The 57,671-nt window shown below is 56.2% G+C and carries 49 protein-coding genes and 7 pseudogenes (2 of these 56 running past the window's edge); 27 read left to right on the forward strand and 29 right to left on the reverse strand.

Going from position 1 to position 57,671, the window contains the following annotated elements; genetic code table 11:
- Positions 1–426, reverse strand: the 5' end (the start) of a protein-coding gene (locus AB4O01_RS05325) for a GlxA family transcriptional regulator (RefSeq protein ID WP_012723713.1). The gene continues 603 nt to the left of window position 1, outside the view; only the first 426 of its 1,029 coding nucleotides appear in the window; it begins with the start codon at positions 424–426; its stop codon lies beyond the left edge, outside the window.
- A gap of 132 nt (positions 427–558) precedes the next feature.
- Between AB4O01_RS05325 and AB4O01_RS05330 the strand changes: the two genes are divergently transcribed.
- Positions 559–1,449, forward strand: coding sequence for an MBL fold metallo-hydrolase (locus tag AB4O01_RS05330; protein WP_460090909.1), 891 nt, complete (start codon positions 559–561; stop codon positions 1,447–1,449).
- Between the two features lie 101 nt (positions 1,450–1,550).
- Positions 1,551–2,093, forward strand: coding sequence for a cysteine hydrolase family protein (locus AB4O01_RS05335; protein WP_191956023.1), 543 nt, complete (start codon positions 1,551–1,553; stop codon positions 2,091–2,093).
- Between the two features lie 150 nt (positions 2,094–2,243).
- Here the strand turns inward: AB4O01_RS05335 and AB4O01_RS05340 are convergent, their stop codons facing one another.
- Both AB4O01_RS05340 and AB4O01_RS05345 read right to left on the reverse strand, forming a co-directional pair.
- Positions 2,244–2,480 (reverse strand): IclR family transcriptional regulator domain-containing protein, encoded by a 237-nt coding sequence (locus AB4O01_RS05340; RefSeq protein WP_460090910.1) that lies wholly within the window; start codon positions 2,478–2,480, stop codon positions 2,244–2,246.
- Positions 2,474–2,824: an IclR family transcriptional regulator domain-containing protein gene (locus AB4O01_RS05345; RefSeq protein ID WP_083207115.1), complete on the reverse strand. Its 351-nt coding sequence runs from the start codon at positions 2,822–2,824 to the stop codon at positions 2,474–2,476. The genes AB4O01_RS05340 and AB4O01_RS05345 overlap by 7 nt, the downstream gene beginning before the upstream one ends.
- A 218-nt stretch (positions 2,825–3,042) precedes the next feature.
- Here AB4O01_RS05345 and AB4O01_RS05350 point away from each other — a divergent pair, with 218 nt between their 5' ends.
- Positions 3,043–3,588, forward strand: coding sequence for an FUSC family protein (locus AB4O01_RS05350; RefSeq protein ID WP_065945824.1), 546 nt, complete (start codon positions 3,043–3,045; stop codon positions 3,586–3,588).
- A gap of 21 nt (positions 3,589–3,609) precedes the next feature.
- Positions 3,610–3,951 carry a carboxymuconolactone decarboxylase family protein gene (locus AB4O01_RS05355; protein ID WP_065945823.1) on the forward strand — a complete coding sequence of 114 codons (342 nt, stop codon included), beginning with the start codon at positions 3,610–3,612 and terminating at the stop codon, positions 3,949–3,951.
- A 406-nt stretch (positions 3,952–4,357) separates the two neighbouring features.
- Here the strand turns inward: AB4O01_RS05355 and AB4O01_RS05360 are convergent, their stop codons facing one another.
- From AB4O01_RS05360 to AB4O01_RS05370, 3 genes and pseudogenes are all read right to left on the reverse strand, one after another.
- Positions 4,358–4,615 carry a DUF1652 domain-containing protein gene (locus AB4O01_RS05360; protein ID WP_150707129.1) on the reverse strand — a complete coding sequence of 86 codons (258 nt, stop codon included), beginning with the start codon at positions 4,613–4,615 and terminating at the stop codon, positions 4,358–4,360.
- Between the two features lie 63 nt (positions 4,616–4,678).
- Positions 4,679–5,260: a methyl-accepting chemotaxis protein gene (locus AB4O01_RS05365; RefSeq protein WP_460092214.1), complete on the reverse strand. Its 582-nt coding sequence runs from the start codon at positions 5,258–5,260 to the stop codon at positions 4,679–4,681.
- Between the two features lie 15 nt (positions 5,261–5,275).
- Positions 5,276–5,992 (reverse strand): annotated as a pseudogene (locus AB4O01_RS05370) (PAS domain-containing protein); the annotation flags it as partial.
- A 311-nt stretch (positions 5,993–6,303) separates the two neighbouring features.
- Here AB4O01_RS05370 and AB4O01_RS05375 point away from each other — a divergent pair.
- A complete protein-coding gene (locus AB4O01_RS05375; RefSeq protein ID WP_460090911.1) occupies positions 6,304–7,278 on the forward strand; it encodes a helix-turn-helix domain-containing protein in 975 nt (324 codons plus the stop codon).
- A gap of 175 nt (positions 7,279–7,453) precedes the next feature.
- Here AB4O01_RS05375 and AB4O01_RS05380 read toward each other — a convergent pair whose 3' ends face one another.
- The 3 genes and pseudogenes from AB4O01_RS05380 to AB4O01_RS05390 form a co-directional block, all read right to left on the reverse strand.
- A complete protein-coding gene (locus tag AB4O01_RS05380) occupies positions 7,454–8,335 on the reverse strand; it encodes a methyl-accepting chemotaxis protein (RefSeq protein ID WP_460092215.1) in 882 nt (293 codons plus the stop codon).
- A gap of 21 nt (positions 8,336–8,356) precedes the next feature.
- Positions 8,357–9,082: pseudogene (locus tag AB4O01_RS05385) on the reverse strand (MCP four helix bundle domain-containing protein); the annotation flags it as partial.
- A gap of 145 nt (positions 9,083–9,227) precedes the next feature.
- Complete coding sequence (locus tag AB4O01_RS05390) at positions 9,228–9,686, reverse strand: hypothetical protein (RefSeq protein ID WP_460090912.1); 459 nt, start codon at positions 9,684–9,686, stop codon at positions 9,228–9,230.
- A gap of 326 nt (positions 9,687–10,012) precedes the next feature.
- On the opposite strand from AB4O01_RS05390, the gene AB4O01_RS05395 reads away from it, so the two are divergent.
- Complete coding sequence (locus AB4O01_RS05395; RefSeq protein WP_460090913.1) at positions 10,013–10,975, forward strand: GlxA family transcriptional regulator; 963 nt, start codon at positions 10,013–10,015, stop codon at positions 10,973–10,975.
- Between the two features lie 116 nt (positions 10,976–11,091).
- On the opposite strand, the pseudogene AB4O01_RS05400 reads toward AB4O01_RS05395, so the two are convergent.
- Positions 11,092–11,456, reverse strand: a pseudogene (locus AB4O01_RS05400) (histone-like nucleoid-structuring protein, MvaT/MvaU family).
- A 108-nt stretch (positions 11,457–11,564) separates the two neighbouring features.
- On the opposite strand from AB4O01_RS05400, the pseudogene AB4O01_RS05405 reads away from it, so the two are divergent.
- Together AB4O01_RS05405 and AB4O01_RS05410 are read left to right on the forward strand one after the other, a co-directional pair.
- A pseudogene (locus AB4O01_RS05405) lies at positions 11,565–11,663 on the forward strand (DUF4113 domain-containing protein); the annotation flags it as partial.
- Between the two features lie 800 nt (positions 11,664–12,463).
- On the forward strand, positions 12,464–13,522 hold the full coding sequence (locus tag AB4O01_RS05410; protein ID WP_460090914.1) for an ArsO family NAD(P)H-dependent flavin-containing monooxygenase: 1,059 nt from the start codon (positions 12,464–12,466) through the stop codon (positions 13,520–13,522).
- 55 nt (positions 13,523–13,577) lie between these two features.
- On the opposite strand, the gene AB4O01_RS05415 is transcribed toward AB4O01_RS05410, so the two are convergent.
- Entirely contained in the window at positions 13,578–14,354 is a 777-nt protein-coding gene (locus AB4O01_RS05415; protein WP_460092218.1) for an SDR family NAD(P)-dependent oxidoreductase, read from the reverse strand.
- Positions 14,355–14,397: 43 nt separating this feature from the next.
- Positions 14,398–15,336 (reverse strand): LysR family transcriptional regulator, encoded by a 939-nt coding sequence (locus AB4O01_RS05420; RefSeq protein WP_460090915.1) that lies wholly within the window; start codon positions 15,334–15,336, stop codon positions 14,398–14,400.
- 121 nt (positions 15,337–15,457) lie between these two features.
- Here AB4O01_RS05420 and AB4O01_RS05425 point away from each other — a divergent pair, with 121 nt between their 5' ends.
- From AB4O01_RS05425 to AB4O01_RS05435, 3 genes and pseudogenes are all read left to right on the forward strand, one after another.
- Positions 15,458–16,384, forward strand: coding sequence for an alpha/beta hydrolase (locus AB4O01_RS05425; RefSeq protein WP_460090917.1), 927 nt, complete (start codon positions 15,458–15,460; stop codon positions 16,382–16,384).
- Positions 16,385–16,605: 221 nt separating this feature from the next.
- A pseudogene (locus AB4O01_RS05430) lies at positions 16,606–18,059 on the forward strand (TrkH family potassium uptake protein).
- Positions 18,060–18,194: 135 nt separating this feature from the next.
- Complete coding sequence (locus tag AB4O01_RS05435; protein ID WP_186622309.1) at positions 18,195–19,517, forward strand: chloride channel protein; 1,323 nt, start codon at positions 18,195–18,197, stop codon at positions 19,515–19,517.
- 236 nt (positions 19,518–19,753) lie between these two features.
- Here the strand turns inward: AB4O01_RS05435 and AB4O01_RS05440 are convergent, their stop codons facing one another.
- A complete protein-coding gene (locus AB4O01_RS05440; RefSeq protein WP_460090918.1) occupies positions 19,754–20,410 on the reverse strand; it encodes a dTMP kinase in 657 nt (218 codons plus the stop codon).
- 57 nt (positions 20,411–20,467) lie between these two features.
- On the reverse strand, positions 20,468–21,649 hold the full coding sequence (locus AB4O01_RS05445; protein WP_460090920.1) for a XylR family transcriptional regulator: 1,182 nt from the start codon (positions 21,647–21,649) through the stop codon (positions 20,468–20,470).
- Positions 21,650–21,824: 175 nt separating this feature from the next.
- On the opposite strand from AB4O01_RS05445, the gene xylA reads away from it, so the two are divergent.
- The 4 genes from xylA (at position 21,825) to AB4O01_RS05465 (ending at position 27,149) form a co-directional block, all read left to right on the forward strand.
- The gene (gene xylA, locus AB4O01_RS05450; RefSeq protein WP_460090921.1) at positions 21,825–23,141 is read left to right on the forward strand and encodes a xylose isomerase; all 1,317 of its coding nucleotides are present in this window, start codon (positions 21,825–21,827) and stop codon (positions 23,139–23,141) included.
- A gap of 148 nt (positions 23,142–23,289) precedes the next feature.
- Entirely contained in the window at positions 23,290–24,291 is a 1,002-nt protein-coding gene (xylF, locus tag AB4O01_RS05455; RefSeq protein ID WP_016986083.1) for a D-xylose ABC transporter substrate-binding protein, read from the forward strand.
- Between the two features lie 164 nt (positions 24,292–24,455).
- Complete coding sequence (xylG, locus tag AB4O01_RS05460; protein ID WP_460090922.1) at positions 24,456–26,012, forward strand: D-xylose ABC transporter ATP-binding protein; 1,557 nt, start codon at positions 24,456–24,458, stop codon at positions 26,010–26,012.
- Positions 26,013–27,149 (forward strand): sugar ABC transporter permease, encoded by a 1,137-nt coding sequence (locus AB4O01_RS05465; protein ID WP_093431645.1) that lies wholly within the window; start codon positions 26,013–26,015, stop codon positions 27,147–27,149. It begins immediately after the preceding gene.
- A gap of 10 nt (positions 27,150–27,159) precedes the next feature.
- Here AB4O01_RS05465 and AB4O01_RS05470 read toward each other — a convergent pair whose 3' ends face one another.
- Positions 27,160–28,083 carry a LysR family transcriptional regulator gene (locus AB4O01_RS05470; protein ID WP_093431642.1) on the reverse strand — a complete coding sequence of 308 codons (924 nt, stop codon included), beginning with the start codon at positions 28,081–28,083 and terminating at the stop codon, positions 27,160–27,162.
- Between the two features lie 94 nt (positions 28,084–28,177).
- Positions 28,178–29,377 (reverse strand): MFS transporter, encoded by a 1,200-nt coding sequence (locus AB4O01_RS05475; protein ID WP_093431639.1) that lies wholly within the window; start codon positions 29,375–29,377, stop codon positions 28,178–28,180.
- Positions 29,378–29,684: 307 nt separating this feature from the next.
- On the opposite strand from AB4O01_RS05475, the gene AB4O01_RS05480 reads away from it, so the two are divergent.
- From AB4O01_RS05480 to AB4O01_RS05505, 6 genes are all read left to right on the forward strand, one after another.
- Positions 29,685–30,953 (forward strand): c-type cytochrome, encoded by a 1,269-nt coding sequence (locus tag AB4O01_RS05480; RefSeq protein WP_460090924.1) that lies wholly within the window; start codon positions 29,685–29,687, stop codon positions 30,951–30,953.
- Positions 30,950–31,423, forward strand: a complete 474-nt coding sequence (locus AB4O01_RS05485) for a (2Fe-2S)-binding protein (protein ID WP_095125976.1) — start codon at positions 30,950–30,952, stop codon at positions 31,421–31,423. Before AB4O01_RS05480 ends, AB4O01_RS05485 begins: the two co-directional genes overlap by 4 nt.
- The gene (locus AB4O01_RS05490) at positions 31,420–33,654 is read left to right on the forward strand and encodes a xanthine dehydrogenase family protein molybdopterin-binding subunit (protein ID WP_460090925.1); all 2,235 of its coding nucleotides are present in this window, start codon (positions 31,420–31,422) and stop codon (positions 33,652–33,654) included. The genes AB4O01_RS05485 and AB4O01_RS05490 overlap by 4 nt, the downstream gene beginning before the upstream one ends.
- Before the next feature lie 170 nt (positions 33,655–33,824).
- Positions 33,825–34,937: an alkene reductase gene (locus tag AB4O01_RS05495; protein ID WP_427120145.1), complete on the forward strand. Its 1,113-nt coding sequence runs from the start codon at positions 33,825–33,827 to the stop codon at positions 34,935–34,937.
- Positions 34,938–35,192: 255 nt separating this feature from the next.
- On the forward strand, positions 35,193–36,152 hold the full coding sequence (locus tag AB4O01_RS05500; RefSeq protein ID WP_460090926.1) for an EamA family transporter: 960 nt from the start codon (positions 35,193–35,195) through the stop codon (positions 36,150–36,152).
- 233 nt (positions 36,153–36,385) lie between these two features.
- Positions 36,386–37,684, forward strand: a complete 1,299-nt coding sequence (locus AB4O01_RS05505) for an MFS transporter (RefSeq protein ID WP_093431622.1) — start codon at positions 36,386–36,388, stop codon at positions 37,682–37,684.
- Between the two features lie 42 nt (positions 37,685–37,726).
- On the opposite strand, the gene AB4O01_RS05510 is transcribed toward AB4O01_RS05505, so the two are convergent.
- Complete coding sequence (locus AB4O01_RS05510; RefSeq protein ID WP_460090927.1) at positions 37,727–38,785, reverse strand: aromatic ring-hydroxylating dioxygenase subunit alpha; 1,059 nt, start codon at positions 38,783–38,785, stop codon at positions 37,727–37,729.
- A 228-nt stretch (positions 38,786–39,013) separates the two neighbouring features.
- On the opposite strand from AB4O01_RS05510, the gene AB4O01_RS05515 reads away from it, so the two are divergent.
- Positions 39,014–40,141, forward strand: a complete 1,128-nt coding sequence (locus AB4O01_RS05515; RefSeq protein WP_460090928.1) for an alanine--glyoxylate aminotransferase family protein — start codon at positions 39,014–39,016, stop codon at positions 40,139–40,141.
- Between the two features lie 40 nt (positions 40,142–40,181).
- On the opposite strand, the gene ppk2 is transcribed toward AB4O01_RS05515, so the two are convergent.
- The gene (ppk2, locus tag AB4O01_RS05520) at positions 40,182–41,099 is read right to left on the reverse strand and encodes a polyphosphate kinase 2 (protein ID WP_460090929.1); all 918 of its coding nucleotides are present in this window, start codon (positions 41,097–41,099) and stop codon (positions 40,182–40,184) included.
- Positions 41,100–41,341: 242 nt separating this feature from the next.
- Here ppk2 and AB4O01_RS05525 point away from each other — a divergent pair, with 242 nt between their 5' ends.
- Together AB4O01_RS05525 and AB4O01_RS05530 are read left to right on the forward strand one after the other, a co-directional pair.
- Entirely contained in the window at positions 41,342–42,439 is a 1,098-nt protein-coding gene (locus AB4O01_RS05525) for a carboxynorspermidine decarboxylase (protein ID WP_099759153.1), read from the forward strand.
- 29 nt (positions 42,440–42,468) lie between these two features.
- Entirely contained in the window at positions 42,469–43,713 is a 1,245-nt protein-coding gene (locus AB4O01_RS05530; protein WP_093431607.1) for a saccharopine dehydrogenase family protein, read from the forward strand.
- Positions 43,714–43,794: 81 nt separating this feature from the next.
- Here AB4O01_RS05530 and AB4O01_RS05535 read toward each other — a convergent pair whose 3' ends face one another.
- The 6 genes and pseudogenes from AB4O01_RS05535 to pstS all read right to left on the reverse strand — a co-directional run bounded on the left by AB4O01_RS05535 (position 43,795) and on the right by pstS (position 49,023).
- Positions 43,795–44,367 carry a hypothetical protein gene (locus AB4O01_RS05535; RefSeq protein WP_320337182.1) on the reverse strand — a complete coding sequence of 191 codons (573 nt, stop codon included), beginning with the start codon at positions 44,365–44,367 and terminating at the stop codon, positions 43,795–43,797.
- A gap of 59 nt (positions 44,368–44,426) precedes the next feature.
- Positions 44,427–45,124, reverse strand: a pseudogene (locus tag AB4O01_RS05540) (hypothetical protein).
- Positions 45,125–45,224: 100 nt separating this feature from the next.
- The gene (pstB, locus tag AB4O01_RS05545; RefSeq protein WP_217827632.1) at positions 45,225–45,986 is read right to left on the reverse strand and encodes a phosphate ABC transporter ATP-binding protein PstB; all 762 of its coding nucleotides are present in this window, start codon (positions 45,984–45,986) and stop codon (positions 45,225–45,227) included.
- A gap of 75 nt (positions 45,987–46,061) precedes the next feature.
- The gene (gene pstA / locus AB4O01_RS05550; protein WP_460090931.1) at positions 46,062–46,955 is read right to left on the reverse strand and encodes a phosphate ABC transporter permease PstA; all 894 of its coding nucleotides are present in this window, start codon (positions 46,953–46,955) and stop codon (positions 46,062–46,064) included.
- Positions 46,955–47,920, reverse strand: coding sequence for a phosphate ABC transporter permease subunit PstC (gene pstC / locus AB4O01_RS05555; RefSeq protein ID WP_093431594.1), 966 nt, complete (start codon positions 47,918–47,920; stop codon positions 46,955–46,957). The genes pstA and pstC overlap by 1 nt, the downstream gene beginning before the upstream one ends.
- Before the next feature lie 71 nt (positions 47,921–47,991).
- Positions 47,992–49,023: a phosphate ABC transporter substrate-binding protein PstS gene (gene pstS, locus AB4O01_RS05560; protein ID WP_093431591.1), complete on the reverse strand. Its 1,032-nt coding sequence runs from the start codon at positions 49,021–49,023 to the stop codon at positions 47,992–47,994.
- A gap of 532 nt (positions 49,024–49,555) precedes the next feature.
- Here pstS and AB4O01_RS05565 point away from each other — a divergent pair.
- Both AB4O01_RS05565 and AB4O01_RS05570 read left to right on the forward strand, forming a co-directional pair.
- Entirely contained in the window at positions 49,556–50,995 is a 1,440-nt protein-coding gene (locus tag AB4O01_RS05565) for an ATPase domain-containing protein (protein ID WP_186622267.1), read from the forward strand.
- Positions 50,996–51,018: 23 nt separating this feature from the next.
- Entirely contained in the window at positions 51,019–51,381 is a 363-nt protein-coding gene (locus AB4O01_RS05570; RefSeq protein ID WP_116256133.1) for a response regulator, read from the forward strand.
- A 60-nt stretch (positions 51,382–51,441) separates the two neighbouring features.
- Here the strand turns inward: AB4O01_RS05570 and AB4O01_RS05575 are convergent.
- Positions 51,442–52,359 (reverse strand): annotated as a pseudogene (locus AB4O01_RS05575) (fimbrial protein); the annotation flags it as partial.
- Between the two features lie 299 nt (positions 52,360–52,658).
- Between AB4O01_RS05575 and AB4O01_RS05580 the strand changes: the two are divergent.
- Entirely contained in the window at positions 52,659–53,198 is a 540-nt protein-coding gene (locus AB4O01_RS05580; protein WP_093431579.1) for a hypothetical protein, read from the forward strand.
- A 75-nt stretch (positions 53,199–53,273) separates the two neighbouring features.
- Here AB4O01_RS05580 and AB4O01_RS05585 read toward each other — a convergent pair whose 3' ends face one another.
- The 4 genes from AB4O01_RS05585 to AB4O01_RS05600 form a co-directional block, all read right to left on the reverse strand.
- A complete protein-coding gene (locus AB4O01_RS05585; RefSeq protein ID WP_460090934.1) occupies positions 53,274–54,902 on the reverse strand; it encodes a methyl-accepting chemotaxis protein in 1,629 nt (542 codons plus the stop codon).
- A gap of 115 nt (positions 54,903–55,017) precedes the next feature.
- On the reverse strand, positions 55,018–55,479 hold the full coding sequence (locus AB4O01_RS05590; protein ID WP_093431574.1) for a hypothetical protein: 462 nt from the start codon (positions 55,477–55,479) through the stop codon (positions 55,018–55,020).
- A gap of 309 nt (positions 55,480–55,788) precedes the next feature.
- On the reverse strand, positions 55,789–56,172 hold the full coding sequence (locus tag AB4O01_RS05595) for a hypothetical protein (protein ID WP_093431571.1): 384 nt from the start codon (positions 56,170–56,172) through the stop codon (positions 55,789–55,791).
- Between the two features lie 104 nt (positions 56,173–56,276).
- Positions 56,277–57,671, reverse strand: partial view of a transporter substrate-binding domain-containing protein gene (locus tag AB4O01_RS05600; RefSeq protein ID WP_460090935.1) — the final stretch only. The gene runs 2,238 nt beyond the window's last position; the window shows 1,395 of its 3,633 coding nt (coding positions 2,239–3,633); the start codon falls outside the window, past its right edge; it ends in the stop codon at positions 56,277–56,279.

Raw genomic sequence — 57,671 nt, forward strand, 5'->3', positions numbered from 1 at the left:
ACGAACTTCTGGGAACCGTCGCCCAAACTCGTCTCTGACTGCCCAGTGAGTGGTTGCTTCTTTGCCATCAAGAAGCCCGGCCTCGCCGAGCACGAATGCTCCCAGACATAACCCGACGATGAGCTTTTCCTGGAAATTTGCACGTTGTAAGGCTTGCACAAGCTTTGCAGACGCTGCGACCGAATGATCACCCCACGCCGGAATGACAATTACGTCGGATGCCTCCATCAGTTCCAGGCCATGATCGACCGCTAAGCCTATGCCTTGGTCGCTTATCACCATTCCCGGAGCCTCTGCACAGTAACTGACCTCGTAATGAGGTTCACCGGGTGCAGATTGAGCTGTTCCAAGCACCATTCCAGGGACGGAAAGATGAAACAGGCTGACTCCGTCAAAAGCCAGAACAGCAACGCGTGTGGATTGCATCAGTCAGCCTCACATTCGAGAACAGCGCAGGTTTATGGCCTGATTATATCGCAATCTGTCATTCAGGCCACTGTTGAGTCCCAGAGTATTGGGCAAGAATGGAGTCACTGATGCAATAACAGGATTAACGAGATGAACTTTAAAACACTTCCAATCGCCCTCGGCCTTACCTGCACTGCCGCAACCTCTTCGGCATTTGCGAGCTCCGACACTCCCAATTCCCCGGACGCGGCCCATAAAGTCGACTTACAGCAAGTTCGCAACGCAACGGTAAAAATCTCCTACGGCGGCACGACCTTTCTGATCGACCCGATGCTGTCCAAAAAGGGTACCTACCCAGGATTTGAAAATACCTACCGTAGTGACCTGCGCAATCCCTTGGTTGATCTGACTGAGTCGCCCGAAAAAGTGATCTCTGGTGTAGACGCCGTCATCGTCACTCATACGCATCTTGACCACTGGGACGATGCCGCACAGAAAGCACTGCCGAAAGACATCCCTCTGTTCACGCAGCATGAGGACGATGCGAAGTTGATTCGCTCCCAAGGCTTCAAGAATGTGCGCGTACTGACTGACGAAGCTAAATTCGGCGGCGTCAAAATCACCAAGACCGGTGGTCAGCATGGCACCGACGAAATGTATGCAGTACCCGCTTTAGCGAAGCCTCTTGGCGAAGCAATGGGCGTTGTTTTTCAAGCTCCAGGCTACAAGACCCTTTACCTGGCCGGTGACACTGTCTGGCGTAAAGAGGTCGACCAGACCATTGAGAAATATCATCCCGAAGTCATCGTACTGAATGCCGGGAAAGCAATGATGACCGGCTATAAGGGATCGATCATCATGGGCGAGGAAGACGTTTTACGCGCCTCAAAGGCTGCGAAGGACGCGAAAATCGTCGCAGTGCACATGGACGCAATTAACCACATGTCCCTGACTCGTGAAGAGCTGCGCACATACGTCAAAAAGCAAGGTATCGAGAGCCGGGTCGATATTCCGGAAGATGGCGCTTCACTGGAGTTCTGACTCAAACCTTTTGGGTTCGGAATAAGGCAGGTGCTATACCTGCCGATCTGAGCCTTCGCCACCCATTCCCTAAGCTCGGATAAATTGACCGGAGATCGTTCATGAAACGTGGCCTTGTAGTAGTTGATCTGCAAAACGAATACCTACCCACTGGCAAGCTACCTTTGACCGGGATCGACACCGCTGTCGAGAATGCTATCCGAGTGATCAGCCACGCCCGTGATACGGGATTTCCTGTTTTCCACATACGGCATGAGTCCGCTGAAAGCGCTCCGATCTTTGCAAAGGGATCCACAGGTGCGGAAATTCAACCAGATGTAGCTCCCCAAGGTAATGAACCTGTAATCGTAAAAAAACACATCAACGCCTTCAGAGAAACTGATCTAAAGCAGCAGCTGGATGGCTCAGGCGTACAGGAAATCGTGGTCATAGGCGCGATGAGCCACATGTGCATAGACGCCGTAGTACGTGCGGCAGCGGATATGGGTTATCCGGTTACTGTGCTGCACGATGCCTGCGCGACCCTGGATCTCAAATTTGGTGGTGTAAACGTTCCAGCCGCTCATGCACATGCAACGATGATGGCAGCCTTTGAGTTCGGCTACGCCACCGTCAAATCGGTGGACGAGTACCTGTCGGCCTAACCGCGCGACGACTTGACTTTGCGGGGCCCCATGGGGCCCTTGCCTTCATCATCAACGCACTAGCAATTTGATGGCGCCGGCAACGAGTTAAGCATTCATCGCCTCAGATTCAGACGGACTATACCTTGTCAGGATCGTCCCGCTTGTGCGCTAGCCGACTATACCGATCTCTTTGAACACTCCAGCCTTGGAACGCAATAACTCCTCAATGTAGGTATCGCGAGCCCTTTCGAAACGAAATGTAGGGATTGGCATTGAGATTGCATAACGGCCTAACACTGTATCCAGCGCGACAGCTGTCGTGGTGATGCCCTCGATGAGTTCACTGTGATCGCTTGAAATCCCGATTTTGCGAATATTGTCCAACTGTTTCAGCAGCGTCAGCAATACCGCCGTCTCCTGCTTCGTAGCGATTTCAGCTGCAAACAGAGCCTTAAGTCCTCATTTTTGTCTAGAGCCAAGAGCGCCCGTCCAGCAGATGTCCCATACAACGGGGTATCCAACTGGCCAAGACGTGGCACCACCTGTAACTCACGATCAGCAACAACACGGTCTTCAACGATCAGTTGGATGCCGGCAGGCCTCGAAAATACAACCGTCTCTTGAACCACCTCGCTCAGCTTATGCAGCCAAGGGCGAACGACAGTCATGCGGTCGACATGGGCATTCGCGACAAGCCTTAACAAACCCGCCCCGAGACTGATTCCTCCGGCTCCTTCACTCCGAATCATTACCTGCTCTTCCAGCGCTCCTACGATGCGCTGCACCGTTGAGCGAGGCAGATCTACCGCCTGGGCTCACTTGTTTTCCTGAGCGCTATCGGGGTATGGACTCTGTCAGGAGAACAAGCCGCACTCATCATGATGATCGTGCTACCTGTCTTGCTCTCCCAGGCATTCTCCTCACACCCAGTGCCACGCGTGGCAACCGCCAAGTTACTGGGGGAGCCTTGATCGCCATCCCTGTCGCTATCCTGTTTGTACTCAGTTCGCTTGCGCAGGGTTCGGGCGATTTCGAGATGTTGATCCTGGTGCTTTCTGCGCCTCTTTTTCTGGGGCTGATGAGCATGACGTCACCGACACTCGCCCCCTACGGGCTTGGTTTCTGCCTCACCTTGGCTGTGCTTGTTCAGCCGAGCAACTACATGACATTTGCAGTCGATCAATGCCTGTCCACGGGACTGGGAATCGCAGCGGGCCTCGGCTTGCTGTACGCAGGGTTTGATCTGTTAGGGCCGCCCAAGGCCACATGGCTGCAGCGACGAATTATCAGAGCACTTAATTCCGACTTGGGAAAAATGCGGAAAAAGCGATTGTCAGCCAACTGGCTTACACAACGTGCGGCTGAGCGTCTGGCCTTTCTCGCTGCATACGAGCCGCCATCGCCGGTCGGTAGGAAGCTGACACAGCGTGGGCTTAATGTATTTGAGTCTGGCCACCGCATGACCGTGAACTCAATCAAGCAGCACCAAGCATCAAATTCCACGCTCCAATAATGAATTTAAAGGTATACAAAAATGCACAACCATCAGGCTGATGCTAACTTCATGCGAGATCTCCAAGAGGCTGCCCCCGAAATGGTCGCGGCATTTTTCAACTTTGACAAAGCTGTATTCAACAAGGATGTCGGTAGCCTGAATTTAGCCACGCGGGAATTAATCGCTGTTGGCGTAGCAGTGACTACACAGTGTTCTTCTTGCATTACCGACCATGCGAAGCGAGCCATCAGCGCGGGGGCGTCGAAGCAAGATGTAGCCGAGGCGATCATGTTAGCGACAGCGCTTCGAGCGGGTGGAGGGATTACCCATGGATGGCAAGCGATGAAAGCTGCCCATCAAAGTGATGAGTCACGACGCTAAAGCAGTATTCGTCTGGGTACGTTTCAAAAAAACGCTATCGGATCGAAGCTGCGCGTCGCGGCAATCCGATCTTTGCACAGAAATAAAACGTGATGTGGACTTGCTTGGCGTGCCCGACCCTTCGAGTCTGGAAAAACATATGTGAGGCATTCAATCAGTCCATTAATGCAAGTTAGAGTTTACCAAACGAGGTCATTCTCATCTAATCACTTCACTCGAAAGTAATGGGTGCCAAACACACGGTGGGCACGCATAAGTATAGCACGGGATGTCTCCCACCCGACTTTATCGCCTTTTAGCAAACAATTTCGGTCGCTCCGGGTAAATCGGTATGAATATTTTACCGTGAGCAGGATGAAGGCACACAAACGGAAAGAATGTCGGGGTATAGAAAAAGACTGATCTCCTACCGATCTGAGAGAAACGAACGTCGGCAAGCTGCGATCTCAAAGCTCAGCTCTTCGATCAGCGTCGAAAGTCCGGAACTGGACGCAAGGATCTCACCACGGACAGCGGTAACAAGAAGATCCACACGACCAGAACAAGGTTCGTAAAGTTTGATAGTAAGGGTGCCATCTGCGCTCAATGTACAATCGCACGAAAGTGGTCGAAAAGCCGACTCAAGAGCCTTTCGCAACTTAAGCGCAGAATTTCCTGCTCGCATTTTTGACACCCAGAGACGCTCTATCAGAGGGTCTACTAAAATCAACCTATGAATGTATTGCTTTCAGTCACATTTAGAAGCAAACATGCTCACCGCCTCAACCGCATCGCTTGTTCCCCTTTGGATTTGGGATATAACCTCTCCCGCTTGATCAGACAGCTTCACGCCGCGCTGTGCACGTTCGCGCGTAGAAACCATGCTCGCCACCGCGTCGCGTGTCTCAGTAAGAACTCTACCGATCATTTCTGCAATTTCCGCTGTAGAGCGGCTTGTACGTCCCGCCAGCTGTCTGACTTCATCCGCCACTACCGCAAATCCACGACCTTGGTCACCGGCACGTGCTGCCTCGATTGCAGCATTCAGCGCAAGTAGGTTGGTCTGTTCAGCGATACCCCGGATAGTGTTGACGATAGCCGTAATTTGCTCCGATCTATCCCCCAACTCTCCAACCAATCGCGCAGATATTCCAATGCTCTCAGCTATTGAGCGCATTTCAATCGCTGTTTCGTGAATGACCCGCGCTCCTTGTTTTGCAACTCGCTCAGTTTCAGCAGAAATATGGTACGCACGTGATGCACCTTGGGCATCTTCGCCAATTTTCTCAATGCGAGCGGTAATGTCGCTAGCAAATTTTATAATCTTGATTAGCTTCCCATCATGATCGTAAACAGGGTTATAACTTGCTTCTAGCCAGACCGTTTTGCCGCTCTTGGCTATTCTTTTGAATTGGCCGCTAAAAAACTCGCCCGCGTTCAGGCGTCGCCAAAAATCAATGTATGCTTCTGTGCGCGTCAACTCCGGCTCACAAAACAAACTATGATGCTTCCCTTTTAATGCGGACAGCTCATAACCCACTACATTTAAGAAGTTCTGATTTGCACATATTATATTTCCACCTGTGTCAAACTCAATAATTGCCATCGCCCTGTCAATCGCATTCAATTTCGCGCGCAATTCTGAATCTCGAGCGACTTGCTCCGTTACATCAAAGGCGAATATTATTATTTTTTCGACTTTCCCAAAGGCGCCCAACAGTGGGCTATAAGTGGCTTCAATCCAAATAACTTCACCAATCTTCGTAATCCGAGGGAATGTACCAGACAATGACTCTCCTAACTGCAGCCTCTGCCAAAAAGAAGGATATTCAGGGCTTCGGCCAAAGCTCGCCAGGCAAAAGTCTTGGTGTGTTTTGCACAAAATCTCCTCAGCATTATAACCAAACAAGCGCAAAAAATTATTATTCGCACTTGCCACATTTCCCTCTGCATTAAATTCAATAATAGCCGTTGACCGATCAAGAGCCACAAACAATTCGTTAAGCTCGCTGCTTTTAGCTTCCAACTCGGACAGTTTTCTTTTCAGTGTTTTATTAAACATAATCAGCCCTTAGAAAATGATAACGAAATGAATAGTTATTACGCAGAATCTAAGAATAACCCTCTAACCCTAAAACTCAATCCACACCTAAACGCCAACTAGCCATTGGGCTGAAAATAGAGGGCTACCGTCAACTCGCGAGCAGGATAAATATGTCTTTTTATAAACACCAGCAACAAGCAAAAATAATCCTGCGCTTTTCTTTAGGACTGCGCTTTTTTTTGATTATCAATTCAAATGCAATAAAAACGGAATTGAATGCAGGGCGGGGCAAGAGCTATAATAGAGTTTTCTGTGACCACGAATGAATGATGGATATCTACAGCGCTAACAAACTACATTTTCATGACATAGGGGATGCGTCAGAGCACTTCCAAAGCTACGATAATTTCATGTCGATAACTCCGGGTTTAAATGGGACGCTAGACTATGAAAAAAGGTTTTGCGTTATGGGCACGTCATTCGTAAGTCTTTCTTATAGCCAGTCTGGATGGGGATATAGAACGTCGAACGAACTGGATGGTTTCTCTATTACAGTTCCACATTCTGGCTCTATGCAATGGCGCAACCATAATGGAATACACAGGGTCGAGCGAGGAGCTCTCGTAATCGCTGACCAGAGAGAAATATTTCTCGCGAATTATGCCGAGGGAATAAACTACACAACGATATATATTTCCAATGCTGACATGGCAAAACAACTTACCTTGATCTTAGGCTACCCCCCTAAATCGAGAATTTTTTTCGACGAAAGAACAAGCGAACGATGGCAGATTAATTCTATCCAGAGACTCGTAGAAACCATTTTAGATTTTTCGGAAAAATCACCAATATTTGTAAAAAGAGTTGCTGACAGCCTAAAAGAAAGCTTGATAGGTTTTTTTCTCTGCAACTTTCGTAACAATTACACTTTGAGTATCATCGGCCCCAAAAGATCCATCACGCTTACGCCTCACTTAATCAACATGGCTGCAGAATACATGGCATCCAGTGTAGACCCACACTTAACCGTGTGCGAAGTCGCCACCCATGCAGGCCTTAGCGTTCGCTCTCTGCAGATGGGGTTTAAGAAATTTAAGAATACAACGCCTATCGTCTTTTTGCGAGAGCAGAGACTAGAAAAAGCGAGGCGTATGTTAAATATGGAGGATAACTCCCTCACTCCAAAAGAAGTTGCATACGCATGTGGCTTCACCAATTATCAATCCTTTTGCAAATACTACAGTCTTAAATATTTCATTCATCCTTCGTTCATAGGACAGCACTCTCTTCGTAAGAAATCGTAACACACATGGGTTTATTAGGTGCAAGCAAGTTGAGAGAGGTGATTGGTGGCGGCTGGAAGATCAGCGAGCACGCAGCGACGGCTCCTGGGCTTTGCTGCGGGCTCATCTAGGGTATCGCGCCTAGTACGCGCGTTCCAATAAAGCAGCTCCTAAAGTATTTTCAAATGCACCAATATCAAACTTTGAACTTTTGAACGAGATGATTCAAGTTAACCGCTAGCCGACTGAGTTCATTGCTGGCCGTAATTGTTTGATTTGCACCCTCGCTGCTTTGGATCGCTAAAGATCTAATGCTCAACAAGCTCCTGTCAACGTCTCTAGCGACGTGTGCTTGTTGCTCCGATGCGACTGCGATCTGTAGGTTACGCTCGTTGATTTGTAGAACGGAATCCGTGATCTGCCGCAATGATTGACCCGCCCCCTCAGCTGTCCTTTTAGTATTATAAACTTCTTCAGTGCTTCGACGTATTGACTCGACTGTTGTTGAGGATCCACTCTGAATTGCTGTTATCATTTTCTCTATTTCCAAGGTGGAAATTTGAGTTCGATGCGCGAGCGCTCTCACTTCATCAGCAACAACAGCGAACCCTCTTCCTTGTTCGCCTGCGCGTGCGGCTTCAATAGCGGCGTTTAAAGCCAACAGGTTGGTTTGCTCCGCTATACTTCTGATTACGCCTACGACTTGGCTTATATCTTCCGCCTGCCCCGCCAATTCTGTCACCTGAGAGGCGGAGCTTTCCACAAGCTCTGTCAAAGTCTCTACGGCAGACAAAGTTTCGGAAACACGGAGATTACCGAGCTTAGCCGCCTCACTAGACTCTTGGGCTGCTTGGGAGGTAGAGTTTGCGTTACGAGCAACTTCTTCAACTGCAGAAGTCATTTCTGTTACAGCAGTGGCAGCTTGTTCAATTTCGCTATTCTGTTGCTGAAGATGCCGATCCGCAGCCTCAGTTATGGAGGTCATTTCGACTGCAGCTGAACTCAGCTGGATGGACGCTTCAGAGATTTCTAAAACTGTGTCCTGAAGATTCTTAGACATAAGATTGAGGGCAACCATTAGCCTAGAAACCTCATCTGTGCCCGTAATTTCAAGACGCCGCGTAAGATCCCCCGACGCAATTTCCTCAGCAAGCCTGAGCGAGTCCCCCACAGGCTTTACTATACTGCGCGTCAATGCTATAGCTAAAACAATAGTAAGTAAAAGAGAAACGACAACAATAGTAATTAGTACATTCACGCTTTCACTATAAACAACGCCCGCCTCGACCCCCAAAGCTTTTGCTTGTTCGGCATTGAACTGCCTAATAACATTAAGTTTTTCCTGAAATGAGCTGGCATTATCCGCTTGGGTAGAATTAGCAAATATCAAGGCCTGCTCATGCTCAGACAAATCAAGCTTTGACAATTGCGCAAGCCCTGCAATATAAATCTTCATTGCTTGATCTGCAGCCTCGAATTGCTCCCGATCCTTCTCACCAGCGATGAGGTTCTTACGATAGTAATCGCTACGCTCTTCTAATATTTGCACCGAATGCTGGACTTTAGCTTCGGCGGCGCTCTTCCCCGCCACATTTGTTGAGTTAGCAAGCATCCTGATGCTTTCTAGCCGGGCGTTAAGCAAGGAGATTTGGATATCATCGATAGTCTGCGTACTCGGCAAAGCATTTTCTGCTAACTGTTGTCCGGCGGCCCTTAAGTGAGATAGCTGCACGTAAGCGAACACACCTAAGAAAATGAGAATGGCAGTGATACTTCCGAAACATAAAGTAGCTTTAGTTGAAATACCTAAATTCTTGAAATTCATAGCGACTCCGACAGTCGTCTTTCATCACAAGCTAGCTAGCCTGGATAAGTATTTTAATAGAAGAAAATGCATAACATTGCGCTAGGCAATAACCCTAACTAGCTTTGCTGCGATACGGAAACAGCTCGTATGCTAGTGCGCTTCGTCAGGATTTGTCGACAAGACTAATTTCCGCATTAAATAATTCATCATCAAGCTTCTTCAAGGTTCGGATACTTTTAATTAACATTTCCTTATAGTCACGAAATGCCTCCCAAAGCGGATCATCCGGGTCATCCGGAATCTCCATTTCGAGATTGGCTGTAAGTGAATTGAGATAACTAAGGCTTTCGCCGATGTTACGCTTAATAGTCGTTTTCAATGCTTCAAGTGAAAAATTCAGCTTCTTCAATTCTCTAGCAAGCATATAGGAAGGCAACGAAGTAGTTTTATTGGAATCACTCACATCGAATTGCGTAGCTTTTTCCACCTCAAGATTAGCGAGCAAAAAGGTATGCTCAAGCGCCCGCACTGAAAAAACAATCCCACCTACATCCTCTACCATCTGCATGGTAAGTTCTTCGCATTTTCGAGTTGCTTCTATATATTTTTTTAATTTAGGCATTGTAGGAAACCAGCAGAGTTCGTTAACTATCATGAAATTATTATTTTCTTGTCTTCCATGACGACGAGCACACTCAAGCTGAACCAAAATTCTATGGCTGTCCCTCGCTTTGACGATGCCTTTACGCGCAAACTAGATCATATGCATGTTTACATAACCAAAAACACTGTCAAAGAATCAGTTTTTCCAATCTAACGTTGGCTTGAGGAATGCGGCGATGTGATGATACTACGCTATCATTTCGTCCGAAATAAATGACAACAGGTTGACGATTCACGCCAAAAGTGGATACATGTGCACTACATTGGTGCGCAGGAATCCGCTGAATGCTACCTAAAACGATTCAGTTCATCGCTTTTCCCAAAGCTAATTTAATCGACCTGGCCGGCCCTCTAGAAGTATTTTTAACAGCCAACTATTTTTCAGATCCGAAAGCTCCGCCCTACCATCTATCGATGGTTTCGCTTGATAGCGTAGCCGCTGTGCTTCCTGATACCTATATCCACACCGCCCTTCTAGATGAGAGCTCACTAGCCCCACATACGCTAATCATTCCGGGTGGGTTAGGCATATACGATTTCTGTAAACATCCCCAATTTAGCGCTGTATTTCAAGCTCACGCTGAGAAAGTGACGCGTCTGGTCTCCGTTTGCACTGGAGTGTTTGCACTAGGCGCAGCCGGAGCGCTCTCAGGCTGCAACGTTACAACGCACTGGTCTGCGTATGATGAACTTGAAAAAATCCATCCAGATGTTTTACTTCGTCGTGGGCCTATATTTGTCAACGATGGACGCATTTGGACGTCAGCTGGTGTCACCTCTGGTATCGACTTAGCCTTAGCACTTGTTGAAGCTGATTTAGGGCACGCTTTAGCTTTGAAAGTCGCGAAACACTTAGTCGTATTCTTAAAGAGGCCTGGTGACCAGAGTCAGTTTAGCTCTAGCTTAGATATGCAAACCAGAAGTTGCACTTTTTCTGATCTGCATGCATGGGTAAATGAAAACCTTGTAGCAGACTTGTCGATTCCGGCGCTTGCCAAGCGAATGCATATGAGCGAGCGTACCTTCATAAGAAAGTACAGGACAACAACAGGGCAGACTCCGAGCAAGATGGTCGAAAAGCTAAGAGTCGAAGCCGTACGTCACTTGTTGGTGAGCACCGAGTGCCCTCTCAAGGAAATCGCACACTTGACGGGACTGGGACATGAGGCAAGTTTGATAAGGAAATTTTGGAAGTTTTTTGGCGTAACTCCAAGTGAGTATCGCCAAAGATTTAAGTCAACCATATGAATGTACTGTCTGACCATCAGACTGCTGATATTACTCGTCAACGAGCGTTATAGCTGATCACGCATAGTAAAATTGTGAGCAAGAAGGCCGCATAAGGGCCTCGTTGCAGAAGGTGATTATTTGCTCAGCCAAGACTCAACAGTCGCAGCGCCGTGCTTTGTTTTCCACTCCTTTAGCGTTTTGTGATTACCGCCCTTGGTCTCTACGACTTCGCCCGTTTCAGGATTTTTATAAACCTTCAATTGGCGAGGTTGCGGCTGCCGGCTTTGGACTCGACAGCTGGAGCGCGACGACCATTTTGCGGATCAAGCAGGTTGATCACGTCCTTCAGGCTGTAGCCATATTTTGCGAGCAAATCGCGCAGCTTCGTTTCGAATTCGATTTCTTTCTTGAGGCCAGCATCGCCCTTGAGGGCCTCGAGCGCTTGTAGTTGTTCGGCGAGGTGTTTTTCGAGTTGGCGGAATTCGGCGAGTTTAGACATGAGAAACCTCTTCTAGATGTTTTACTACGTTACACCAAAAACGACACATATATGAACTGATAGGCGCTGTTGGCGCACGCACTGTGTAATAAATTAAATCCCGCAGAGGTCGCCTACACCGAACGAGCGGCGGAGAAGCTTCGTTCGTAAAATTCACTGTGCAAAAAGATCCGCGCGAGCATTCGGACGAGCACTTTCAATCCCGATTAGACGGTGAACTTGCTTGTAGAGAAGATGGCTCGCTACATGTCGATGCATTCGCACCGGTTATCTCCGACATCCAAGGCTTGGTAGCCGCGAATCCAATGTGAAGCATGCATTGTTGATAGTCGGTACTTTCTGTTCAGGAGTGTCGCGCGAAAATGAGGCCGTTGGACAAGCTTTACAGCTAGATAGCGTATCGCCATTATGGATGGCGGTATGGGTAAGGCATAGGGATAGACAGGCATATGGCATCAGTTTGGCAAACCGTTTTTTCACACCAAAACCTCAAGAGCTACGCAGAGGCGGCACGAGAAATCAATTCCCATTATCGGGTGCTTTTTTTGGATGGGTATGACTCGATTGTCCTCCTCTTTAGCTGTTCGCTCAACACCGCTAGCCCAGTGCAGGAGCTTGATCCTGCCGCCCTGCAACCCTGCTGGTGAGCAAGCACAAGTCCGAATGGTTAGCGTGAAGAACCAAAGCGCCTAAGTAGGTCATGAGTGCCATCTCACAAAGAGGGTGGACACTAAAGTTTTAGCATCATATTAAGAAACCGCCAGGGAAATTTCGGTTGTTTGTATGATCTTGATTTTTAACGATATTATATGTTCATGTTTCTCTAAATGCCGAAATTACACGGGTGTAAATTCGGTTGTTTGTGAAATCCTCGGCGCATATTGAAGAGATTCAATGAGTTGAGGAGGCTCCGTACGTTTGAGGAGATAGACAATTGAGCAACATCAACAAACGTCCACTTCAAATGGATTAACTTGACCTGACTTTCGCTGACCCAAGGATTCCCCATGCCTGCCGAAGTGGATGTTGCGATTATTGGCGGTGGCCAGTCTGCACTCGCCGTCGCTTACTTCCTGCGCCGTACCGGGCGTTCCTTTGTCATTATCGATGCCGAAGCAGCACCGGGTGGCGCCTGGCGGCATGGCTGGGATTCCCTGCGACTGTTTTCACCGTCGACCTGGAGTTCCATCGCCGGTTGGATGATGCCTCCGGTCACTGACGGTTACCCCAGTCGCGACAACGTAGTCGATTACCTGCGCCAGTATGAGCAACGCTACCAGTTTCCTGTCGCACGGCCCTACTGGGTCAACGCTATTGAACGTCGGGGCAATCACCTCAACGTAAAAGCCCAGGGTCGCAATTGGCTGGCCCGCACCGTGGTCAGCGCGACCGGCACCTGGCGCCATCCCTACCTGCCGCATTACCCCGGCAGCGAAACCTTTACCGGCCAGCAATTGCATTCGGCCCAATACGTTAACGCCAAGCCGTTTGCGGGGAAAAAAGTCCTGGTGGTGGGCGGTGGCAACTCCGGTGCGCAGATCCTCGCTGAAGTCTCGCAAGTGGCCGATGCCACTTGGGTCACTCCGCAGCCGCCAGAGTTTCTTGCCGATAACGTTGATGGACGCGTGCTCTTCGAACGCGCCACCGAGCGCTGGAAAGCGCAACTGGCCGGCATCGTCATTGAACAGCCCGTTGGCGGCCTGGGCGATATCGTGATGGTGCCGCCAGTCGTTGAGGCACGGGAGCGCGGCGTGTTGCACGCGGTTCGGCCGTTCCTGCGCTTCACCGAGACCGGCGTGACTTGGGCTGATGGCTCGCAAACGCCGGTCGACGCGGTGATCTGGTGCACCGGCTTCCGCCCTGCCCTCGGCTATCTGGAATCACTGGGCGTGTGTTCCGCCGACGGGCGCGTGGCCGTCAAAGGTACGCATTCGATTCAGGAACCGCGTTTGTGGTTGGTGGGTTATGGCGACTGGACTGGTGCCGCTTCCGCGACACTGATCGGCGTGACCCGAACGGCGCGCAGTACCGTTGAGGAAATTGAGCGGTTTTTGCTGGAGCAGTGAGTCGGCGCAGCGCAGTTCAGGCAACGTTGAGGTCCCTCTCAGGAATTAAAATGTCTTAACCCGCTTTGTTCTCAACCAGACAATTGCCTCCATCCACCACGAGCAGTTCACCGGTGATGTAACTCGCTTCAGGTGAAGCCAGGAATACAACGGCTGCAGCCACTTCGTCTGGTCGCCCCGCTCTCCCGAGAGGCGTAGAACGTGCGGCTTTGACTTCATCAGGCGTGCTCGACCCTGTAGCTATCCAGCCAGGGGCAACTGAATTCACCGTGATACCTTGATGAGCCACCTCAAGGGCTAGACTCATGTTCATTCCTACCATTCCCGCCTTTGCAGCACTGTAAGCAGCCTCCCCTGGATTACTGGCCCGCGTGCCGGTAGTTGAGCTGATGTTCACTATGCGGCCATAGCCTCTCGCTCGCATCCCAGGCAACACCCCTTGGGTTAACAGAAACGCAGTTGTCAGATTTCTAGCGATGGAAAGATTCCAGCTTTCGAGGCTCGTACTCGTGAACTCGGAGAACTGTTCTGGACTCCCTTGCATCGCCATACCGGCATTATTTACAAGAATATCGATGCGGCCCCAGACGGCCTCAGCCCAAGCGACGAATTCACTCACCTGAGTTTCCTGAGTCAAGTCGACCGGTCGACCCACTGCTTCGAAGCCGGCGGCACGTAACTCCGCAACCCGCTCATTGATGCGTGCGCTGCTTGCCGTGACGATCAACTTGGCCCCTTGAGCGCCGAGACGATGGGCAATGGCCATACCGATTCCAAGCTCACTGCCCGCTCCACTCACAAGTGCCACTTGATCTGTCCAGGTTGAATTCATCATCGTTGCCTCTGTAATTGCAATTACGCACCTCGCTCACTGATCAACCTGAGTGAGTGCCTTCCCCTAGGTGATGCTCCCATGGTGGGCATGGTGACCAAGCCTCCACGAGCTTATCGATGAAGAGTCGAATTTTTGGAGAGAGGTGCCGCTTGCTAGGGTAGATCACCCGAATAGGCTCTGCGGCCTCTGCATACCCAGCGAGCAATTGAACAAGCTTGCCGCTCCTCAAATCGTCGTTCACCACGTAGGAAGGAAGAGTCGCGATACCCAGGCCAGCGACAGCTGACTGGTGTAATGACTCAGCACTGTCCATCTGTAGCCTTCCACCATGAGTAACGGACACAGAGCTACCATTCACGCGAAAATTCCAGGGAAGCAATCTCCCACCGCTCACGAAATGCAGGCACTGGTGCTCGGACAAATCCTGAGGCGTTTTAGGCTCGGCATGCTGATCCAAATATTTGGGTGAAGCGCAGGTAATCATTTGTTGGTAGGCCACAGTGCGCGTTAACAACCGAGAATCTTCCTTCGGTGGCCCGATGCGCATGGCCAAATCAAATCCCTCATCGATCAGATCGACCAGCCTGTCAGAGAAGGTGATATCCACGCTCAGGGAGGGCCAATCCTTAAGACAGCACTCAATGTGCTGAAGGACATGAAGTCTGCCCAGCGCAACCGGCAGACTCATCCGCAGTCGCCCACTGGGTGTCGAACGACGAAACGCAAGGGCATCCTCCACATCATCCAGATCCTGAAGAACGCCCACACAGCGCTCATACAGGACCTGGCCGTCATCGGTCATGCTCAAGCTACGCGTAGTGCGATTCAGTAAACGTACCTGTAAACGAGCCTCGAGCCTGACTATCGACTTCCCCACTGCAGAGCGCGTAAGGCCAAGCTGTTTTGCCGCCGCAGTGAAGCTTCCAGCGTTTACCGAGCTCACAAACGCGGCAATATCATTCAGGTTATGGAGTTCCATTTGGCCTCGGTGGTCTCAACGTTCGGGCGGCTTAGCACCTGTTATGGGGAACCCTATTCCCCAATAGTAAGCATAGTATCTCAATTAGCTAATCCACTCTCAACGATCAATTGAGGTCATTATGAACACTAAAGTCCAAGCAGCCGTCCAAACCTGGGCCAATAGCCTTAGCGATCTGGTACCCGTTCTTAAGGGAATCGATACCACCACAAAAATGAGCGACATCCGCGACTCTTACGCAAAAATGCTCGCGCAAAATCCAGCGCCAGCTGGCGTTAAATTCGAAGCAGTCGACATGGGTGGCGTACCCGGCACACTGGTTACTCCGGACGAGATCAAAACCGACGCGGTCGTGATGTACATCCACGGCGGCGCCTACATTGTAGGTCGTCCAGACGGCTACCACGGCATCGGCGGCAACTACGCGAAAATGCTCGGTGCTCGTGTCTACATGCCGGACTACCGACTCGCTCCTGAGCACAAGTTTCCAGCCTCTATTGACGACACATTGCGCGCTTACGAATGGTTGCTTGAGCAGAAAATCCCGGCTAACAAAATTGCGTTCTCTGGCGAGTCGGCTGGCGGCGCAATGGTTGTCAGCGTCATGGTCGCGGCTAAATCGAAAGGGCTTCCATTGCCTGCGGTTGGCTCCTCCATCTCACCATGGGCGAACCTCGAACACACCGGTGCTTCCATGAGCAACCGTGAAGGTCTGGATCCTCTGAACTCCAAGCCTGTCCTGGACATCCTCGCCAGAGCATTCCTGGGCGACACATTGGCCAGTCATCCTCTGGCCTCACCTGTGTTCGCGGACGTCACCGGTCTCCCACCAATCTTGGTGCAAATCGGCGAGAACGAGCTGATGTTGAGTGATGCAATGCGCCTTGCAACTCACCTGGCTGATAACCGAGTTCGCGTCAACCTGGAAGTATGGCCGGCGATGTTCCACGCCTGGCACTTCTACGCCACCATGCTGCCAGAAGGTCAGCAGGCTATGGAGAGTTCCGTTCGCTTCATCGAGGCTGGCTTGGCCGACGCTAACCGTTAAAACGCAGAACAACCGCGATAGCTGTGTGGCTGTTGCGGTTTTGCTCATCCTGTTTCTATAAAAGCTTCATCAGGCTATTCAGAAAACCTGAGCAAGCTAGTTCCTCCCCCATAATGGGGTGCCATCTCTAATGGGTTGAGGGAAAAATTTTACGCAAAATTTACGGGGCTGAAGGGTTCGTCGTCCAATACTGCACGGCGCTAAATCAGTAGGTTCCTTTCATGTCACTTGCAGCACTACGGCTCATCGGTTTCATTCTGGGTATTTTTCTAATAACGCTGGCTGTGAGCATGGCTATTCCCATGATCACACTGGTTGCCTATGAGCGCAGCGATGACCTGTCGGCCTTCCTCTGGTCGAGCTTGATTACCTTCATCACTGGCCTCCTTTTGATAGCGCGAGGTCGTCCAGACAATGCCCAGCTTCGTCCAAGAGATATGTATCTACTAACGACTTGCAGTTGGGTGGCGGTATGTACCTTCGCGGCGTTGCCGATGGTGTTCATCAGTCAGATCAGTTACACCGACGCTTTTTTTGAAACGATGTCCGGCATTACAACCACGGGTTCAACTGTCTTGAGTGGTTTGGATACCGCTTCACCTGGATTGTTGATCTGGCGCTCAATGCTGCACTGGTTGGGTGGTATCGGCTTCATCGGCATGGCTGTGGCGATCCTTCCACTGCTGCGAGTGGGGGGATGCGTCTTTTCCAGACAGAGTCCTCAGACTGGTCGGAGAAAGTAACACCTCGCTCTCATGTGGCAGCCAAGTCCATTCTCTTTCTCTATTTTGGGCTCACTGGCGCCGGGGCAGCAGCTCTCTGGATCGCCGGCATGACGCCGTTTGAAGCGGTCAACCATGCCATGTCGTTGATCTCGACTGGCGGGTTCTCTACTTCTGACGCCTCGCTTGGGCATTGGACGCAGCCAGCGATTCACTGGATCGCGGTGGTCATCATGATTCTGGGTAGCCTGCCGTTTACCCTCTATGTCGCGACATTGCGCGGCAATCGGCGTGCGCTGCTCAAGGATCACCAGGTACGCGGGTTTATTGGTTTCCTGATTGTGACTTGGCTAGCGGTGGGGACATGGCTGTGTTTCCACAGCGACTACGGATGGTGGGATGCGTTTCGTATCGTGGCGGTCAATGTGACCTCGGTTGTCACGACCACCGGAATTGCTGTAGGTGATTACACCTTGTGGGGCAGCTTCGCAGTCTTGCTTTTTTTCTATCTGACCTTCGTCGGCGGGTGTTCAGGCTCAACAGCTGGTGGCCTTAAAATTTTCCGCTTCCAGGTTGCTGGTGCTCTATTAGTGAGTAGCCTGAAGCAGTTGATCCATCCTCGTGCGGTGATTCAAAAGAAGTACAACGGTCATCCGATTGACGAAGAGATCTTGCGTTCGCTTTTGACCTTCTCATTTTTCTTCACCATCACCATTGCAGTGATCGCTCTGGGACTCGCCCTGATCGGACTGGATTGGACGACAGCGTTGAGCGGAGCTGCTACGGCGGTGTGCAACGTGGGACCAGGCTTGGGCACAATCATTGGGCCCGCTGGTAACTTCTCATCATTACCTGACGCAGCAAAATGGTTGCTGACCATTGGCATGCTGCTGGGACGGCTGGAGATACTTACCGTGCTGGTACTCGTTACACCGGTTTTTTGGAGGTATTAGTCCTATCACTGGATAGATGAATACCTGTAAGCGCCAAAAGAGCCTGTCTTGTGGCGCTGCCAAAGCTGTTTGGAACAAGCTGCTTATTTGGTTAGTCTTGCGGTCAATATGGCGACTTCAAGGGGAGCCCTTCGGGTGATCAAACCGATAATGCTGTTACGCCGAGGCTTCGCCTCCATGCGCTGGCGTACTAGAGTCACATTATGGATTGCGGCAACCATAGCCGGCTTGCTGGTGGTGGCGTTTGCAAGGCTCGCGGACATAGCCCTGGCGCAGTTTGCTCAACAGACCGCAGAGCGAGCGTGGCTTCCTCTTGTTTACACCCCACTGATCGGCATGCTCGTAGTCTGGCTGACAACACGCTTTTTCGTCGGCGCCCAAGGCAGCGGAATTCCGCAGGTAATTGCAGCAACACGACTTGCGCGTCAAGGTAAGCCCATTAACAGACTGGTTTCATTGCGCATTGCTTTCGCCAAAATAAGCCTCGGAACTCTGGCGCTGACCGGCGGCTTTTCGGCGGGACGCGAAGGCCCATCAGTCCAGGTTGCCGCATCCATCATGCACTTCTTTCACCGCTTCCTGCCCAATGCGCGAATCGTGCGCAGCGAGGATCTCATTCTGGCGGGAGGTGCTGCGGGTATTGCAGCTGCATTTAATACGCCCTTGGCCGGGATCGCATTCGCGGTAGAAGAACTGGGACGCAAGTTGGAAACCCGTACCAGCGGTGTTCTGCTCAGCACCATCATCCTGTCTGGGATGGTTGCCATTGCCTTGCAGGGAAACTACAACTATTTCGGTCATTTCGGCATTCAGGACATCAACCTCGACATAGTCGTCCCGGCATTAGTCATAGGGATTGGTTGCGGGCTATTGGGTGGTTTATTTAGTCGAATGTTGTTATGGCCACAGCGGCATCCGCAGTTCATCATCTGGCAATGGCGGCGCCTACATCCAGTATGGTTTGCCGGCATCTGTGGATTGGTCGTCGCTCTATTGGGTTGGCTGAGTGGCGGAATGTCGTTTGGTAGTGGATACGGCATTACCTCTCAGGTCATCGCATCTGATGTAGTCCTGCCATGGCACGCTCCCATTACTCGCTTCCTGGCGACCGTAGTGACCTACTTCTCCGGTATTCCCGGAGGCATTTTCGCTCCCTCGCTCGCTGTAGGGGCCGCAGTAGGCGCCAATACCGCAGAGCTATTCCATCTGGCCGCGCAGCCCACTATTGCACTCTGCATGGTTGGTTTTCTGGCGGCCGTTACTCAGTCGCCAATCACCTCTGCAATCATTGTGATGGAGATGATTGATAGCCACAGTATGGTGATCAGTCTCATGGCGGTAGCCCTGATTGCCAAGGCTGTCAGTTCAAGAATGGGCCCTGAGTTGTACCAGCAATTGGCGCGAGGCTTTCTCGAGAATGCAGAAGCTGCCACTAAACCGAAGAATCCAACTCAATAAGCCTACCGTGTGATTCTGCTAGCCAGTGAGGTCAGTTGATCCTTTTCATGTTGCAGCGCCAACGAGCGATCATGTGCAATCCTTCAATGACTACGTCAATTGAGCACCGGGCGGCGCAGAAGTTTATTCGTAATGCCGAGAGTAGTTTGCGACCAAGCTATCAACTACAGCCTCTGGCCTTCCTGTGAATCGCACGTGGCGGTTGCCAGCGACACGGCGAACAAACTGTTCAAGGTTTATGCGATACCCTGAGCGCCAAGCCTGGCATCCACTTCGACGTTCAACCCAAGCACCTCATAGATCCGAGAAACCACCAGCATCGTCGCCTCCTCAACCGTTCCTTCATTACGGCACAACATCCAGCCGTGATCCTTGACCGCTTGCTCGAACATTTCCGTACACGCCACATGCTCTGCGTGCTTCTGGATCACAGTGCCGCCCAGTCCTCGTGATCGGTTAGCAGCCCTGGCCCATGAAATATCCGGATCGGTGACGACGCCGACATGCAGATCTGGCACCCGCACGTCTCGCTCCATATTCAATTGAAGAATCTCGGCAAACGGGATGGTTTGGCGAAACGCGGCATCCGAGGGATACCAGCGATCGATCAGGATGATGCTGTCCAGCGGCTGCTTCGTCAGAACGTTCTGGGAGATCCAGCGACGGCTATCCGCGAGGCGCTGACACACAGCCCACTCCAGATCCCGGCAAGGATTTCTCGCCAGAGTGTTAATCAAGGCCATGGTTTCACCCCTGAACGGATCGCTTTTTCTCTCGCAAAGCCGGATGACTTTCTGGTTGCCTGCCCTCAGTACTTGCGTAACGGCCTCCAACAGTGTGGTTTTGCCGGTGCCTTTGGGCCCATCCAGAGAAACGAACAGCGGACGATTCATTGTTCACGCAACAATCAAGACATTGATGCCCACTCTAACCTCATTTCCGGTATTCCATCAGCGCATCCCTGCCCCTTGCTGATACTCCCGCGGCGTACAGCCAAACTCCCGGCGAAACACCGTGTGCAGATACTGCGCAGATTTAAACCCGCAACTGCGCGCAACGTCGGCAATCACCGAGTCAGTATTTTTCAATCCGCTGGTGGCCGCTGCCAGTTTGAAACGCAGGATCTCGTCATGCACGCTGCAGCCTCGCTCGACGCGGAAATGCGCTTCGAGTGATGAACGCGACACACCGACATACGCCGCCACCTGCGCCGTTTTGATGCCCTGGCAAGCATATTGACGGATGAACAGCAGCGCTTGCATGACGTAGGGATTGCCCAAAGGCTGATGCAAGCTCGACACCTGCACGTTGACCGCATCGGGAGAAATCAGGATTTGTGTACCGGTGGACGGCATGCCATGGAGCATCTGATGGAGTAATTGCGCGGCGGTACGGCCCATGGTTTCGGTGCCCTGGATGACTGAACTCAGCGGCACGCGCGTCAGGCTGCGGGTCAGCGGGTCGTTGTCGATGCCGATCAAGGCCACTTGCTCCGGTACGGCGATGCCGGCGGTCAGGCAGGCTTGCAGCAACTGGCGCGCGCGGGCGTCGCTGACGGCGATGATGCCGATGGGTTTGGGCAGGCTTTGCAGCCAGGCGATCAGTTGTTCGACGGCGCTGTCCCACAGCGGTGCGCTGGTGCCCATGCCGCGATAGATTTCGCCGTGCAGACCATCGCGCTTCATCAATTTGCGGAAGGCTTTTTCGCGCTCTTGCGCCCAGCGATTGGCTTGCGCTTCAGGCAGGCTGAAACAGGCGAAACGCTGCAGTCCCGCCTCGATCAAGTGCGTGTAGGCCAGCGTTATCAGTGCGTTGTTATCGGTGGCGACGTAGGGAATCGCTTTCGGATAGGCGCGCTTATCCTCGTACGAGCCCCCTACTGCCACCACCGGCAACTGAATGTCGGCCAACGCCTCGCCAATCAACGGATCGTCGAAGTCGGCGATGATCCCGTCACCCTGCCAGCGCTCGATGCCTTTCAAACGACAGAGAAAATCCTCTTCCAGAAACAGGTCCCAGGAGGCCCGAGTGCTGCTCAGGTAGTTGCCGATGCCGCTGATGATGCCACGGTCGTAGATCTTGCTGCCGTTGAACAACAGGGCGATGCGGTGAACAGGCGGTACGGTTTTCATTGTTTTTATGCTTGTCCCGAGCCCCTTGTCACAGAGGCGATTGACACAGACTAGGCGCCTGGTCGAAGAAGCTCAATACGCAAAATCGCACTCCGTGTTGATGTTTTTCATAATCAGCAGGGCCGGGGCCGTTGCTAGTATCGAGACACCGCCAAGAACAACAAGGACAAGGTCCATGCAGTATTTCCCTGATGTCGAGCCGATTCGCTACGAAGGCCCAAACAGCGATTCCCCCCTCTCCTTCCGTCACTACGACGCCGACAAACTCATCCTCGGCAAACCCATGCGCGAACACCTGCGCATGGCCGCCTGTTACTGGCACACGTTCGTCTGGCCGGGTTCCGATGTGTTCGGTGCGGGGACGTTCAAGCGCCCTTGGCAACATGCCGGCGATCCCATGGAATTGGCGATCGGCAAAGCAGCCGCGGCCTTCGAATTCTTCTCCAAACTGGGTATCGACTATTACTGCTTCCATGACACGGACGTCGCTCCGGAAGGCCAGTCACTGAAGGAGTACCGCAACCATTTCGCACAGATGGTTGATCACCTCGAGCGACATCAGGAACAAAGCGGGATCAAGCTGTTGTGGGGCACCGCCAATTGTTTCAGCAACCCGCGTTTCGCTGCCGGCGCCGCGAGCAACCCCGATCCGGAAGTGTTCGCCTGCGCCGCTGCCCAGGTGTTCAGCGCCATGAACGCGACCCATCGCCTGAAAGGCGCCAACTACGTGTTATGGGGCGGTCGCGAAGGCTATGAAACCTTGCTCAACACGGACTTGAAGCGTGAACGCGAACAGCTGGGCCGCTTTATGCGCATGGTGGTCGAGCACAAGCACAAGATCGGTTTCACAGGCGACCTGCTGATCGAACCCAAGCCGCAGGAGCCGACCAAGCACCAATACGATTACGACAGCGCCACCGTGTTCGGCTTTCTTCAGCAGTTCGGACTGGAGCACGAAATCAAGGTCAACATCGAAGCCAACCACGCTACCCTGGCCGGGCATAGCTTTCATCACGAAATTGCGACGGCCGTCTCCTTGGGGATTTTCGGCAGCATCGACGCCAACCGTGGCGATCCGCAAAACGGCTGGGACACCGACCAATTCCCCAACAGCGTCGAAGAAATGACCTTGGCCACCTATGAAATCCTCAAGGCCGGCGGGTTCAAGAATGGCGGTTTCAACTTCGACTCCAAGGTGCGCCGCCAGAGCCTCGATCAGATCGATCTGTTCCATGGCCACGTCGGCGCCATGGACGTTCTCGCCCTGTCTCTGGAGCGCGCAGCGGCCATGGTGCAGAACGACGAGCTGCAACGGCTCAAGGACCAACGCTACGCCGGTTGGCAGCAGCCGTTCGGGCAGGCGGTGTTGACGGGTGACTTCAACCTTGAGTCGTTGGCCGAGCTCGCGTTCACCAACGAGTTGAACCCGCAAGCCGTCAGCGGCCGCCAGGAAATGCTCGAGAACATCGTCAACCGCTACCTCTATCGCTGATTGCTACGGGAATCTGCCGGCGCTTCGACGCTGTGACAATTGCACGACAATTCTGTGCCTGCGGCGTCTGCGGATTCTCTACAGTTTTACCAGCCCGATACTCATCGTCAGGCCGTGTCTTTCCAACAACAATAAAAGGACGCCCCATATGAAGAACGTAAAACGCACGTTATTGGCCACTGCTCTGGCCTTGCTGTCGCTGCCGGTGCTGGCTGACGCAGCCCACCCGAAAATCGGTTTCTCCATTGATGATCTGCGCCTGGAACGCTGGTCGCGTGACCGTGATTACTTCGTCGCGGCAGCAGAAAAAATGGACGCCAAGGTCTTCGTGCAATCGGCCGATGCCAACGAGCAGAAGCAGATTTCCCAGATCGAAAACCTGATTTCCCGGGGCGTCGATGTCATCGTCATCGTGCCGTTCAACGCCACGGTGCTGACCAATGCGGTGGCCGAAGCGAAGAAGGCCGGGATCAAGGTCGTGTCCTATGATCGCCTGATCCTCAACGCCGATGTCGACGCCTATATTTCCTTCGATAACGAAAAGGTCGGTGAGATGCAGGCCAGCGGCGTGCTGAAAGCGGCGCCCAAGGGCAATTACTTTTTGCTCGGTGGTGCGCCCACCGATAACAACGCCAAGATCCTCCGTGAAGGCCAGATGAAAGTGCTGCAACCGGCCATCGACAAGGGTGATATCAAGATCGTCGGCCAGCAGTGGGTGAAGGAATGGAACCCGACCGAAGCGCTGAGCATTGTTGAAAACGCCCTGACCCGCAACGACAACAAAATCGACGGCATCGTCGCTTCCAACGACGCCACGGCGGGCGGCGCCATTCAGGCACTGGCGGCGCAACAACTGGCCGGCAAGGTGCCGATTTCCGGGCAGGACGCCGACCTTGCCGCAGTCAAGCGCGTGATCGCCGGCACGCAAACCATGACCGTTTACAAACCGCTGAAACTCATCGCCAGCGAAGCCGCCAAGCTCTCGGTACAACTGGCGCGCAACGAAAAACCCGCCTTCAGCTCGCAGTACGACAACGGCAGCAAAAAAGTCGACACCATCCTGCTCACGCCAACCCCGCTGACCAAGGACAACATCGACCTGCTCGAACAGGACGGCTTCTACACCAAGGCGCAGATTGCCGGGAAGTGACCCCATCACAAATCCCCGGTTATACGAAAACCCTTGTGGGAGCGAGCCTGCTCGCGAATGCGGTGTGTCAGTCAACGAAGCATTGTCTGAACTGACGCTTTCGCGAGCAGGCTCGCTCCCACAGGCTTCGTGGTGTGTGAGTCTTTGATATACGAGCCCTCTCCATGTCCGACTATCTGCTGCAAATGAACGGCATCGTCAAAACCTTCGGCGGTGTCAAAGCGCTGAACGGCATCGACATCAAGGTCAGGCCCGGCGAGTGCGTTGGCCTGTGCGGCGAGAATGGCGCCGGCAAGTCGACGCTGATGAAGATCCTTTCGGCGGTCTACCCCCACGGCACCTGGGACGGTGAAATCCTCTGGGACGGGCAACCGCTCAGGGCGCAATCGATCAGCGAAACGGAAGCTGCCGGCATCGTCATCATTCACCAGGAACTGACGCTGGTGCCCGACCTGTCGGTGGCCGAAAACATTTTCATGGGCCACGAGCTGACACTGCCCGGCGGACGCATGAATTACCCGGCGATGATTCACCGCGCCGAAGCGCTGATGCGCGAACTGAAAGTCCCCGACATGAACGTATCGCTGCCGGTTTCGCACTACGGCGGCGGCTACCAGCAATTGGTGGAAATCGCCAAGGCCCTGAACAAGAAGGCCCGCCTGCTGATCCTCGACGAGCCTTCATCAGCCTTGAGCCGTTCGGAAATCGAGGTGTTGCTGGACATCATTCGCGACCTCAAAGCCAAAGGCGTGGCCTGCGTCTACATCTCGCACAAGCTCGATGAAGTCGCCGCCGTGTGCGACACCATTTCGGTGATCCGCGACGGAAAACACATCGCTACCACCGCCATGGCCGACATGGATATTGCGCAGATCATCACCCAGATGGTCGGCCGCGAAATGAGCAACCTCTACCCCTCCGAGCCGCACGCTATTGGCGAGGTGATTTTCGAGGCCCGGCATATCACCTGCTACGACATCGACAACCCCAAGCGCAAACGGGTCGACGATGTTTCCTTCGTGCTCAAACGCGGCGAGATCCTTGGTATCGCCGGGCTGGTCGGCGCAGGCCGCACCGAACTGGTGACCGCGCTGTTCGGCGCTTACCCCGGGCGCCACGAGGGCGAAGTCTGGCTGGACGGGCAAGCCATCGACACGCGCACGCCGCTCAAGTCCATCCGTGCCGGCCTGTGCCTGGTGCCGGAGGACCGCAAGCGCCAAGGCATTATTCCTGACCTAGGCGTTGGCCAGAACATCACCCTCGCCGTGCTGGACAACTACTCAAAACTGACCCGCATCGATGCCGAAGCCGAACTGGGCTGCATTGATCGGGAAATCTCGCGCCTGCACCTCAAGACCGCCAGCCCGTTCCTGCCGATCACCAGCCTCTCGGGGGGCAATCAGCAAAAAGCCGTGCTGGCGAAGATGCTGCTGGCCAAACCCCGGGTACTGATTCTCGATGAGCCGACCCGAGGTGTGGACGTCGGCGCCAAATACGAAATCTACAAGTTGATGGGCGCACTGGCCGCTGCCGGCGTGTCGATCATCATGGTCTCGTCGGAACTGGCCGAAGTGCTTGGCGTTTCCGACCGCGTGCTGGTGATCGGCGAAGGCCAGTTGCGTGGTGACTTCATCAACCATGAACTCACCCAGGAACAGGTGCTTGCCGCCGCCCTCAGCCAACCTGGCAGCCATAACAATAATGATCGGAAAACCGCGTAAATGAATCAGGTCAAACAACTGTTCACCCGCTACAAAATGCTCGCGCTGGTGTTTGCCGTGGTGCTGATCTGGCTGTTCTTCAGCTGGCAGACCGAGGGCGGATTCCTGACCCCGCGCAATCTTTCCAATCTGCTGCGGCAAATGTCGATCACCGGCATTCTCGCCTGCGGCATGGTGCTGGTGATCATCAGCGGCGAGATCGATTTGTCGGTCGGCTCGTTGCTCGGTCTGCTCGGGGGTCTCGCGGCGATTCTCGATGTGGTCTACCACATTCCGCTGTTGGCGAACCTGAGTCTGGTCGCCCTGTGTGGCCTGATGATTGGCCTCGCCAACGGTTACATGGCGGCTTATCTGCGCATCCCCTCGTTTATCGTCGGTCTGGGCGGCATGCTGGCGTTTCGCGGGATTCTGCTGGGGATTACCGGCGGCACGACCATCGCGCCGGTATCGCCTGAACTCGTCTACATTGGCCAGGGCTACCTGCCCCACGCGATCGGCACCGGCCTGGGCATTCTGTTGTTCGCGCTGACTGTGTTTCTGACCTGGAAACAGCGGCGCAATCGCGCCCTGCACGGCCTCGCGGCGCATTCGTTGGTGCGTGATGTCGTCCGCGTGTTGGTGATCGGCGCCGTGCTCGCCGCTTTCGTGCAGACGCTGAACAGCTATGACGGCATTCCCGTGCCGGTCCTGCTGTTGCTGATTCTGCTGGGCGTGTTCAGCTACGTGACCAGTCAGACCGTGTTCGGGCGGCGCGTCTATGCCGTGGGCAGCAACATGGAAGCGACGCGCCTGTCCGGGATCAATGTGCAGGCGGTGAAGCTGTGGATTTTCGGGATCATGGGCGTGATGTGCGCCCTCGCCGGCGTGGTCAACACTGCGCGCCTCGCCGCCGGTTCGCCCTCGGCCGGGAGCATGGGCGAACTCGACGCCATCGCCGCCTGCTTTATCGGCGGTACTTCCATGCGCGGCGGTTCCGGCACGGTGTACGGCGCCCTCCTCGGCGCGCTGGTCATCACCAGTCTGGACAACGGCATGTCGATGCTCGACGTCGACAGCTATTGGCAGATGATCGTCAAGGGCAGCATCCTGGTGTTGGCGGTTTGGGTGGATGTCAGTACGCGGACCGGGCGCCGTTGAGCCGCAGGCATCACGCAGCGGGCGTGGTCGCGGCCACCGGGCTGAGAATTTCCATGAGGAAATCGATAAACACATTGATCCGGCTGGACCCTCGGTGATTGGGTAAATACAACGCGTTGATGCACGTGCTGGCGCTGCCGGGATTGACCTCGTACTGCTCAAGCAAGCGGGTCAGCCGGCCGGCTGCCACGTCGTCGCGTACCAGCCAGTCGGCCAGCAGCGTCACCCCGCCGCCGCCGATGGCGGCTTCGCGCAGGATGTCGGCATTATTGCTTTGCAGGCGCCCATGCACGTTGAGCTGAATGGGCGCGTCTTCATTCTGAAAAGTCCAGTGCTGGTGGGTGGCGCCGTAATCGAAACGCAGGCATTGATGCTCCAGCAAATCCCGTGGGTGACAGAGCGCTGCGCTACGCGCCAGATACGCCGGACTGGCCACCACCCAGCGTTCGAACTGCCCCACGCGTTTGCTGACGATGTCTTCACTGACCACCGACGACCCCAGTCGCACCGAAACATCGATCTGCTCGCTGAGCAGGTCGCTGACCTGATCGCTCAGCGACAGACTGATCTCAAGTCCCGGATGCCGCTCAAGCAAGCGGCTCAGGTGCGGCGCAATCAGGCGCCGACCGAACTCCACCGGCACGCTGATACGCAGACGGCCCTGCGCTTCGGCGCCACGATCGGCAACGACGGCATCGGCCTCGTCAATCGCGTCGAGAATCGCCACGGCTTTTTCGAAATAGGTCTGGCCGGCAACGGTCACGCTGGTGTTGCGCGTGGTGCGATTGAGCAGGCTCGCGCCCAACTCGTGTTCCAGCCCTGCGACTTGCCGTGTCACTGACGACGTTGATATCCCGAGTTTGCGCGCTGCCGAGGAATAGCCCCCGCAGCGCACGGTTTCCACAAACATCTTCAGTGCCAGCAACTTGTCCATATGCGGGGTCCGGTCGAAAGGGAACGCGGATGATTGTGCATCACTGTTCCCCCCTCGTCTTGTACCGCCGTGCTTGCCCGCACTCGCCGGTTGTTCAGACATCGGCCTGGCGACTCAGGAACAAGCCAAGCGCCAGCGCTGGCAACAGCGCCACAGCGACGGCGGACAGGTTCCAGCCGAAATGCTCGTACAACGGGCTCGCAACCAGCGACCCCAGCGCGCCGCCGACGAAAATACTGGTCATGTACACGGCGTTCAGGCGCGCACGGCTGTGCGGATCGAGGGCGTACACCTCACGCTGGCCGAGCACCATGTTCAATTGCACGGCGAAATCCAGCAGCACCGCGCACACCACCAGCCAAACATAGCCGCTGCCCGGGAGTGCGGCGATCAGCAGCGAAACCGGCGCCAGCAGCAATGCGACCAGCGTGCCGCGACGACCATGCCCGGCATCGGCCAGACGTCCGGCAATCGGCGCCGCAATGGCACCCACCGCACCAACCAGCGCGAAGATCGCGACTTGCGCCTGAGTGAAGCCGTGGTGACGCATCAGTTCAATCGGCGCGAGAGTCCAGAACAGGCTGAAACTGGCAAACAGCAGCCCTTGATACAGCGAACGCTGACGCAACAGCGGATAGCGCCGGGCCAAGGCAAACACCGAACCGATCAACGCAGCATACGAAGCTTTATGCGTCGGCAGCCGACGCGGCAGCGCCACCGCAGTGACCAGCGCGATGACCGCCATCAGGGCCGCCGCGCTGTAAAACACCCCGCGCCAGCCGAACACTTCAACCAACAGGCTCGACAGTGGCCGCGACAACAGAATGCCCAGCAGCAGACCGCTCATGATATTGCCGACGACGCGGCCACGACTGGCCTCGGGCGCCAGGTGTGCCGCCAACGGCACAAGGATCTGCACGGCCACCGAGGTCAGACCGATCAGTAAAGACAACAGCAGGAACATCGACGGTGAATGGGTCAGCCCGGCGCACAGCAATGTGACGCTCGCCGCCAAAGTGAAGCCGACCACCAGCCGGCGGTTTTCCATCAGGTCGGCCAGTGGCACCAGCAGCAACAGGCCCAGTGCGTAGCCAAACTGCGTCAGAGAAACGATCAGGCTGGCATTAGCGCTGGACAGACCGATCTGCGGTGCAATCAGTTCGACAATTGGCTGCGCGTAATAAAGATTGGCCACGACCGCGCCACAGCAAAATGCCAGGAACGCGACCATCAGGCCGGACAGTGAAGTTGGCTGTTCGGCATTTGCCGCAACGGCCGGGTTGCCCGTGAGCATGATGACACCTCATTGAGTTCAGGAAAGTGCTGCCAAGGCTACGGCCCTGTGACGACGCGCAGAATCCACGCGGCGAGCAACGCAGTGATGCGTCCGGTGCAACGGCGCAAGCGTTGCTTCTCGCGCAACGCGCTGTTGCGTGCGCGGGTGATTCTCCCGTGATGACGGTTTCTCTACGCTTTGGCCCTTGGCGCCGTCGTTCCCAGGGGCGCCCTTCCCCGGCTGTTACAAGGAGCGTTGTCATGACCCGTATCCCATCCGTTCTGCCATTGCCTGCCGCGTTTTTCTCCGTCTCATGAACCGCCACTTGCTGAAGTCCAGAACGTTATGGATCAGCGTGGCCGTCGTCGCGGTGCTCGGCCTGATCGGCGCCGTTTGGCTGATGTGGCGCCCGGCAATTGCGCCGATCAAGCGCCCGACGATGTTCGATACTGCGCAGTTGCAACGCGGCGCGCGGGTGGTCGAGGCCGGCGATTGTGCGGTCTGCCATACCCGCCCCGGCGGTGAATATCTGGCCGGCGGGCTGCCGCTGGTAACGCCGTTCGGCACGCTGTACAGCACCAACATCACCCCGGACGCTGAGACCGGTATCGGCCAATGGTCGCTGCCGGCCTTCGAGCGGGCGATGCGTCAAGGCATTGCTCGCGATGGTCACTTCCTCTATCCGGCGTTCCCCTACGTGCACTACCGGCGCATGAGCGCAGCAGACATCGCCGACGCCTATGCCTACTTGATGAGCGGCCCCGCCGTGCACGCGCCGGCCGAGCACAACCAGATGAATTTCCCGATGAATATTCGTCCGTTGGTGGCGTTCTGGAACCTGCTGTTCCTGCACGGTGAGCCACTGACGCCTCTGGCGGGGCGTAGCGCGGCGTGGAATCGCGGGCGTTATCTGGTCGACGGCCCGGGCCATTGCGCTGGCTGCCATTCGCCGCTGAACCTGATCGGCGCGGAAAAATCTTCGGAATACTTGCAGGGCGGCAGCGTTGACGGCTGGCAGGCGCCCGCGCTGGTCGGCATGGGGCAACGCAGCAACCCGTGGAGTCGCGCGCAACTGGTCGGCTATCTGCGCGCTGAGATCGTTGATGGCCACGGCACACCCGCCGGGCCGATGCGTCCGGTCAGCTTGAGTCTGGCCCGCTTGCCCGCCAGTGAAGCCGAGGCGATTGCCGAGTATTTGCTCAGCCTGGAAAACCCGCACCCACTGACGCAACCGCCGCCAAAGACGCCTGCCAGTGAAGCGGCAGACCACTCGACCGGCGCCCTGCTCTTCAGCAGCGCCTGCGCCGGTTGCCATGGCCCGGCGGCGCCGATGCGCACCATCGATGGTCGCCCGGGCCTGCAAAACACCTCGGCGCTGCAAGCGGCCAGCTCGCGCAATTTCCTCAAAACCGTGCTTGAAGGCTTGCCCGCCACAGCCGGATCGCCCGGTCCGCTGATGCCTGCATTCGCCGCCAGCCTCGACAACGCGCAACTCGGCGCACTGGCCGCGTATCTGCGCCAGCAAGCCCGCCCCGATCAGCCGTGGGCCGACCTCTCTTCCACTATTGAAGCGTTACGTCAGGAGACGAAATGAGCCAGATCACTCTCAACGTCAACGGAGCCGCGCAAGCGCTTGAGCTGGAGCCGGACATGCCGCTGCTGTATGCGCTGCGCAATCACTTGAACCTCAACGGCGCCAAATACGGTTGCGGTCTCGGTCAGTGCGGCGCCTGCACGGTGATCGTCGATGATCAACCGGTGTTCGCCTGCCTGACGCCCTGCGCCGGTCTCGAAGGCAAAAAAATCCGCACCGTGGAAAGCCTCGGTAGCGCAGAAGATCCTGGCCCCCTGCAAGCGGCGTTCATTGAGAAACAGGCCGCGCAATGCGGTTACTGCATTGCCGGCATGCTGATGCGCGCGCAGGCGTTGCTTGAGCGTAATCGCCACCCGGATGAGGCGACCATTCGCGAGCACATGGCCGGCAACCTGTGCCGCTGCGGTACGCACTTGCGCATCATCGAGGCGATCAAGCAGGTGGCCGGGCACAACGGGAGCCTGACATGAGTGAGTCGAATGAATTGAACCCGAGTCGGCGCGCCTTCCTGCGTGGTGGTGCGTTGCTGATGGCGTTCACCCTGATGCCGGTCGCGCGGCGTGTGTTGGCGGATACGGAAGTCGATACGCTCGGCACCGTGGTCCTCGCGCCCGACCTGCCCGGAAGCCTGCGCACCAACCCGTTTCTCGACGCCTGGATCCGCATCGGCGCCGACGGCATTACCGTCTTCACCGGCAAAGTCGAACTGGGCACCGGGGTCAAAACCGCGCTGCTGCAAATCGCCGCCGAACGTTTGCAGGTGCCGGCGACCGCCATCAACCTGCTCACCGCCGACACCGCGCTGACGCCCAACGAAGGCTACACCGCCGGCAGCCACAGCATTTTCGACAGCGGTACCGCGTTGTATAACGCCGCCGCGCAGGTGCGCGAAATGCTCGTCGATGCCGCCGCGCGCAGTTGGCAGATTGATGCAGCACTGCTGAGCACCCGCGACGCTGTGATCGTAGGCCCGGCCGGCCAGCAGATGAGTTACGCCGACGCGGTCAAGCATGTCGATGTGCATCAATTTGCCAAGGCTCAGTCGCCGGCGATGGCCGCCGCTGATTTCAAACTGATCGGCCATTCGTTGCCGCGCCTCGACATTCCGGCGAAGGTCAGCGGTGGCGCAGCCTTCGTCCAGGACATGCGCTTGCCGGGCATGCTGCATGCGCGGGTGATCCGCCCGCCTCGTCCGGGCTGCACGCTGCAAGCATTCGATGCGGCGTCCATCGAAGCGCTGGCTGGCGTGGTCAAGGTGATCCGCGACGGCAACTATCTGGCGGTGGTCGCCGGTGATGAGTGGCAAGCGATCAAAGCCATGCGCCGTGCCAGCGAGGTGACGCAATGGAGCGGCGGCGAGGCGATTCCCGAGGCGACTGAGATTCATGGCCTGCTCAAACGCCTGCCCTCACGGCGCTATCCGATCAGCAACAGCGGCACGCCAAGCGGCGCGGCCGACACGCGTTTTCAGGCGCGGGTCACCAAGCAATATTTGATGCACGGCTCGATCGGCCCGTCTTGCGCAGTCGCCTGGTTCAAGGACGGCACGCTTACCGTCTGGACCCACACCCAAGGTGTTTACCCGCTGCGCGCCGGGATTGCCGAAATGCTCGGTCTGCCGCCTGAGCGGGTGCGCTGTATTCATACTGAAGGTTCAGGGTGTTACGGGCATAACGGCGCCGATGATGCCGCCGCCGATGCAGCATTGATTGCCCTGCGCGTGCCTGGGACGCCGGTGCGCGTGCAGTGGATGCGCGAGCAGGAAAATCTTTGGGAGCCGTATAGCTCGGCGATGGTCTCCGAAGTCGACGCCGGCCTCAGCCACGGTCGACTGCAGGACTGGGCCTACGAACTCTGGACCACTCCGCACAACGAACGCATCGTCAACGCCGGGCGGCTGTTGCCGGCACGCTTGCTCGCGCGGCCTTTTGCCTCGGCGCCATCCGTGCCAATCGCTCAGCCTGAGGGCGATGGTGATCGCAACGCGGTGCCGTTGTACGAGTTGAACTCGACGCGCATCAACATGACCTTCGTCACCGAGATGCCCTTTCGCACCTCGGCCATGCGTTCGCTCGGTGCGCACATCAACATCTTTGCCATCGAGGCGAGTATCGACGAACTGGCGATCCGGGCCGGCATCGACGCGGTTGCTTTGCGTCTGGCCCATCTCAGCGACCCGCGTGCTCGCGCGGTGGTGGAACGTGTGCGTGACGAGATCGGCTGGCCGCAAAAAAGCAGCGAGCCCGGCGCCGGTATCGGTTTCGCCTTTGCCCGCTACAAAAACATCATGGGTTACTGCGCCATCGCGGTGAAACTTCGAGTGCATCCGCAGACCGGCGAGATCCGTATCGATCACGTGGTGACGGCGGTGGACGTCGGCCAGATCGTCAGCCCCGATGGCCTGCGCAATCAGGTCGAGGGCGGCATCGTCCAGTCCGCGAGCTGGACCCTGTACGAAAAAGTCGCCTACGACGCGGGAGGCATTCGCAGCTACGACTGGAGCGGCTATCCGATTCTGCGTTTCACGCAACTGCCGAAAAAAGTCGATGTGCATTTGCTCGACCAGCCGGGAGAACCCTTCCTTGGCGCCGCTGAAATCGTCCAGGGGCCGATGGCCGCCGCCCTTGGCAACGCCGTCGCCAACGCCACTGGCCGGCGCTGGCTGAACCTGCCGCTGACGCGCTCAAACCAATCCGCCTAAGCCACGTCCGTGTTCATCGCTGATGAGCACGGGCGCCATTGCGCCGTGCGCAAAACAGCGTAGCGCCGGTCACCGATTATCACCCTCACGACACCCGGTTAAGTTAGCGGCACTGGTTCGCGGCCCCACTGCCGCGCTTGAATTCCTTTTATTGAAATCTGGAGCTACCCATGACCCGTCGTCTGTTCCAACCCCTCGCACTCGGTCCTTACACCCTCGCCCATCGCGTGGCCATGGCACCGTTGACGCGCTCACGCGCCGGCCAACCGGGCGATGTACCGACGCCGATGAACGCCGAGTACTACCGCCAACGGGCCAGTGCCGCACTGATCATCACCGAGGCCACGCAAATTTCCCGGCAGGCTCAGGGTTACGCCTGGACGCCGGGCATCTACAGCTCCGAGCAGGTCCGCGCGTGGCGTGACGTCAGCGCGGCGGTGCATGAGGCCGGCGGGCTGATCTTCATGCAACTGTGGCACGTCGGCCGGGTGTCCCACCCCAGCTTTCAACCCGATGCTGGCCTGCCGGTTGCGCCCAGCGCGCTGCCGGTGCCTGGCAAGACGTTTATCGTCGACGAAAACGGTAACGGCGTCTGGGGAGATGTGCCGGTGCCACGCGCGCTGGAAACCGCGGAAATCGCCGGCATCGTCGAGGACTACCGCGTGGCCGCGCGCAACGCATTGCAGGCGGGCATGGACGGTGTAGAGATTCATGCTGGCAACGGTTACCTGCTCGACCAGTTTCTTAACAGCAACAGCAACCAGCGTGACGATGCCTATGGCGGCAGCGTGGAGAATCGCGCGCGGTTTCTGCTGGAAGTGGTCGCGGCCGTCGCTGAAGAAGTCGGTGCCGAACGGGTCGGCGTACGCCTGACGCCGATGGGGCGCTTCATGGGCATGGGCGATGACACCCCGGAGGCCACCTTCGGCCACCTCGTCGAAGCGCTCAACCATTGGAATCTGGCCTACCTGCACCTGGTCGAGCCAGCGATGGTCGGCACAGTCAAAGATGAAAATTTCGACCCACGCTGGGACGCGATCATTGCCCAGTTGCGCAAGACCTGGAACGGCGTGCTGATCCTGGCCGGCGGCTACGATGCACAATCTGCCGAGCAGGCGCTGATTGCCGACCGTGCCGACATCATCGCGTTTGGCCGCCCGTTCCTGGCCAACCCGGACTTGCCGCGTCGACTGCACGATGGTCTGACACTCAACGTGCCAGACCCTGGCAGCTTTTTCGGCGGGGATCAGCGTGGCTACATCGATTATCCATTTCATGCCTGAGCAGAAGCTGACCACCCGCATTTCATGAATGGGTAATCGCTGGAAGCAGGGGCCGATGCGCCCCTGCTCTACCCAGTCATACGATCTCCTCGCTTAATCAAATCCATAAAAATCCACCTTAACACCGAACATATGCGCAGCTGAGCGCTTTCAGGTCTATTGCCCGACGTCGCCGAATGCGATAAAACGGGTTAGTTGTACGACAACCTAATAAAAACCAAGTCGTTCGAACGGCTAACAATCCTGAGATCTGCCATGCCTCGCCCTACCACTGCGCAAATCGTACCGCCGCCCTTCCCCCGCTATCTGGCTGTGATCATTCTGTTGTGCATGGGCTGTGCGTTTGCCGGCAATCATGTGGCGGCACGAGTCGCCTTTGATGATGGTGCGGGTGTGTTGCTGGCGATTTTGATGCGTTCCGGCGGGACCTTGCTGGTGCTCGCCATCCTGGTGCTGTGGCAAAGACAAAGCCCGCGTTTGCCGGCGGGCGCATGGCGCTGGCAACTGCTGCTGGGGTTGCTGATCACTGCGCAGAGTCTGTGTCTGTATTCCGCTGTCGCACGGGTGCCGGTGGCGCTGGCCCTGTTGGTGGCAAACGTATTCCCTATTCTGCTGGCATTGCTCACCTGGGCGCTGGGTGGCCCGCGACCGAGCGCCCGCACCGCGACGTTGATGGGCTTGATTCTGTTGGGTCTGGTGTTTGTACTGGATGTCCCCGGGCGGCTCTCGACCACGACAGACGTCAGTGCGCAATGGCTGACGGGCGTCGCGCTCGCGTTCTGCGCCGCCAGCGTGTTCGCCTGCGCGCTGTGGATCACCGACCACAAACTGTCTCAGGTACGTGGCTCGGTGCGCAGTCTGCTGACCATTTTCATCGTGTTCAGCAGCGTCAACCTCGCAGGGCTGACGGGCGCCCTTCCCGGCGGATTGAACCTGCCCGCCACCTCGACCGGATGGCTGGCCCTCGCCACTTTGGTAGTGCTGTACGGCACAGGTTTTATCGTCTTGTTCATTTCCGTGCCGCGACTCGACATGCCGCGCAATGCGCCGGTGATGAACATCGAGCCATTGGCAACGCTGCTGATGGGCTGGATTGTGCTGGACCAAATGCTCAGCAACGGACAGATTCTCGGCGGAGTGATTGTGGTCACGGGCATCGTTTTGCTGACTTATCGTAAATCAGTGGTCAAGGCTGAGGTTAAAGCAGCAATTTAGCACTTGGATGATGGCAAAAAGCTGTTTTTTCTCCGGCCACTCAGGACAAACATAGGTGGCAACACCTGCGTCCCAACGTCGCAGCAAACAGCTATTGGCAAATCCTGCACAAGCCTTAGAATCCCGCGCTCTCTTGCAGCCCCTTCGGTGTCTGCCTGCACCACAACACACTTCGGCTTGGCAATCGCATGCGCAGCGGCGCACGTTGCGCTGTTCGTCCTCTAGAGGTTTTTATGTCTCCGCGTTTGCTGGCCATGGCGCTGGCGCCCCTGCTCGGGCTATTCATTGTTGCGCTGGGCAACGGTTTCATGTCGTCGCTGACCACCCTTCGACTGGACGCTGCCGGTGCGTCGACCACGATGATCGGCATCGTTTCCTCAGCCTACTTCATCGGCCTGACCCTGGGCGCCGTATTCAATGACCGTTTGATTCTGCGCATCGGCCATATCCGCGCCTACGGCAGTTTCGCCTCGCTGATCGCCGTGACCATCCTGCTGCAGGGCTTGTTCTATGACACCTGGGGCTGGTTCGCCCTGCGCCTGATCAACGGCTGGGCCACGGTCGGCGTGTTTCTGGTGATCGAAAGCTGGCTGCTGCTGGCGGGCGACGCGAAGATTCGTGGGCGCTTGCTCGCGCTGTACATGATCGTCTTGTACGGCGCCGGTGTGCTGGGTCAGGCAACGCTGGGCAAAATCACCGGGTTGAGCGACAGCGCACCGTTTATGGTGGCCGGCATGCTCGCCTCGTTGTCGGTGCTGCCGATCGTGATCCTGCCACGCGTGTCGCCGCTGCTCGATCAGGTCGAGCCGCTCAAGCCTCGACAACTGTTGGGCGTGACGCCGACCGGGCTGGTCGGCTGTTTCGGCTCGGGTGTGACCATCGCGGCGATTTACACCTTGCTGCCGCTGTATCTGCAACGCAGCGGTCTGAATGTCGGTGAAGTCGGCAGCATGATGGCCTGGACGATTCTCGGCGCGATGCTCCTGCAATACCCGGTCGGACGTTGGTCTGATCGCAAGGATCGTTTGCAGGTGCTGACGATTCTGACAGTGGCGTGCACCGTGTTGTCGCTGGTGATCGTCCTGGTGCCATTGTCCTCGACGCTGCTCGCGGTGATGTTGTTTCTGCTCGGTGGCGGCGTGTTTGCGCTGTACCCGGTTGCCGTCAGCCACGCCGCCGACCGTGCGCCTGCCGAAGCCTTGGTGCCGATGATTCAGGGACTGCTGCTGATCAACTCGCTGGGCTCGGCAATCAGCCCGATGATGATCTCGCCGGTGATGAACTCGTTCGGGGCCAATGGGCTGTTCTGGGTGTTTGCGCTGGTCAATCTGTGCATGGTCACCTTCTTCCTGTGGCGCCGTGGCAAACGCCCGGTTCCGGCCAATCCCGCGCCGTTTGCAGCGGCAGCAACCTTCTCGCCGACAGGCGCGGAGTTGCGGGTGACCGAAGATCTGCGTCAGGCAGTGCAGGAGCATCCGCCGATGGTTGATGCACTGAGCGGCGAACCTTCGCCACAATGTGAGACGCGCTGAGGGTTGCGCCAGTCTGTGCCAAGCGCAGACTGGCTCGCACCGCTATTCAGATTCGTGGGTGATATCCACGAGCGGAATCGGCTCAATCGCCCAAGCGCGAATCTGACGACGTTCGGGGCTGGGTATCGCACAAGCCTTGCGTCCGGTGAACGTTCGCGCAAGACGCTCTTCATCGATGCGCCAGCCGCGCTGCTCCAGCGCCTGCACGTCTTTGCGAAAGGCAATCTGCAGCGCGTCGGACTTCAACGAAACCTCCTGCTGAAAAGAGTCCGGCACACGTTCGGGCCGAACGTTTTTCAGCACCGCGTGATCTTGTTCGAAGATACGGATATTGCTCGCAATGAACCTGCGATCCAGCAGTCGGGAACGCAGGAAGGTTCTGCCCATCATCCACCAGGTGCGCGTGCGATTGGCGTCAATCGGCACATGCGCCGAGACGATGTAGATCCGCCAGCCGTTGGGCAACTCAAGCTCAAGCGTTGTACAAGGACCGGACAAATGAAAACCCGGAACAGTCACCACGCTGACAAAATCGGTGGAGGATTTGCGCCGCAGCAGCCCTTTGCGTGCCGGCCTGCGCATGAGCATTCGGGCGCTGCCGCTCCACGCATCGCTGTCGACCTCGAATGATTCAATCTCGGGATGATCCGGATCGCCAAAGGTTGAACCGTGGACAAACGGTGCGTGGGCGAAGTCCAGACCGTTTTCGATAATCCGGTCCCAACTGACCTGCCAGTCAAAGTGACCCGAGACCACACGGATGGCGGGATCGTCGATCCAGTCGAGCGTGGGCAAGGCTGGACGCTCAGATTCTGGCAGATCACCTAAAAACGCCCAGATCCAACCGTATCGCTCCAGCGTCGGGTACGCATCGACGCGGGCCTTGGCGGGAATCCGCAGGTCGGGCTGCGCGGGTATCTGCGTGCACACACCATCAGCGCCAAACCGCCAGCCGTGATAGGGACACTGCACGCTGTTGCCGACCTTGCTGCCGGCCGACAGTGAGCCGCCGCGATGCACGCAGATATCCGACAGCACATGCGCGACGCCTGCGTCATCGCGGAACGCCACAAAAGGTTGTCCGAGCAATCGAACCGGCATCAGTCCATCAGTCAACTGTGACGATGGGAGAACGACATACCACAGGTTTGTAAGCATGGGGGGCGTGCGATCCGTCAGTACGGTGAGTTCAAGTCAGAAAAACCCTGGAATGCAAAACTAAACCAGAGGGCTCCACTTGGCCAACGTGAATTGCCAGTGCCCTTGCCCTGCCCTTTGCCTACACTTGCTTGCCAATGATGTTTACCTCTCTGCCGAAGGAGCACGCCCATGTCAAAGCTATATCCCAGTATCGATCCTGAGGGGCTGGTCGAGTACTCGGTTGTCTACACTGACCGCTCGCTCAACCACATGTCGCAGTCCTTCCAAGGCGTGATGAAGAACATTTCCAAGACCCTGAAACAGGTCTACCACGCCGAGGCGGTTGCAGTGGTTCCGGGCAGCGGCACATTCGGCATGGAAGCGGTGGCGCGGCAGTTCGCCACCGGCCAGCAGTGCCTGGTGATCCGCAACGGCTGGTTCAGTTATCGCTGGAGCCAGATCCTTGAGATGGGCAATATCCCGGCGGCGACCACGGTGCTCAAGGCACGGCCGGTAGAGCCGGGTCGCCAGGCCGCCTACGCCCCGCCGCCGCTGGACGAAGTACTGGCCGCCATCGCGGCGCAGAAACCGCAGGTGGTCTTCGCACCCCACGTTGAAACCTCATCCGGGATCCTCCTGCCCGACGACTACCTGCGAGCGGTCGGCGACGCCGTGCATGCAGTGGGTGGCCTGTTCGTGCTGGACTGCATCGCCTCGGGCACGATTTGGGTGGATATGCACAAATGCTCAGTCGACCTGCTGATCAGCGCTCCGCAGAAAGGCTGGAGCGCCTCCCCTTGCTGCGCCCTGGTTATGTTCAGTGCTGCGGCGCTTGCGCGCATCGAACACACGCAAAGCAGCAGCTTCGCCTGCGACCTGAAAAAGTGGCTGCAAATCATGCAAGCCTACGAACAGGGCGGACATGCCTATCACGCAACGATGCCCAGCGATTCCCTCGCGCGGTTCAATGACGTGATGAAAGAGACGCAAGCGTATGGGTTCGACAAGGTTCGCGATGAACAACAGGCGCTGGGTGATCGGGTGCGTGCGCTGTTGACCGGCAAAGGCATCAAAAGCGTCGCCGCAGAAGGCTTTCAGGCCCCCGGCGTCGTGGTGAGCTACACCGATGATGCCGATATCAAGAACGGCAAGAAATTTGCCCAGCACGGCCTGCAGATCGCTGCCGGCGTGCCGCTGCAATGCGATGAGCCGGCCGACTTCCAGACCTTCCGCCTCGGCCTGTTCGGACTCGAGAAGCTGCAGAATATCGAGCGTACGGTCAGCCTGCTTGAGCAGGCGCTGGATGAGGTCATTTAGATACCCGGCAACCCGTCGTCGGGTCGCCCGGTTCGGCCGTTTAATAGACTTGAGGCACCATGAGTTCCGGTGGCGTAGGACTGCGAGAGTAGTCCTCCTCGCGCACGCGCTGCGGCAGTTCGATCTGCGGTAACTCGACTTCTTCGTAAGGCATTTGGCCGAGTAGATGATTGATGCAGTTAAGTCGGGCTTTTTTCTTGTCGTCGGCTTGCACCACCCACCAGGGTGCTTCGGCAATGTGGGTGCGTTCGAGCATGATTTCCTTGGCCTTGGTATAGGCCTCCCAACGCCGACGTGACTCCAGATCCATCGGGCTGAGTTTCCACTGCTTGAGTGGGTCGTGAATGCGACTAAGGAAGCGCAGGTGTTGTTCTTGGTCGGAAATGGAAAACCAGTATTTGATCAACTGAATGCCGGAACGGGCGAGCATCCGTTCAAACTCTGGCACGGTCCGGAAAAACTCTTCGTACTGATAGTCGTTGCAAAATCCCATAACCTTTTCAACACCGGCGCGGTTGTACCAACTGCGGTCAAATAGCACGATCTCACCTGCTGCCGGCAGGTGCGAGACATATCGCTGGAAGTACCATTGGGTTCGTTCGCGGTCGTTGGGCGCGGGCAAGGCAGCGACTCGGCATACCCGGGGGTTGAGCCGCTGGGTTATGCGCTTGATTACCCCTCCCTTGCCAGCGGCATCGCGCCCTTCAAACAAGATCACTACCTTGTGTCCGGTCTTGACCACCCAGCTTTGCAACTTCACCAGTTCACCCTGCAGGCGAAACAACTCGCTGAAATAAAGCCGTCGGTCGTCCTTCTCGATACCATCCGGAACGTGGTCATCGAACAGTGTGTTCAGGTCATGCCCGTCTTCGGACAACTCCAACTCCAGCTCCTCGTCACTGTGGTCGAGCAGCTCGCGCTGAATGCGGTGTATCAACTGATCTTGAGCTGAGGGCATGGTGAAGACCTCGGGGACGGGATGGTACTGCCATACTGACGGCGATTTATGACTGAGCAGTTACCGGGGGTTCTCGGGATTGCTGATTGCTTGAAGCAGACGTTGTATCCCGGCCGGACGTCCCGAGCGTTCAACCTTTCGGGGGATTTGCTGAACCAGTCGTACGCTCTGCTCTTTCGATATGTGGTCAGTCCGGGCACAATGCGCATCCTTTTTTGGCTGGCCTTGCCGGAGGCCTCGAAATGATCAAGACACCGTACTACCTCATCGACAAACAGAAACTGCTGACCAACATGCAGAAGATCGCTTATGTGCGCGAACAGTCCGGGGCCAAAGCCCTGCTCGCGCTCAAGTGCTTCGCGACCTGGTCGGTGTTCGACTTGATGCAGCAATACATGGACGGCACCACGTCGTCGTCGCTGTACGAGCTCAAGCTCGGTCGTCAGAAGTTCGAAGGCGAAACCCACGCCTACAGCGTGGCCTGGGCTGACGATGAGATCGAGGAGATGCTCGACAATTGCGACAAGATCATCTTCAACTCCATCAGCCAGCTGCAACGTTTTGCCGAGCGCTCTGAGGGCAAAGTCCGTGGCCTGCGCGTTAACCCGCAAGTCAGCAGCTCCGATTATCTGTTGGCCGACCCGGCGCGTCCGTTCAGCCGTCTAGGCGAATGGGACCCGGTGAAGATCGAAGGCGTTATCAGCCAGATCTCCGGTTTCATGTTCCACAATAACTGTGAGAACGGCGACTTCGGCCTGTTCGACCAAATGCTCTGCACCATCGAAGAACGCTTCGGTGAGCTGCTGCACAAAGTCAGCTGGGTCAGCCTCGGCGGCGGCATTCACTTCACCGGTGAAGGCTATGCGCTGGATGCGTTCTGCGCTCGTCTCAAGGCGTTCTCGCAAAAGTACGGCGTGCAGGTCTATCTGGAGCCTGGCGAAGCGGCGATCACTAACAGCGCTTCGCTGGAAGTCACCGTGCTCGACACCCTCTACAACGGCAAGCACCTGGCCGTCGTGGACAGCTCCATTGAAGCCCATTTGCTCGACCTGTTGATCTATCGCCTGAACGCCAAGCTGGCGCCGAGCGAGGGTGAACACACCTACATGGTGTGCGGCAAATCGTGCCTGGCCGGAGACATCTTCGGCGAGTTCCAGTTTGACCGTCCGCTGGCCATTGGCGATCGACTGTCATTCATCGATACCGCCGGCTACACCATGGTCAAGAAGAACTGGTTCAACGGCCTGAAAATGCCATCCATCGTGGTGAAACAACTCGATGGTACCGTCGAAGTGGTTCGCCAATTCGGTTACGAAGACTACCTGTCCAGCCTTTCTTGAAACGGACAGACAAAGGAGAGAAAAAGCAATTGAAAAAGAACGTTCTTATCATTGGTGCAGGAGGTGTCGCTAAGGTGGTGGCCCACAAGTGCGCGCAGCATAACGATGAACTCGGTCGTATCGCTATCGCGTCGCGCAACATCTCCAAATGCCAGGCCATCATCGACAGCGTCAAGGCCAAGGGTAGCCTCAAACAACCCGCCGATATCAAAGCCTTCTCGCTCAATGCCCTGGATGTCGAGGCGACCAAGGCGCTGATCCGTGAAACCGGATCCCAGATCGTCATCAACGTCGGCTCCGCGTTCCTCAACATGTCGGTGTTGCGTGCCTGCATCGATACCGGCGTCGCTTATCTCGACACCGCCATTCACGAAGAGCCGGGCAAGATCTGCGAAACCCCGCCCTGGTATGGCAACTATGAGTGGAAGCACCTCGCCGAGTGCCAAGAGAAGAACATCACCGCCATTCTCGGCGTGGGCTTCGACCCGGGTGTGGTCAACGCCTATGCAGCACTGGCACAACAACAGTATTTCGACCGCATTGATTCGATCGACATTCTTGACGTCAATGCCGGTTCCCACGGCAAATATTTCGCCACCAATTTCGATCCGGAAATCAATTTCCGTGAATTCACCGGGCAGGTGTGGAGCTGGCAGAACAGCCAGTGGACCAGTAACACCATGTTCGAAGTCAAACGCACCGACGACCTGCCGGTCGTGGGCTCGCAGAACCTGTACCTGACCGGTCACGATGAAGTGCACTCGCTGTCGAAGAATCTGGGCGTACCCAACGTACGTTTCTGGATGAGTTTCGGCGAGCACTACATCAACGTGTTCACGGTCCTCAGGAACCTCGGCCTGCTGTCCGAACAACCGGTCAAGACCGCCGAAGGCCTGGAAGTCGTGCCGCTGAAAGTGGTCAAGGCCGTGCTGCCTGATCCGAGTTCGCTGGCGCCCGGCTACACCGGCAAGACCTGCATCGGTGACCTGGTCAAGGGCACCAAGGATGGCCAGTCGCGCGAAGTGTTCATCTACAACGTGGCCGACCACGAGGAAGCCTTTGCCGAAACCGACAGCCAGGGCATTTCCTACACCGCCGGCGTACCGCCTGTTGCCGCTGCCCTGCTGGTCGCCCGTGGCGAGTGGGATGTGCAGCGCATGGCCAACGTCGAGGAACTGCCGGCTGAGCCGTTCCTCAAGGCGCTGGACGTCATGGGACTGCCGACCCGCATCAAGGATGAAAACGGAGATCGTCCCTGGAACGGCGTAGCCTGAGGCTCGCAATAACCCGCGACGCGTCACTGCCCGCTACAAAAAACGCCGCTCATTGAGCGGCGTTTTTGTCTGCACTGAAAATCAGGACACGGCTTCCGGACATTGTTGCGCCGGATTCCTGCTCCTGCCCTGTTGTTGCCGGGCGAGCAGTGCCTGTACGTCGGCGACGGCATCCAGAACCCGCTGCGCCCAATGCTCATCCTCCGGGTGCACGACAACAACGCGAAAACCGTGATCATGGCCTTCCGAGCGCACCCCTTCGGAGTCATCGACATGCAAGTCGATATCGAAGGCCGGGGGGAATTTCGACGGACCGTTTGCCAACCCGTTTGTCACCAATGCCTGGTTATGCACCACACTGTTGACCACCCCGTCGACGCGGATGCCATACAACAACAGCCAGCGCCTGATATAGGCCGGGGTCCGACCGGACGACGTGTAAACCCAGATACTGCAGCCCTGACGCCGCAACTCGCGGGTCAATGAGCGCGTGCCGCATCGCAGTGGCTCGCCGAGCCAACGATGCAAGCAGGCCGGCAACCAGCTCTGCTCGACGGCACAGTGATGCAGCTGGCAGGCCAGCGTGTCATCGATATCGAACGAAACCCGTATGCGCTGGCGAGCGAATACGCTCATGGGGATAGCACCGAGCATGGCTTGCCAAACGCGGCTGACGGAAGCCTGGTACCTGGCGGAAATGGGTTGCCCGCTCATCAATCTCCCCCTTGCAAGACGGGCGAGGTCTTGTCTTTGAGTAAAAAATTCATCGACTCAGGCGCCTGACCTTCAAGGAAGGCCGCATACTTTTTCTTGATTTTGGGCAATTCATACAACGCCTTTACCCCATGCTTGGCGGAGTTGCGGATGACCGAGGACGGATTGAAGTAACCCCCGGCATTTTCCAGCGTCAGCACGAATGGAGGTAATCCCGCGCGCATGAGCAAATAGCTGACGATGAGTGAGCCACTGCGGTTATTACCCTCGATAAACAACTGCGGTTTGCTGAGGATTCGAACATAAACACCAGCCGCTCGCTTCCAGACTGACTCGCTGCGATACGCGCAATACCAGTTGAACAGGTCCTTTATCCCCCCTCAACGTTGTTGAAGAAGTGCTCTTCGGTCGCCGCCAGGTGTTGAGCGTACTCCAGCCGGCGAACCGGGTCCCGGCCACAGAGGACGGTAGCGTTGATCTCCAGCATCAGGTTCAGTTGCTGAAGGTCGAACAGGTCGACACCACGAGCGACATAGTCATCAATCAGCGCATAGCCTTCAAGCACATTGTGCAGCACTTCGTCAGTGAAGGGATCGCGAGGCTCGGTAAAGTGCCTGCTGAGTTCGGAGAAACGGCCCTGAACCTCTCGCAATACCCGTTCAATCGCGGGCAAATCAAGACGACGCGTTGCAGACATTGGCAATCCTGAGAACGGTAGATAAAAGGGTCAAACGGCCGGATGCCAGTACCGCACCCTTGTCCATGGCCGCTTGCCGTCTTGACTGGATAATTGCTGCTTAGCTGAACTTGCCGCTGATGTAGTCTTCGGTCATTTGTTCACGCGGCTTATCGAATATCTGGGTTGTCGGCCCCATCTCGACCAGATAGCCGGTGCGCGTCCCCTGGGAAATATCAACCGAGAAAAAAGCGGTCGTGTCAGCGACGCGGATGGCCTGCTGCATATTGTGAGTCACCAGGGCGATGGTGTAGTCCTTCTTCAACTCGATCATCAACTCCTCGACCCGCCGGGTCGCGATCGGGTCGAGTGCCGAGCACGGCTCGTCCAGCAACAGCACTTCCGGTTCGGTCGCAATGGCACGGGCGATGCAAAGCCGTTGCTGCTGGCCACCGGAGAGGGACAGGCCGCTGACCTTGAGCTTGTCCTTGACCTCATCCCACAGCGCGGCACCCTGCAAGGCATGTTTCACGCGGTCGCCCAGATCGCCCTTGTAGCGATTGAGGCGCAGGCCGAATGCAACGTTGTCGAAAATGCTCATCGAGAACGGATTCGGCTGCTGAAACACCATGCCGATATAACGACGCACGACCACTGGATCAACGCCCTTTCCATAAACGTCTTGTCCGAGGAAATGCACGTGCCCTTCAAAGCGAAATCCCTTCACCAGATCGTTCATCCGGTTGAGGCTGCGCAGCACGGTGCTCTTGCCGCAACCCGATGGACCGATGAAACCGGTGATCTTGTTTTTTTCGATCGGAACATGGCTGTCACGCACGGCCAGGAAGTTACCGTAGAAAATCTTGTCCAGCTTGCAGTCCATGACCACTGGCGCCTGAGTGACAAACGGAGCCGCGACTTGCAGATTTGATGCGTTCAAGATTCAGATGCTCCGTTCTCAGTACTTGGGCTTGCCGAAAATACGGCTGACAATATTGACGACCAGTACGATCATCACCAGCACCAGCGAGGCCGCCCATGCCAGTTCGAGTTGGTTGTCGAAGGGCATGCCGGAAAAGTTGTAAATCAGCACGGCGAGCGAGGCCGTCGGATTCATGACCGCCAGGCTGCCATCGTGGTAGATCCAGTAGTTGCTGAACAACGCCGTGAACAACAAAGGTGCGGTTTCGCCCGCAGCGCGAGCCACGGCCAGCATGACCCCGGTGAGGATCGCCGGCATGCCGGTCGGCAAGACGATTTTCCAGATGACCTGTGAACGGGTGCAGCCCATGCCGTAGGCGGCATCTTTCATGATCTTGGGCACCATCCGCATCGACTCTTCAGCGGTCAGCACGACGATCGGCAACATCAGCACGGCCAGTGCCACGCCACCGGCCGGCGCCGAGTAAGTACCAGTGGTCATCACGACCAGCGCGTAGGCGAATACCCCGGCCAGAATGGAGGGCAGCCCCGTGAGCATCTTGGCGGCAAAGCGCGCGGCGTTTGCCAGCTTGCTGTCAGGGCCCAGTTCCGCCAGAAAGATGGCCGCCATGATGCCGACTGGTACCGCAATGGCGGCGGCGATGCCGACCATGACGAAAGTGCCGGCCATCGCGTTGCCGAAGCCACCACCCGTCTCGAAACCGGTGGGCGGAAGTTCGGTGAAGACCTCCAGATTCAGACGTGCCCCGCCGCGAGTGATCAGCATGTAGAGCACGGAGATCAATGGCACGCTGGCCAATAGCGCACCGCCCCAGACCAGCATGGTCAACACCAGGCTGCGCAGCGCGCGACCTTCAAACTTGCGCTGCAGGCTAGGAAATGCAGCCTTAGAGGACGTGATGTCAGTCATTATTTAGTACCACGCTGGGCATAGACCATGATCATGGAACCGATGATGTTCACCAGTAGCGTGATGAACATCAGGACCAATGCGGCGTACATCAACACTTCAATCTCATTCGGCCCTGCCTCGGGGAAATTCAACGCCAGCAAGGCCGCCAGCGTATTGGCCGGGGCAAAGAGAGAAAGGGAGATGTTGTTTGCGTTGCCTACCAGCATGGCCAGCGCCATGGTTTCACCTAACGCGCGGCCCAGCCCCAAGACGAGGGAACCAAAGATGCCGGTGGCGGCAGATGGCACCATCACCTTGAGAATGGCTTCCCAGTGGGTGGTGCCCATGCCGTAGGCAGCCTGCTTGGTTTTCATCGGTACGCCGGTGAGGGCGTCCTGCGACACGGCAGCAATGGTCGGCAGAATCATGATTGCCAGCACCAGCGCCGCCGGCAGCAGTCCAGGTCCGCTCAACGACGTGCCAAAAAAAGGTATCCAGCTGAGTTCGCTGTTCAGCCACTCCGCCAGCGGCCGAATTGCCGGAATCACCACGTAGATCCCCCAGAGACCATAAACGACGCTGGGGATGGCTGCCAGCAACTCGACGATGGTGCGGAAGACGGCAGCGAGCTTGGCGGGCAGGAAATCCTGGGTTAGAAAAATCGCCATGCTGACACCGAAAAAACCGGCGATCAGCAGCGCAATGAAAGCACTGTAGAGCGTCCCCCAAATGGCCGGCAGAATGCCGTATTTGCCCTGATTGACATCCCAGACGGACCCCAAAAGCACATCCAGGCCGTGCTTCTCAATGCCGGGAATGGCCTTGCGCCCTACTTCGAATATCAGCGCAAAGACCAGCGCCAGAATCAGCACCACGCCTATTTGCGCTAGCGCACGGAAGACGCGGTCGACCAGAAAGTCCTTTGCGGACGGTGGTTGGCACGCAGAAGCCGGATTAACCGGTACGACAAAAGGTGTGTTCATTGGCTAATTCCGGAATGAAGGGAAACTCTCCCGGCGCTGAAAGCAGGCGCCGAGAGAGGCCTCACGAGCGCTTACTGGATGTTGGCAGACGCTTTGCGAACCTGATCGACGACTGACTGTGGCAAAGGTATATAACCCATCGAGTCGGCGATTTTCTGCCCTTCGGTCAAGCTGTACTCGACCATCTCGCGCATGGCTTTGGCCTTGGCCGGGTTACCGTTGTCCTTGCGAAAGATCATCCAGGTGTAGGAAGTGATCGGGTAAGACTTGGCGCCGTCCGGATCTGGCAGCCAGGCCACCAGGCTCTCGGGCATTTTTACCGCAGCGAGTGCCTCGGCGCCGCTTTCCGCGTTCGGTACCACGTACTGACCGGCCTTGTTCTGCAACTGCGCGAAGTCAACCTTGGCAAGTTTGGCAAAGCCGTATTCGATGTAACCGATGGCACCCGGCGTCTGGCGTACGGTGGCTGTCACACCGTCATTCTTGGGCGACTTGATGAATTTGTCGCTGGCCGGCCAGTTGACGGTGTTGCCCTCTCCCAGCGCCTGCTTGAACTCCGGATTGATGGCCGCCAGGTGCTTGGTGAACACCGCAGTGGTACCGCTGGAGTCCGCTCGCACAACAACCGTGATCGGTGTATCGGCCAGTTTCAACTCGGGGTTGGCTGCGGCGATCTGCGGGTCGTTCCAGCGCGTGATCTTGCCCAGGAAGATGTTGGAGTAGACGTCGCGTGGCAATTTGAGCCCTTTAGGATTGCCCGGCAGGTTATAAGCCAGCACGATTTCACCCGCCGTCATCGGCAGCAACTGCACGCCCTCGCCCACCTTGGCAATGTCTTCGTCTTTCATCGCAGAGTCACTGGCGGCGAAATCAACGGTTTTATTCAAAAAGTCCTGTACACCCGCACCGCTGCCCTTGGATTGATAATCCACAGTGACACCCGCCGACTTTTTGCTGAAATCCTTGAACCAGGTGAGGTAGATCGGTGCCGGAAAACTGGCTCCGGAGCCTGTCAGCCGGACGTTTTCCGCCGCGAAGGACATTGAGGTAGCCAACAGAGATGCAGTCACAACGAACGCAGCAGACTTGATCAATCGTTTCATCAAGGAAACTCCTTATAGGGGCTCCCTAACTCTGCAGCAATCTCGTTAAGTTTTTATGAACGTTGGATGGCAGGACCCCGCCTCAATCGTTTTGACCCCTTGCTACCCTTACTCATCGTCCCCCCTCCTCGCACATACCTATTGCGCAGTAGTACCGACGCACATGACTTTCCAGGACTCTCAAGGCAATGGGTGTCCATCCAGGCGACAGTGGATCTGAATTTTTACTCGCCCGCGGCGGCGGCAGGCGCGTGGGAATTCGCTGGCCGTCGCCATGAGTCCGAATCCCATCGCCTGCGTTATCTCAGGTCAGGCAAAGCCCTGCCTGTTCCGCCTTTGTCTTTCGCGGGATTTGGCAATCGAATCTTCTTGCGCGCGGGTTGTCCTTATTCCCGGATTGCGTGCCGCCATTCGCCAAGCGCCACTTTCCAACGCTACTTTGCCTCCACCGCCATGGCTCCAAAATGGAAATGGCGTTAGCATTTCATCCATCCGGCTTAACAAGCCTGTTTTTTCAGATCAGGGTCGCATAGTGGAAAAGCTAAAACGCCTTCAAAGCGGAATCGAAGGGCTCGACGCGCTGCTTCAGGGTGGCCTGGTCGCGGGTGCTTCGTACATCGTTCAGGGCCGCCCCGGTTCCGGCAAGACCATCCTCGCCAATCAGCTCGGCTTCAATCATGCCCGCAATGGCGGTCGCGTTCTGGTCGCCACGTTGCTGGCCGAGTCCCACGACCGGCTGTTTCAGTTTCTATCGACCATGAGTTTTTTCGACGCATCCCGAGTGGGCGCTGAAATACAGTTTGTCAGCGCTTTCGATACGCTGGAAAACGAAGGCCTCGATGAAGTGGTGAAACTGCTGCGGCGCGAAATCAGCCGGCAGAAAGCGACGGTCATGGTCGTCGACGGTTTGCTCAACGCGCGCTCCAAGGCCGACTCACCGATCGACACGAAAAAATTCATCTCCGAACTGCAAGGCCATGCGGCATTCGCCGGTTGCACCGTGCTGTTTCTCACCAGCTCGCGCCTGGACGACGGCAGCCCGGAACACACGATGGTCGACGGCGTCATCGAAATGGGCGAAGAGCTGTTCGGCACGCGATCGGTGCGCCGCATTCACCTGCGCAAGACCCGCGGCAGCGGCGCGTTGACCGGTGTTCACGAGTGTGAAATCACCGAAAAAGGCCTGGTGGTCTATCCGCGCCTGGAAAGTCTGTACAAACGCCCTTCCGCCCCCGACAGCGCAGACATGACACGCATACCCAGCGGCATCGCTTCGCTGGATGACATCCTCGGTGGCGGCTTGCACAGCTCCAGCGTCACGCTCGTCATGGGGCCTTCCGGGATCGGCAAAACCACGCTGGGGCTGAAGTTTCTCGCGCAGTCGACGGCCGAAGCGCCGGGCCTGCATTTCGGTTTCTATGAGAGTCCGCAACGGCTGCGACTCAAAGGCCGTTCGCTGGGCATCAACATTGAACAAATGGAACACAGCGGTGCACTGAGCATTGCCTGGCAGCCGACCACCGAGGGCTTGCTCGACGCCCTCGGTGCGCGCCTGCTGAGCCTGGTCGATGAAAAAGGTATCAAGCGCCTGTTCATCGACAGCCTCAGCGGCATGACTCGGGTTTCAACCACACCGGAACGCATCACCGACTTTTTCAGTGCACTGATGAACGAGCTGCGATCCCGAGGCGTCACGGTCTTCGCCTCGTGGGAAATGCGCGATCTGTTTGGCTCCGAGGTCAGCGCACCGAATTCCGACCTGTCCAGTATTGCCGACAACCTGATTCTCATGCGTTTCTTTGAAAATCACGCTGAACTTCGCAGGACGCTTTCCATTCTCAAGATACGTGATAGCTCCTATAACCCTTCGCGGTTCGAGGTAGTCATCCGTGATCAAGATGTGTTCCTGGAAAAGGCTTTGAGAAATGAACCTTCCGTCTCATCTGAGTCATTGCCTGGTTCAATATCGTAAGTCTTCGAGCGGGTTGAAATAACATGACCACCATCCTGGTAGTCGACGACGAGTATCTGATTGCTGACATTCTTGGCTTTGCGCTGGAGGATGAAGGCTACATGACGGTGACGGCCAGCAATGGCAAGAAAGCCCTCGAAGTGCTGGAGAGAGAACGGCCAGCACTGATCATCACGGACTTCATGATGCCGGTCATGGACGGCCTCGAATTCGCCGAAGCCGTGCGTGCTCAGCCTTCCGTCAAACACCTGCCGATCATTCTCATGAGTGGAGCGCAGGCGCACATCGGCATGCAGCGCTCGGATCTGTTTGACGTGGTGCTGCCCAAGCCTTTCGACATTGCGGTGATTGTGGCTGAGGTGAAGAAGCTGTTGGCCTCCTCATAGATACTCAACGACAAAGGCAATTTCCGCATTGGCATTGCCCGCTCTCATTTGTGAATTTGCGGGCTCAATGCGCACGAAGCGCGCTTGCAAGTCTACAGATGCATTCCCGCCTTCCGATGTAGGCGCTTTCATTATGTAGTTCTGATTCAGCTTGAGTGGCTTCCCGTCTCTGAAGCGCATCTGCAATGCCAAACCTTTGGCAGTGGAACTACTGTTCAGATTTACCATGCCAGTATTAGCGTCCCACAGAGGGCTGCCCGCAGTGGGCGAAAAGGAGTAGCGGAAGTTGTTTATTCCGGTAGGACAGTTTTTCATACTGAGAAAAAAGTATTGCTCCTTGGCATAGGCACCGTTCTTCGGGAAATCGCTCAAGTTATAGCTACCCATATCAACTTTTACATCGGGTGTTTCGCAAGACTGTGAGACCACCCGCGTGCCACTTGTATTCAATGCCAGAGGCTCGATTTCAGCAGCGACAAATTTCCCCAATTGGCCTGAGGGTATCGTCGCACTACCGGAAATCTCACCCGTTTTTACAAGACGCAAGATGTGCTGAGTGCCATTCCACCCCCAACCGCCAGCAACGTCGGTGTCTCCCGGAAAGCCTTTCCATGCTTTGCCCGATGGCGGTCGAATCCATTGCCAGCCGATCCCGGTATTTCCAACAGGAAAAATCTGCGCGCCTGATTGGGTGACGCCCACAGAATTGCGAACACCTTCATTGTGTACCGCAGAGCACCTGAACGAACTGGGAATGGCTCCCAGGGTCACGATTGGGCTTTCATAGATAACCGTGCCGTTCGGCGTGTCCCGCGGCACCGAGATCGTGGTCGGAAGGACAACTCGGAGGTCGCCCATGGAATTGTCGGGATAAAATTCGCATACCGCCGCCATTGTATTTGACGACAGCATATACAAGAGTCCGACAATTGATATACGGGATAACTTCATAGCACTCTCTCTGACTCTGCATTGCATGCAAACAACTGAATGATTGACGATGGCGCGAATATTTAATCGGCTGCAAAATCACCACAATCGGAACGAGAAGATAATAAATAAACAGCACTTGCGCAAAAAGTTTATTTATTCAACAAACAGACAATTCTCATAGATTTATAGCTAACTAGCCAAATCGGAAAAACCTATAAAAGGACACGTTATTGAACACCATCCTTTACCAGCGCAGATAACCAACAGACAATTTAAGACTCGTCTTAAAGGCGCAACGGAATTCGGTCATTACACTGTCCACTCTTGAAAGGAGAAACGATTCCGTGAGAGCCCTCGATACCCTCAATAGCCCAAAACCCCAGAGCAACGCCGCCATCTATTGCCTGACGATTCTGGCACTGGCGCTGATCGCCATGACTGTCGCCGCCGGTTATGAGCTCAACAATCTGTTTCCACTGAAGGCCGTGGTGCAAAAGCAGGAGATCCAGCTCACACAGCGAGCCGATGCCATCCAGTCAATGAGCGCAGAACTCAAGCGTCTGGCAGAACAAAAGCAGGCACTGGAGACTGACCTGCTTACCGCGAAGGAACAGGCGAAGGCCGCCGAGACGGCAAAGACGGAGCTCGAAAACACTCAACGCGCGGCGCAAACCAGCGCCGCGTTAGAGGATGAAGATTCACTGTGCGCGATCATCGAGCAAAATATCCGCCTCGTAGCGGACCAGCTCAGTCGCGATGACTTCTTTCGCTTGCGTGATGAGCGCGAAGCTGAAGCCGAAGCGGTGCTTGAAAGCTATGAAAAACAACTCGCCACCTGCATTGAACAACTGACGGCACAAACCGAGCAGCCAACACAGAAATGAGGTAGCGGCCGCTGCACAACAGGATTGACCGCGGATCAAACAAAGCCCTGGTGATCAGGGCTTCCTGCTCACTCTTTACAGCTTGAATTCCTTGGTCAACTTATTCAGCGATGCCGCTAATTGCGAAAGCTCCGCCGACGCAACGGCGGTCTGTTTCGAGCCTTCTGCAGTTTCGCAAGACAGGTCGCGAATGCTGATCAGGCTGCGATCCACTTCGCGCGCAACCTGAGCCTGCTCTTCGGCAGCGGTCGCCATCAGCAGGTTTCGTTCATTGATAAGATTCAGAGACCCAGTGATGTCAGTCAGCACTTCGCCGGCGATATTGGCCATCTCGAGTGTTCTTTCAGCTTGAGAGCGGGTGTGGCTCATGGACGTAACTGCCCTGCTGGTGCCCGACTGAATGGAGCTGACCATGGACTCGATGTCCTCGGTCGATTTCTGCGTACGCTGCGCCAGCCCTCTCACCTCATCTGCAACCACGGCAAAGCCGCGGCCCGCCTCCCCCGCCCGCGCCGCCTCGATGGCCGCGTTCAACGCGAGCAGATTGGTTTGTTCGGCGACTTCTCGGATCACGTCCAGCACGCTGCTGATATCGCTCGCCATCGTAGAAAGCGCCTGCACTTCTGCCGAGGTGCCATGCACGCTGGAAACCATCAGATTGATTGCCGCGACCGTTTCGCTGACCTGGGCTTTACCGGCAATGGCTGCGGCGCTTGATTCCGACGTCAGTTGCGAGGTCGATGCGGCGTTGTCCGCGACCTGCTCCACCGCCGCACTCATTTCAGTCACGGCGGTGGCGGCCATTTCGATTTCATGACTCTGACGCTGAGTGATACGCGAAATATCTTCGGTGACGCCGTGCATGACTTCCGAGGTTTCGGCCAACTGCGTGGACGAGTCACGGATCATGATCAGCGCATCACGCAAACTGGCTTGCATCGCGGCCAACGACGACAGCATCTGCGCTGCCTCATCGGAACCATCCAGCGCGATGGTTTCGCTCAAATCGTTGGCGGCGATGCACTCCGCTACCCTTAGTGAGCCTGCAATCGGCACCGTCAGGCTGCGCGTGTACAACACCGCCAGGGCCAAGGAAGCACCGATGGCAATGATAATGAACACACTGACGATCCACAGCGTGTGTTCGTAGACATTGTCGGCCTGCTTGCCCGCTTCATAAGCTTCGATCTCATTGAGAGCAATCAGCTTCTTGAGCGCGACCTGCACGCCGTCCGAGGCGGCACGCATCTGATTCTTTGACAGCGCAATGGCCGCTTCAAGCTGCCCGTTCGCCACGGTTTCAAGGTATTGGTCCTGCGCCTGATCATTGACTTGTTGTGCTTTGGCGAACGCCTCGAAGGCCTCACGCCCGGCGTCAGTTGCCAGCAGATCAATGAGTGCGCGCTGATGTTTTTTGATGAGCTGACGCGACTGTTGAATGTCCATCAAGGCCTGAGCCTTACGCTCAGGTGTTTCGATAGGGTTGCGCAGGCGGGCGTTATTGCCCTTGATTTCGATGAGTTCACGATCCAGTTGTCCGAGTAGCTTGATACTCGGCACGATGGTCGTCTCGACATAGGTCTCCGCCTTATTGAGCAAGTCGACTTGCTGCAAGGCGATCAATCCGATCGCGATAATCATGAGACAGAACAAGCCAAAACACAGCGCCGAACGCGGCGCGAGATTGAGTTTACGAAGCAGCATGATGCCTTACCTTAGAGTGTATTCAAGACAATGGGGCAAACGAGCGGGCAGCAAAGCAGGCGCTGAGCAATAGCACCTCAAAGCACAAGCGGATGACCGCGCGAAGGCGCAACAGCTAGCGGTTTGCGCCCGAAGAAAGCGTGGAGTCGGATGAGGCCGGCTCCGCCAGTTCCTTGAGCGTCGGGTCGGCCAGCATCAGAAAATCCGCCAATCGCGGCAGATCGATTTTCGAGACCAAACGCATCCAGCGTTGCGGATGCGGGTTGAAGACGGTCTTCGACCACTGATGATCATCACTGGGGTTGAAAATCAGCAGGTGACGAATCAGCGGGTTTTCCCCAAAAAAATCGAGCGGATCCATCGCCATCTCGTTGAGCAACTCAGCATTGACGACGACCAGGCTGAGCCGTTGGGGGCAGTAATACGTCAGTACTCTCAGGTCACGATAAGTACAGACGTTCACTACGCTGAGACAGCCCAGCTTGTTGAACTGTTGTTCAATCGACAGACCTCTACGCACGTCGTTATCGGCGATCAGGATCCGCAAGGATCGACTTCGGTTATTTTCAAGAAACATCGGACACCTTTGGCAGCTCCATTCTTCCTTTCAAGAAAATAACCAAGGGGCCAACCTGGCCGATATGAGACTTGTCTCAAAATGACCATAGGGATCGCTGAGCGAAAACCACACCTTGATGACAAGCCCGCGCTAGTGGGGCCCGGCCTGGTTCAAAGTCTTTGGAGGGAGGGGTTTTGCAACGGTGGCGAGCGGCGCAATGCCAGAAGCGCGGGACGGTCGTATACGAACCAGACAATTCTCATTATTTACGCCCCTTTTTGTCAGTAACCTTGAAACAAGGGGCGCAAACTCATTCTTCTCAGTCCATCAAGGCAGCGTCAGCGTCACGACGTAATTGCCAGTCGTTATCTGATGGCCCTTGTTGTCCGTGAGCAGCAAACGCTGGTCGTAATATTTTTCCTGCTCGTGGGTATCGGCAATCATCTTCACGAACACTTGCTGGCGCGGCTCACCCCGCCCTGCCGCACTGACGTTGGTCACCGAGAACATCTGACCAGTGCTCGCCTGCGGACAATCAAGCAGCTCGACAGAAGCAGAAGCACGGCTGGCGCCACTCGCCATGCAACTTGTCTCGACGATCTGTCCGCTGAAGCGAATCACTCCGCTGACAGGCGCAGACTGGGCCGCGCTGACGGTGTCAAAACTCAGCAGGCAGAGACAGGCAATCAATAAAGGACGTCGAATGATCATCGCGAAACTCCATGGTTATTAACCAAGGTATCGCCCGTTGCAAAATGATCTTTAACGTCCCCCTTCAATGCAAGGCCAGTCAGCAGAGCCCTGCGCCAATACGGTTACAGCTCGACCCGTTTGATTTTCTTGATCAGATCAGCCTGTGCATGCTCCAGCTTCAACGCGCTGCGATTGATATCCAGTGGATCGATGACCGGCGCTTCGCACTCGGCCTCAAGGTCGTTACACGCCTCGATGACCTGATGCTCGGCGACAATGCGCGCCGCGCCCTTGATCCGATGTGCCAGGTCAGCCAACAACCCGGGATCGCTTTCGGGTATCAGCGAATGCAGCTCCTCCAGATCCTTCTCACAACTCGACAGCGCCTCGCGCAGCAGTTCTTTCATCATGTCGAGATCGCCTCCGGTGAGCTCGGTCAGACGCTCGCGAATCGACCCCAGCTCCTTGATACCCGCCGCAGGCGGGCTTTCAACTGGCTCGGTTTCGACGTCCTTTTCCCAGCCGGCAAGCAGGGTCGACAAGGTGCTGAGGCTGATCGGTTTGAACAGACAGTCGTCCATCCCCGCCTCTCGGCATTTCACTTTTTCTTCCGGCTGCGCGTTGGCTGTGAAGCCCAGCACGATACACCGCGCTCCACCACTGTCGCGTTCGTCCTGGCGAATAGTGCGGGCCAGTTCGTAGCCGTTCATGACCGGCATGTTGCAGTCCGTGATCACAATGTCGAACGGCTCCGAACGCCACAATGCCAATGCCTGCGCTCCATCGGCAGCATCACGCACCGCCTGGCCAAGAAAGCTGAGCTGCTGCGTCAGCAGCAGACGGTTGGCGCTCTGGTCATCCACTACCAGAATCCGCAGCGTCGGCACTGGCTTGTCCTGGACAACCGAAACAGGCAGCACCTTGCCGCCGAGCGGACTGAGGATATTGAAGAACAGCGACACTTCCAGGCAGGTGCCTTTGCCCAGCGTACTGGTGATGTTCAGTCGCCCGCCCATCAACTCGCACAACGAACGTGAAATCGCCAATCCCAGACCGGTGCCGCCCCGGTTCGAGGGGCCGTGATTGGCTTGCGAAAACGGCTGGAACAGGTTCTGCAGATCAGCGCTGGAAATGCCGATGCCGGTATCCTCGACTTTGAGATCGACCTGCAAACGTTCGTCAGCAAGGCGTTGGCCGCGAATCGAGACGCTGACATGCCCGGTATCGGTAAACTTGATGGCATTGCCGACCAGATTCGAGAGCACCTGCTGGAAGCGCATCGGATCAACCAGTACGTCACAGCCGACTGTGGCGTCGATATCGAGCTTCAATACCAGACTCTTCTGCCTGGCCAAGCCGTCGAACACCCGCGCCACGGACTCCACAAGTTCGCGCAGGTTGGCACGTTTGGGCGAAAGACTGACATGCCCAGACTCGATGCGAACCACATCGAGGATATCGCCGATCAGCTCCAGCAGGCCTTTCGCCGAGTCGTAGGCCACTTCAATCGCCGGTCG

This window comes from Pseudomonas sp. S2_E02 (assembly GCF_054668355.1).

Coding starts and splice junctions, on each gene's coding strand:
- AB4O01_RS05330 (WP_460090909.1), top strand. CDS start 559: ATGAACTTTAAAACACTTCCAATCGCCCTCGGCCTTACCTGCACTGCC.
- AB4O01_RS05335 (WP_191956023.1), top strand. CDS start 1,551: ATGAAACGTGGCCTTGTAGTAGTTGATCTGCAAAACGAATACCTACCC.
- AB4O01_RS05345 (WP_083207115.1), bottom strand. CDS start 2,824: ATGATTCGGAGTGAAGGAGCCGGAGGAATCAGTCTCGGGGCGGGTTTG.
- AB4O01_RS05355 (WP_065945823.1), top strand. CDS start 3,610: ATGCACAACCATCAGGCTGATGCTAACTTCATGCGAGATCTCCAAGAG.
- AB4O01_RS05360 (WP_150707129.1), bottom strand. CDS start 4,615: ATGCGAGCAGGAAATTCTGCGCTTAAGTTGCGAAAGGCTCTTGAGTCG.
- AB4O01_RS05375 (WP_460090911.1), top strand. CDS start 6,304: ATGGATATCTACAGCGCTAACAAACTACATTTTCATGACATAGGGGAT.
- AB4O01_RS05380 (WP_460092215.1), bottom strand. CDS start 8,335: ATGGTTGCCCTCAATCTTATGTCTAAGAATCTTCAGGACACAGTTTTA.
- AB4O01_RS05390 (WP_460090912.1), bottom strand. CDS start 9,686: ATGCCTAAATTAAAAAAATATATAGAAGCAACTCGAAAATGCGAAGAA.
- AB4O01_RS05395 (WP_460090913.1), top strand. CDS start 10,013: ATGCTACCTAAAACGATTCAGTTCATCGCTTTTCCCAAAGCTAATTTA.
- AB4O01_RS05410 (WP_460090914.1), top strand. CDS start 12,464: ATGCCTGCCGAAGTGGATGTTGCGATTATTGGCGGTGGCCAGTCTGCA.
- AB4O01_RS05415 (WP_460092218.1), bottom strand. CDS start 14,354: ATGAATTCAACCTGGACAGATCAAGTGGCACTTGTGAGTGGAGCGGGC.
- AB4O01_RS05420 (WP_460090915.1), bottom strand. CDS start 15,336: ATGGAACTCCATAACCTGAATGATATTGCCGCGTTTGTGAGCTCGGTA.
- AB4O01_RS05425 (WP_460090917.1), top strand. CDS start 15,458: ATGAACACTAAAGTCCAAGCAGCCGTCCAAACCTGGGCCAATAGCCTT.
- AB4O01_RS05440 (WP_460090918.1), bottom strand. CDS start 20,410: ATGAATCGTCCGCTGTTCGTTTCTCTGGATGGGCCCAAAGGCACCGGC.
- AB4O01_RS05445 (WP_460090920.1), bottom strand. CDS start 21,649: ATGAAAACCGTACCGCCTGTTCACCGCATCGCCCTGTTGTTCAACGGC.
- xylA (WP_460090921.1), top strand. CDS start 21,825: ATGCAGTATTTCCCTGATGTCGAGCCGATTCGCTACGAAGGCCCAAAC.
- xylF (WP_016986083.1), top strand. CDS start 23,290: ATGAAGAACGTAAAACGCACGTTATTGGCCACTGCTCTGGCCTTGCTG.
- xylG (WP_460090922.1), top strand. CDS start 24,456: ATGTCCGACTATCTGCTGCAAATGAACGGCATCGTCAAAACCTTCGGC.
- AB4O01_RS05465 (WP_093431645.1), top strand. CDS start 26,013: ATGAATCAGGTCAAACAACTGTTCACCCGCTACAAAATGCTCGCGCTG.
- AB4O01_RS05470 (WP_093431642.1), bottom strand. CDS start 28,083: ATGGACAAGTTGCTGGCACTGAAGATGTTTGTGGAAACCGTGCGCTGC.
- AB4O01_RS05475 (WP_093431639.1), bottom strand. CDS start 29,377: ATGCTCACGGGCAACCCGGCCGTTGCGGCAAATGCCGAACAGCCAACT.
- AB4O01_RS05485 (WP_095125976.1), top strand. CDS start 30,950: ATGAGCCAGATCACTCTCAACGTCAACGGAGCCGCGCAAGCGCTTGAG.
- AB4O01_RS05490 (WP_460090925.1), top strand. CDS start 31,420: ATGAGTGAGTCGAATGAATTGAACCCGAGTCGGCGCGCCTTCCTGCGT.
- AB4O01_RS05495 (WP_427120145.1), top strand. CDS start 33,825: ATGACCCGTCGTCTGTTCCAACCCCTCGCACTCGGTCCTTACACCCTC.
- AB4O01_RS05500 (WP_460090926.1), top strand. CDS start 35,193: ATGCCTCGCCCTACCACTGCGCAAATCGTACCGCCGCCCTTCCCCCGC.
- AB4O01_RS05505 (WP_093431622.1), top strand. CDS start 36,386: ATGTCTCCGCGTTTGCTGGCCATGGCGCTGGCGCCCCTGCTCGGGCTA.
- AB4O01_RS05510 (WP_460090927.1), bottom strand. CDS start 38,785: ATGCCGGTTCGATTGCTCGGACAACCTTTTGTGGCGTTCCGCGATGAC.
- AB4O01_RS05515 (WP_460090928.1), top strand. CDS start 39,014: ATGTCAAAGCTATATCCCAGTATCGATCCTGAGGGGCTGGTCGAGTAC.
- ppk2 (WP_460090929.1), bottom strand. CDS start 41,099: ATGCCCTCAGCTCAAGATCAGTTGATACACCGCATTCAGCGCGAGCTG.
- AB4O01_RS05525 (WP_099759153.1), top strand. CDS start 41,342: ATGATCAAGACACCGTACTACCTCATCGACAAACAGAAACTGCTGACC.
- AB4O01_RS05535 (WP_320337182.1), bottom strand. CDS start 44,367: ATGCTCGGTGCTATCCCCATGAGCGTATTCGCTCGCCAGCGCATACGG.
- pstB (WP_217827632.1), bottom strand. CDS start 45,986: ATGGACTGCAAGCTGGACAAGATTTTCTACGGTAACTTCCTGGCCGTG.
- pstA (WP_460090931.1), bottom strand. CDS start 46,955: ATGACTGACATCACGTCCTCTAAGGCTGCATTTCCTAGCCTGCAGCGC.
- pstC (WP_093431594.1), bottom strand. CDS start 47,920: ATGAACACACCTTTTGTCGTACCGGTTAATCCGGCTTCTGCGTGCCAA.
- pstS (WP_093431591.1), bottom strand. CDS start 49,023: ATGAAACGATTGATCAAGTCTGCTGCGTTCGTTGTGACTGCATCTCTG.
- AB4O01_RS05570 (WP_116256133.1), top strand. CDS start 51,019: ATGACCACCATCCTGGTAGTCGACGACGAGTATCTGATTGCTGACATT.
- AB4O01_RS05585 (WP_460090934.1), bottom strand. CDS start 54,902: ATGCTGCTTCGTAAACTCAATCTCGCGCCGCGTTCGGCGCTGTGTTTT.
- AB4O01_RS05590 (WP_093431574.1), bottom strand. CDS start 55,479: ATGTTTCTTGAAAATAACCGAAGTCGATCCTTGCGGATCCTGATCGCC.
- AB4O01_RS05595 (WP_093431571.1), bottom strand. CDS start 56,172: ATGATCATTCGACGTCCTTTATTGATTGCCTGTCTCTGCCTGCTGAGT.